Below are 57671 nucleotides of genomic sequence, written 5' to 3' on the forward strand. Positions count from 1 at the left end.
AGACCGCATTATCGTACCGTAGTGCTTTCGGACATCCATTTGGGGACTTCTCATTCGAAAGTGAATCAAGTGAGCGATTTTTTGAGTTCTGTAGATTGTGACCGCCTGATATTGAACGGTGACATTATTGATGGCTGGAGTTTGAAGAAATCCGGCGTGCGCAAGTGGAAGCCCGAACATACGCGCTTCTTTAAGATTTTGATGAAGATGATGGAGAATTTCGGGACCGAAATTATCTATGTACGGGGAAATCATGATGATTTTTTGGATAGCTTGATTCCGTTGCAATTCGCCAACCTGCATCTGGTGAAGGATTACATACTGGAGAGTAACGGGAAGCATTATTTCGTGACCCACGGGGATGTGTTCGACAAGATTACATCGGGCATGAAGTGGCTGGCAAAACTGGGCGATATCGGATATACCTTGTTGCTGGAGATGAACAGCTTTTACAACAAATACCGCCTGAAGCGGGGCAAGCCGTATTATTCGTTGTCGCAAGCCATCAAGCAAAAGGTGAAGCAAGCCGTGAATTATATATCCGATTTCGAGAACGTATTGGTGGAATTTGCGCGTAACCGGAAGTGCGAAGGCGTGATATGCGGGCACATCCATCACCCTGAGAACCGGATGGTAGACGGTATTCATTACCTGAATTCAGGCGATTGGGTAGAAACGCTTTCAGCCCTGACCGAAGATGAGGAAGGGAAGTGGGAGGTTCTGTTTTATACCGAAGCCATGAAGCGGAAAGAGGCGGAAAACGAAGAAAAAGATTCAGTATTATCTATAATATCTGTTGCGTCATGAGAGTATTGTTTGTAGTGCAAGGAGAAGGGAGAGGGCATCTGACCCAAGCCATATCCATGGAAAAGCTGCTTCGGGAGAACGGCCACGAAGTGGTGGAAGTGTTGGTAGGGAAAAGCGAATCGCGCAGGCTTCCGGGATTTTTTATCCGGAACATTCAGGCTCCTATCAAGCACATCATCAGTCCTAACTTCTTGCCTACACGTGCCAACCGGCGTGCCAACTTGAGCCGGAGTTTTTTGTACAGCTTGTGGAAATCGCCCGAATATTATGAGAGCATGTGCTATATCAACCGGCGTATCCGCGAGACGGGGGCGGATTTGGTGATTAACTTTTATGAATTGCTGACCGGACTGACGTTTTTCTTTTTCCGTCCGCAGGTTCCGCTGGTGTGCATCGGACATCAGTACCTGTTTTTGCATAAAGAGTTTCAGGTGCCGAAGAAGAACCGGTGCAGCTATTTTCTGATGAACATGTTTACTCGTTTGACCTCGTTGGGGGCTTCGCGCAGGTTTGCTCTTTCGTTCCGCGCGATGAAAGACGATGACAGCCATAAATTGAGTATTATTCCTCCCTTGTTGCGTCAGGAAGTATTCGAACAAGAACCAGTCGAAGGGGATTACATTCATGGCTATATGGTCAATTCGGGTTTCTCCGAATACGTGTGCCGTTGGCATAACGAACATCCCGAAGTGGCTTTGCGCTTCTTTTGGGACCATTGGGAGGAAGAGCCGGTCAAGAAGGTGGACGATACCTTGTGGTTCTATCAATTGGACGACCGTGAGTTTCTGCGCCAGATGTCGGGATGCAAGGCGTATGCCAGCACCGCCGGATTCGAGTCGGTATGCGAAGCCATGTATTTGGGCAAGCCGATTCTGATGGTGCCGGCACATATCGAGCAGGAATGCAACGCATACGATGCGGTGCAGAGCGGTGCGGGCATTGTGGACGAAGGTTTTAATTTGGATAAGCTGCTGGCTTTCGCTAAGGACTTCCGCCCCAATCCGGCATTCCCGTTGTGGGTGCGTTCTTCACGTTACATTATCTTGAACGAGCTGGAAAAATACACTACACACGATTGCGTTCAGGATATGTATATGGTAGAAGAATATGTGTAAAGATTCCTTTTATAATTATTTAGCTATTCTTTTTCCCAGGTTTGCAATTGAAATGTAACATCAATTCTTTTTCTTTGCAGAAAAATGTGTTGTTATGGTACAGAAGAAAAAGAAAACCCCTTATTTAGACCGGGATGTCAGTTGGATGTTCTTTAACCGGCGTATTTTGCAGGAAGCATGCCGTCCGCATGTGCCTTTGTTGGAGCGCATGTCTTTCTTAGGCATTTATTCGAATAACCTGGACGAATTCTTCCGTGTGCGTGTGGCTTCGCAAAGCCGTATCGCCGAATATGCAGAGAAGTCGGCGGCAAAGGAAAGCGAACATGCCAAGAAACTGATTAAGCAAATCTCCCGCCTGAATGCCCGTTACGTAAAGGAATACGGAGAGGCGATTGCGAATATCACCGAAGAACTTCGGAAAGAAAACATTTTCTTGCTTTCTGATACAGAAATATCTCCCGAACAAAAAGAGTTCATTTATTCATTCTATAAGTCGAAACTGAGCGGAGCCGTTATCCCTATTTGGTTCTCTACGGTCAAGTCGCTCGATTTCGGGAACGACGAGAACATTTATCTGGCGGTAAAGGTAGGGAAGGGCGAAAACGCGCGTGTGTTCGACTATGCCTTCCTCGAATTGCCCGTAGGGCTTTGCGGGCGCTTTGTCCGTTTGCCCAATCAGGGCGAGAAGCGTTACCTGATGTATCTGGACGATGTCATCCGGTGCTGCCTGCCTTTGGTGTTCGAAGGATTGGGATATACTCATTTCGAAGCCTATACCTATAAGTTTACCCGCGATGCGGAGATGGAAATCGACAACGATGCCAATAGCGGCACCTTGCAGAAGATATTGAAAGGCGTGAAGAGCCGGAAGCATGGCGAGCCTCTGCGTGTGCTCTATGATGCAAGCATGCCGAAGGATTTGCTGAAACGGGTATTGAACAAGCTGGATGTGGACAAGAACGATACGGTCATGGCAGGAGGACGCTATCAGAACCATAAGGACTTCATGCGTTTCCCCGATTGCGACCGTACGGATTTGAAATATCCCGTTTGGGCGCCTATTGTGCGCAAGAGCCTGGACGGTCCCGATAGCCTGCTGCAGAAAATCCAGCAGAAAGACCGTTTCATCCATGTGCCTTACCATAGCTTCGACTCGTTCATCCGCGTACTGCAAGAAGCGGCGGTGAGCAAGCAGGTCACCGGCATCAAGATTACACTCTACCGTCTGGCTAAGGAATCGAAGGTTGTGAAAGCCCTGATAGCCGCAGCCCGGAACGGAAAGAAAGTGACGGTAGTCATCGAGCTGCTGGCACGTTTCGATGAGGCTTCCAATGTCAACTGGTCGAAGAAGATGCAGGATGCGGGCATCCGTGTTATTTTCGGTGTGGAAGGCTTGAAGGTACACTCTAAGATTACCCATATCGAAATGAAGAGCGGACCGGACATCGCTTGCATCAGTACCGGAAACTTCCACGAGGGCAATGCCCGTATGTACACCGATTGCATGCTGATGACGGCATCGCCCCGGCTGGTGAAGGACGTGAATGCCGTATTCGACTTTATCGAGCGTCCCTACGCTCCTATCAAGTTCAAGGAATTGCTGGTTTCGCCCAATGAGATGAAAAACAAGTTCATCGCCCTTATCCGCAATGAAATCAAGAACAAGAAAGCGGGCAAGCCTGCCTATATCAAGATTAAAATCAACCACATCACCGACCCCGTTATGGTAGAGAAGCTTTACGAGGCTTCGCAGGCGGGGGTAGACATCGATTTGGTGGTCCGGGGAAACTGTTCTTTGGTCACCGATGTGCCGGATGTGAGCGAAAATATACGAATTAACGCAATTATTGACCGATATTTGGAACATTCCCGTATCTTTGTATTCGCTGCGGGCGGTACGGAGAAAGTTTTCATCGGCTCGGCAGACTGGATGCCACGTAATTTGGACCATCGTGTAGAGGTCATCACCCCGGTGTATGACCCTGATATCAAGGAAGAAATGAAACGGGTGGTGGAATACGGGCTGAAGGATACCCAGCAAGGACGTATCGTAGACGGTACGGGAGACAATGATTTCCATGCCTTAATCGGCGATGAAAAACCTTTCCGTTCGCAAGAAGCATTGTATAATTACTATGTAGCTAAAAACGAGAAAGAAGAATGACAGAGATGAATTATGCGGCAATCGACATCGGTTCGAATGCCGCCCGTTTGCTGGTGAAACGGATTGAAGAAAATGAAGGACAGGCGAAGTTCACGAAGGAATTGCTGCTGCGTGTGCCTCTCCGCCTGGGTTTTGATGTGTTCGGCAAGGGAAAGATTTCGGAAAAGCGTGAAAAGAACATGATGCGCCTGATGAAATCGTATGCCTATCTGATGAAGATTTACGATGTGCAGAAGTACCGCGCGTGTGCCACTTCGGCGATGCGCGATGCCAAGAACGGTATGGACATCATCAAGGAAATCGAGAAGAAAACCGGTATTCACATTGAGATTATCGGCGGACAGGAAGAGGCGCAAATCGTCTATAACAACCACATTGAATATATGAAAGACCGCACGGGCAATTACCTGTATGTGGATGTAGGGGGAGGTTCGACCGAAATCAACCTGCTTTCGCAAGGAGAATTGCAGTGCAGCCGTTCGTACAACATCGGTACCGTGCGTTTGCTGAACAAGGCGGTAAAGGAAAGCGAGTGGACGCGCCTGAAAGAGGATATGGCGGAACTTGCCCGCCAATATCCCGATACCAACATCATCGGTTCGGGAGGAAACATCAACAAGCTCTACCGGCTGGCGGAGAAGAAAGACAAGAAAGCCCAACGCATGACGGTAGAAACCCTGCGTGGCTTGTACGACGAATTGAGTGTCTTGTCGGTGGAAGAGCGTATGGATAAGTTTAGCCTGAAGCCCGACCGTGCAGATGTTATCGTGCCTGCAGGCAACATCTTCCTGACCATAGCCGATATCTTAGGCTCCTCATATATCTATGTGCCAACCATTGGTCTTGCCGATGGTATCATCGACGGGCTTTATGCCGGAAGCAAGGAAGAGCGCGAACACGGGAAATCATTGAAGTCGCTCGATGCGGAAAAATGATATGATTGAATGAAACGCAGATTAGCGCGGATTGACGCAGAAATTTTTATTTTATAGTAGAACAAAATTGGTTTGCGAAAAAATCTTGATGTATTGTCATCCTGAACGAACGTGAAGGATCTCGTAGACATCCACGTGGGCGCATCCGAGATGCTTCACTACGTTCAGCATGACAAATGATTTTTCGCAAACCAATTTTGTTTTACTATATATAATCTGCGAAAATCCGCGTTAATCTGCGTTTCTAAAAATGTATGACCCCAATTTTATTTCTTCTTGGTCGTAACCAGAATCACGCCGTTCTTGCCTTTCTCGCCGTATGTTTCTGTGCTTGACGGGTCTTTCAATACGTCAATCCTTTCAATGCTCTGCGGGTCAATCGCATCGAGAGAGCCTGTATATTCTTTTCCGTCAACAAGCACCAATGGTTTGGGTGCAAGCGCCACTTCCGTGCTGTCCTGCTTCCCGTCTTCAATGATTCTGAATACCACCGGAACGGTATACAGCGTCGGTACGGCTTTCCCGTTCTGCATGCCCGGTTCCCATCGGGGCATACCCGAAAGTACCCGCACGGCTTCGGCATCGAGGCTGGGGCTTACGCCACGCACGATATTCACGTCTCCGATGCTTCCGTCTTTCTTCACCGTAAAGCGGGCGATGACTCTTCCTTCCGTCTTGTCCCGCTTGGCGTCTTCGGGATAGCGCAGGTTCGCGCTGATGTATTTCATCAATTCGCTTGGACCGCCCGGGAACTGGGGCATCTGTTCTACCGCCGTATAAGGTTCTTCCTCATTGTCTTTAAGTGTATCGTTTTTTTCGATACTTTCACTTGTTACGGCATCGGATATTGCCGGAAATTCCGTAACTTTGACACGTGAAATCTCTTCCAGTGGTTTCGAGATTTCGGGACGGGCAAAAGCGGCTACAGCTACTGCAGCCAGCGGAAGTACGTAGAGGTACTTGGCGCGTGCCCACGGGTTCGATTTTTTTCTCATCATCATAGTGATACGTTTTTTAAGTGAACTGTGATTTAAGCTGTTGGCGAGAGAGTAGAGCCTTGAGCCAACGGCTTTCTTTATTAATAACAATTGATATTCCTTGGCGTTGACGCCGGATGCCAGTACGGCTTCATCGGCTTCGTATTCGTGGATGTTCTGCAATTCTTGCTTCACCAGCCATGCCGCCGGATTGAACCATTGCACGACGATGCACGCTTGGGCAAGCAGCAAGTCCCACGAGTGCCGGAGGCGGATGTGGGCTTGCTCGTGTGCCACTATCGCCCTGTTGTCTTCTTGCAGGTCTGTGTCCGGCATCACGATGTAATGCATCCAGCTGAACGGGGCGATTTTCCCCGGATAACGTACCAGGATGCTCCCGTCTGCCAGCCTTTCTTTCCGGTTCCTGCGGATGACGGTACATATCCGCCCGATTCCGAACAGGCTCTTGAGACAGAAGAAGGATACTCCTGCCAGATAAATGCCTACCATTGCTTCTTGCCATCCGAACCGGGAAACCGTTTCCGCGGCTTCTGTTCCTGCATTGAGTTCAGCCAGCATCAGCAGGCTTTCCAAGTCCGATACGGTCTGGTTCAATGCCGTAGGTTCGCTGATGGCAATCTTTACCGCAGGCAGGAGGCACGACAAGACCAATATGCCCAGCAATGCCAGCCGGTTGAACCGATGAAACGTTTCCTTGCTCAGCAATACCTTATAAAACAGGTAGAACAATGCCAGGCAAACCGATGCTTTCAGTATGTAGATAAAAAATAGTCCCATATTTTTTGAGTTTTTGAGTTCTTAAGTTTGGTATGTAGAGACGATGTGCACATCGTCTCTACTTTATGAAAACTTATTTCCCTTCCTCCACTTGCTTGATAAGCTCTTTCAGCTCCTCTATCGAAATCTCCTCTTCCTTTACCAGCGAAGAGACCACCCCTAAGTAGGAATTGTTGAAATACTTGCTGATGACGCTTTTCAGCGTCCCGCGCTTGAACTCGTCTTTCGACACGGCGGCACGGTATTGGTACGTATTGCCGAATGCCGTATGCGCCAGATAGCCTTTCTCTTCCAGTCCGCGCACAATGGTGGAAAGCGTATTGAAGTGCGGACGCGGCTCGGGATAGAACTCCAGCAGCTGCTTGACGAACAAAGGACCTTTCTCCCAGAAAAATCCCATTACTTCTTCTTCTTTTGCGGTCAGTCTTTTCATGCTATTTCCGTTTGTTTCCGCAAAGTAACTAAAAGCTTTAGTTATTCAACTAATTTTTATAGTTAATAATGGTGAACAGTGGCGAAAGTCAGTGGAGGAAATGAAGAAAAGTCTATTTGCGGAAAGCGTATGTTGTAATGCCAATGCTTTTGCGGTAATATAGCAATTTATATCAGTAAGTTTTATGGTTTCCAATTCAAAACCGTACGTTCTCGATATGGAAACCGTACGGTTTTGATATGGAAACCATACGTTCTTGATATGGAAACCACAAAATCTATTTATTTGAAAGCATAAAAGAAGCAGTGCTTAAAAGCAAATACAGGCTTGTCTGTTTGATAAGTTACCGTTTTGTTTATTTTTAATGAATTCCGCATTTTGCCCAATTGCTGTAGGGGCGTATCGCATACGCCCTGAAGACATCCGCATGGATAAGTGGACGCATTCGGGCGTATGCGATACGCCCCTACATGGGATGTTTGCGGAATTCAATTTATTTTTTATTTATTGGGTAGGCTTTGGAGTGATGTTTTATTTTTATCTTTGCATAACGAACTTAATAAGCTGGCTATGAAACATAAACTCATCTTTTTTGTTGCCTGCCTTGGGTATGCTTTATCGGGCATGGCAGGTGTTATGGAGCTTGACGTGACCCGTCATGGAGCCGTAGGCGACGGGAAGACGTTGAATACCGGTAGCCTGCAAGGTGCCATTGACGGACTTCATGCACGTGGGGGAGGTGTTTTGCGTTTCCCCGCAGGGCGTTATCTGACGGGAAGCTTGCGGCTGAAGTCGGGCGTAACGTTGCATTTGGAAGAGGGGGCTGTCTTGCTGGGGAGCACTTCGCCTTACGATTATCCGAAGTTCAGTACGGAAAAAAAACTGAAGGTGAACAATGACCATTTCGACCAGGCGTTGATTTATGCCGACGGGGCGGAGAATATCGGCATTACAGGAGGCGGATGTGTAGACGGGCAGGGCAGGGAACTGGCTCTGACCATTGATAGCCTGCACCATACGGGGGAGCTGGTCGACCCGCATTACAATACGTATCGCAAGCGTCCCAATACGCGTCCCAAGCTGTTGTTCGTCAGGGGATGCCGGAATGTGCGCATACATCGTGTCAGCTTCAGGAGCAGTGCGGCATGGGGACTTTCGTTCTCGTTGTGTACCGATGTGACGCTGGATAGCCTGCATATCGAAAACCGGGCGTATTGGAACAACGACGGCATAGACATCAGCGATTGCAAGGACGTGCGCATCGCCCATTGTGATGTAAATTCGGCGGACGACGGCATTTGCCTGAAGTCGCACAACCGGGATGCGTGCAACGACCGTGTGTCTATCGCCCATTGCCGGATTATCAGCAGTGCCAGCGCCATTAAGTTCGGGACTGAGTCGGGTGGGGGCTTCAAGAATGTGACGATAGACGATATCCGTGTCAAGGATACCTACCGTTCGGCTATCGCCATCGAGTCGGTAGACGGAGCGGCGATAGAGAACATCCGGGTGAGCAACATACATGCTGTCAATACAGGTAATGCCATTTTCATCCGCTTGGGGCACCGGTCGGGCGAGGCGCCGGGGTATGTGCGGAATGTAAGCATCCGCAACCTGTATGCCGAGATTCCTTTCGGGCGTCCGGACATCGATTACGACCTGCGCGGTCCTGCCTTGCCTTTCTTCCACAATCCTTTTCCTGCTTCCATTTCGGGCATACCGGGACATGACGTTGAGAATGTGACGTTGGAGAATATCGAAATCGTTTATCCGGGACGCGCGTCGAAAGGCATGGCGTATATCTCGTTGAGCCGGCTGGCGGATGTGCCCGAAAACGTAGACGGCTATCCCGAGTTCAGCATGTTCGGGGAATTGCCGGCGTGGGGATTTTATGTGCGCCACGTGTCCGGCCTGACCCTAAAGGGCATTACGCTGCATTTGCGCGAGGACGATTACCGTCCGGCTTTTGTGTTCGACCGCGTGAGCAGGCTGAACCTTTCGGATATCGTTTTGCCCGAAGACAAGCAGGCGGGGCAGGTGGTGTTGAGGCAGACCGGCTTGCAACGGAAAGCGGGAGTGCCCGAAAGATGGATTTTTTCAATTGACAATTAACAATTGATAATTGGAAAAACTTTATTATCTTTGCGCCCGAAAAATCAGTTCATTATGGACAGGCAATCACGATATAAAGACTTTTCAGGCTTTCTGGCAGGATATTTTCCGTTCAAGGTACAGAAATTGTCGGTAAATGCCGGGTTTTCCTGTCCCAACCGTGACGGCACGAAGGGGTATGGCGGCTGCACGTACTGCAATAACCAGACATTTAATCCCGCGTATTGCCGGACGGAAAAAACGATAGCCGTGCAGCTGGAGGAAGGGAAGCAGTTCTTTTCGCGCAAATATCCACAGATGAAATACTTGGCTTATTTTCAGGCGTATACCAATACCTATGCCGGACTGGACAGTTTGGTGAGGATGTACGAGGAGGCTTTGGGCGTGCCGGATGTGGTGGGGCTGGTAATCGGTACACGTCCGGATTGCATGCCGGATGCACTGCTTGATTATCTGGAAGAATTGAACAATCGGACTTTCCTGCTTGTTGAATATGGGATAGAAAGTACGGACGACGGGACGTTGCGGCGCATCAACCGGGGACATACGTTTGCTTGTACCGAAGATGCGGTGCGGAGGACATCAGCCAGAGGGATTCGTACGGGAGGGCATGTGATTGTCGGGCTTCCGGGCGAAGAGGGGAGAGACAAGATAATCCGTCAGGCGGAAATATTGTCCGGTTTGCCTCTTGTGACGTTGAAGTTGCATCAGCTCCAGCTGATAAAAGGCACGCGCATGGGGGAGGAATATCTCCGATGCCCTGGGGATTTCCATCTGTTCACGGCAGAAGAGTATGTTGACTTGGTGATTGACTATATCGAACATTTGCGCCCCGACCTGGTGTTGGAACGGTTTATTTCCCAGTCGCCCAAGGAACTGTTGATTGCTCCCGACTGGGGGATGAAGAACTACGAGTTTACCAACCTTCTTCATAAACGGATGGAAGAACGGGATGCATGGCAAGGAAAATATTTTAAAACTTAAAAACTCAAATAAGCAATGGAACTGAAAGGGAAAGTATATTATGTAGGTGTGAACGACCGCTCGAAAGCGTTGTTCGAAAATTTGTGGCCGTTGCCATACGGTGTGTCTTATAACTCTTATTTGATAGCCGATGACGAGATGGTGGCGTTGGTTGATACGGTCGATGTCGCCTTTTTCGAGGTGTATCTGAAGAAAATAAAGGCTGTAATCGGCGAGCGTAAAATCAATTATCTGATTATAAATCACATGGAGCCGGACCATTCGGGCTCTATCGCCCTGATCAAGCAGTATTATCCCGACATTGTATTGGTGGGCAACAAGAAAACCTTTGATATGGTGGAAGGTTTCTACGGAGTAGGAGGCGACCGCTATGTAGTGGGTGACGGTGATTTCCTGAAATTGGGACATCATCAATTGCGTTTCTATCTGATTCCGATGGTGCATTGGCCCGAGACCATGGTTACGTTTGACGAGACGGAAGGCATCCTCTTTTCGGGTGACGCGTTCGGATGCTTCGGCGCATTGAACGGCGGATGCATCGACAAGGACATCAATACCGAAATCTACGAAGGCGAGATGCGCCGGTATTATTCGAATATCGTAGGCAAGTTCGGCAATCCGGTACAGAAAGCGTTGCAGAAATGCAAGGGGCTGGACATCCGGATGATCTGTTCTACTCACGGTCCGGTATGGACGGAGAAGATTCCGCAAGTGGTGGACATGTACGACCGCCTGAGCCGTTACGAAGGCGAGGAAGGCGTGGTCATCGCATACGGAACGATGTATGGCAATACCGAAGAACTGGCGGAAACCATTGCCGAAGAATTGAGCGCACAGGGTATCAAGAACATCGTGATGCACAACGTATCGAAGACGCCGCATTCGTATATCTTGGCAGACATCTTCCGCTACAAAGGGCTGATTGTGGGATGCACTACTTATAACATGCATCTTTATCCCGAAATGGAAGCCCTGCTCAGCAAGGTAGCTGCCCGCGAGATGAAAAACCGTGTGATGGGTTATTTCGGTTCGTACACCTGGGCAAGCGCGGCGGTGAAGAAGCTTGCCGAATATGCCGAGAAGCTGAAGTTCGAACTGGTGGGCAATCCGGTCGAGATGAAGCAGAGCATGGGGCAGGACACCGCCCGTCAGGCGAAAGAGCTGGCAAAGGCGATGGCGGAACGGCTGAAAGCGTAAATAATTAATAATTAATAGTTAATAATTAATAGCGGCGTATGGTGTACCTCCAATTGCCAACTATTAATTATTAACTATTAATTATTAATTATAAAATCAATGCCTATGATACAGAAACTGTACGACAAGCACAATGACCCCGATGTGTTGCAGCATATTGTGGATATCTTGAATGACGGAGGAATTATCATTTATCCTACCGACACGATGTACGCGATGGGATGCCATGCCTTGAAAGAACGCCCCATCGAAAAGATTTGCCGCCTGAAGAACCTGAATCCGAAGAAGAACAACCTTTCTATCATTTGTTACGACTTGAGCAACATCAGCGAATATGCGCAAGTGGGCAATGCCACCTTCAAGCTGATGAAGCGCAACCTGCCCGGTCCGTTTACGTTTATCCTGAAGGCAGACAGCCGTTTGCCTAAAATCTTCCGCAACCGGAAAGAAGTGGGAATCCGTGTGCCCGGCAATCCGATTATCCGCGAGATATGCCGTTTGCTGGATGCGCCGATATTGACCACTACCTTGCCTTTGCATGAGGGGGAAGACATCGAATATGTTACGGATCCGGAGCTGATAGACGAGAAATTCGGCGATGAAGTGGACCTTGTGATAGACGGAGGTATCGGAGGCGTTGAACCTTCTACCGTCATCAATTGTTGTGAAGATATGCCGGAGATTGTCCGGCAAGGAAAAGGAATATTAATTGAATGAAGAATTTCCTCATTCCTCATTCTTCGTTCTTAATTTAAATCTTTATGTTTTTATCATCATTACTTAACGCGCTTTTGGCGGCAGAAGCGGAAACAAAATTAATCAATGTGGAGCAAGTGCTCGACAAGTTGTTAAATTGGAGCATCGAAGCGGGGAAGGATATCTTGGCGGCTTTGATAATTTTTATCGTAGGGCGGTTTGTCATCAAGCAACTGAACCGTTTGTTCCGCAAGATATTGGAACGGCGCAAGCTGGAAGTGAGCGTGCAGACTTTCCTTGAGAGCCTGGTCAGCCTGCTGCTGAACTTGGTGCTTGCTTTTGCGGTTATCAGCAAGTTGGGGGTAGAAACCACCAGCCTTGCGGCTTTGCTGGCTTCGGCAGGCGTGGCTGTCGGTATGGCATTGTCGGGCAATCTTTCGAATTTTGCAGGCGGGCTGATTATCTTGGTGTTCAAGCCCTTCAAGGTAGGCGATTACATCGACGGGCCGGATGACGAGAGCGGTACGGTAAAGGAAATCCAAATCTTTCATACCGTATTGACTACGCTGGATAACCGCTTGATTTATGTTCCCAACGGTTTGTTGAGCAGCAATGCCATCACGAATTACAGCCGTCAGGAGACGCGTCGTGCCGAATGGGTGTTTGGCGTGGAATACGGGGAAGATTTCGATAAGGTGAAAGCCGTGCTCCAGCGTATCCTTGATAACGACCCGCGTATTTTGAAAGACCCTGCCCCGTTGATTGCTTTGGGTGCTTTGTCGGCGAGCAGCGTAGATATAAAGGTACGTGCATGGGCAAAGACTTCCGACTATTGGGATGTTTATTTCGATATGAACAAGACGGTTTACGAAACCTTCAACAAGGAAGGCATCGGCTTCCCGTTCCCGCAACTTACGGTACATCAGGCGAAGGACTAAATGAAGGAATAAATCCCAAGGCCGGAACATGGCTCTTTCATTTAAAACGCAGATTAACGCAGATTTTCGCGGATTATTTTTAGAATATAAACATGCAGACCTTCCATTGTCATCCTGAACGAACGTGAAGGATCTCGTGTACATCCACGTGGGTGCATCCGAGATGTTTCACTTCGTTCAGCATGACAAATGATTTTTCGCAATTTATTTCTGATTGACTATAATTTATGATTTACTTAATGGTCGGTTTTAGTTCATCGGGCGACTGGCGGGTGTACATGTTCACTTCGCCGGCAACCTTTTGGAAGAGGTCGCTGATTTGCTGGGGACTTACTTCATGTTGAGGGCGGAAGCTGTCGGAGTTCATGTAGTCGAGTATGGCTTTGCGCATCTGACGGGCAACGATGCGTTCGTCAAGATCGGTCGACAAGTCCATGCTGGTCATCATCAGTTTTCCATTCAGCACATTTGCTTCGAACAGCATACCGGCTTTCCGGCTTATGAACCATGTGTCGATGCTTTGCACAAGGGGTTGGAAGCCTTTGGGAAAATCGGTGAACTGCATCACCTGTGCCCTATTCAATAATTCCCACCATTGCAGGTCGCTATGATAATCGGTGGGGAATTGCTGGAAGAGCGGGTGGTGCGGATTGACCAAAATGCCCGTGGTATGGGGCGGACGCATCTTGAACCACGATGTATTCCAGAATACAGGGGTAAAGTCTTGCTTGATTTCTTTGCCGTAGCTGATTTTCCCGGCAGCGGTAATCAGTACGTTTCCTCCGGCCTGCAGGATGTCGAGGGCTTTTGTGTCGAGGCTATCGGTTACATAGACCTTACCTTCCGAAACGGTTTCCGGAACAGGATAAACCCAGATATTCCAGTCGTTGACGACATCGGTTCCCTCTATCTTTACTTCCAGATTCAATTTGCGGGGTTTGCCGATAGCCGCAAGGGGACAAGCGACGTGTCCGATGGAGTTCAGCCCCAAGTCAAGGGATTTTACAGGGAATACACCTTTATTATATAGCGTGCCGTATTCGTCGCGGAGCGTGTAGCTCACTTGGGCATTATCGCATGCCGAAGCGCCGAAGTGGGAAATTTCGATATCGGCTTCAAAAGTCTCATCGGTGTTCCATACGAATTTCTGTGTCCGCATCAACGGTACGGTAGGAGCGCAGAAACGGCGCCACTCATCGGCATGAAGATAGCCTTTCTCTTCGAAGAAAGCATCGAGCACACCTACCAAGGCTGTCCCTTGTCCCGAATAGTCGTTGAGCGAAAGCAGCTGGAACCCTGCATAGTCGGGAGTACGCCGCATTTTCTCCAGTTCGTATTTGTAGCACAATGCTTGAAGTTTTCCGCTTGCCATCATAAACCAATAAGCGCGGTCTGCCATGTCGTTTTCAGCCAACAGGTCGCGGAATATCTCGAAGTTGAGTGCTTTATTCACACCGGTGTATTTCCCGATTTCGTTGAAATTAGGGAAGGCGCACCATTGTCCCATTTCGTGAGCTACGTAGGGCTGGCGCACCGTGTCCAGGTGGTTTTGAAAACGGTAATCATCATCGGTAGAGGGACGGCGTTTGTTCCAGGTCAGTCCGCGTGCTCCTGCTTTTACGTGATATTGGTTTCGGGGTTGCCATTGCCAGCCGTTTCCTACTGATGCGCCGGTATATACCCTTCTGGGATCGGTCTGTTTCCAGTAGTCTACAAATTTGCTGACCCATGCCACCCAGTTCCCGTAAGGTTCGTTGCCACATGCCAGCATGCAGAAGGAAGCATAGTTGCCGTAGTGCTTCACGATGGCTTGGGTTTCTTCCATCAGATAGGTATCGATAGGTTCTCCGTTGCCGAGGCTGACTCCATGGTTGGGCCAGCTGGGACCTTCGGGTTGCAAGTAGAAACCTGTACGGTCGGCTGCACGGAAAGCCGCTTCGGGCGGGCAGTATGAATGGAAACGTACATGGTTCAACCCGTATGTTTTGCAGATATTGAAGATTTTCTCCCAGCTTTCCTCATCGGTGGGAGCATAGCCGGTCAGGGGAAATACACAGTTTTCTACCGTGCCTCGCAGCTGGGTCTTTCTTCCGTTGACGTAAAACCATTTCCCTTTGATTTCGAAGCTGCGCATGCCGAACTCCACTTCGCGGACATCGGTGCCTGCCGGTGAAGATAGTTCGGCATGCAAACGATATAAGGCTGGAGAAAACTCGTCCCATAGCAGCATGTCCTCACCCATGGGCAAGGTCATTTCTAATTTGTTCTCTCCTTTCTTCAGCCGGATATCCTGTTGAATGGGTGGAACGTTGTGCGAAACTGTAGTGTTGAAACTTTGGGCGGATAGCTTGACGGATGCCTGCCCGCTTCCCTGAACCGTTATCCGTACGCGTGCTTGCTTGTGTTCGATGTCGGGATATACCTGGATGTCTTCCAAGTAAACGGTGGGGAGGGCTTCCAGATACATGTCTCCTACGATGCCGTTCCAGTTGCCTTGTGTCTGGTCGGTCACGCTATGCGAGTCCATCCCTACATTATAGTCGGCTTTTATCCGGTTGTCCACCTTTACGGCAAGGATGAACTTGCCGGGTTGTACTTTACCGGTAAGGTCGTATTCGTGTGCCACGCTCAGGCTGTTGCAGCTTCCTGCCTTTTTCCCGTTTACCCATACGGTGGTTTCGATGTGCGGACGTTCCAAGTGCAGGATAATCCGCTTCCCTTTCCATCCGGCAGGAATTTTTACTTCTTTCTTATACCATGCCGCACCTACATAGTGTCTTGCGGGTGTAAGGAAGAAAGGATATTTCACGTTGCCCTCTTTCCGGTATTTTTCCATATAAGGGCTGTAATAATAAGAGCTGTCGTAGATGCTTCCAGTCCATTGGGTAGAAGCAGTGACAATATCGCCTTTCAGTTTTTCGGGCATGGAGCCTGGCAGGTTGATGCGGTCGTCCAGTGTTGAGGCAAACCATTTCTCTTTTTCTCCTACATCGTTCCGGTCCATGGAAAATTCCCATTCGCCGGACAGGTCAATCGTGTTTTGTGCTTGGCTTGTTACGCCGAGAAGTATGCATAATCCTATTAAAAAAATCTTTTTCATAATGGTATAATTGAAAGGTGGGTTACTTCTTCGCCCGGTTTATCGGCATTTGCTTCGCGAGGGAAATAAACCGGCATATTTTCTTGCAGGGGCAGGATGCGCAGTTCCAGTCGGTTGCAGTCTGCGGGTAGCCTCCATAGTCCGTACAGGAAGGGACGGCCGTTGTAGAAATTGTCGGCAATCAGCTTCCCGTCGGCATACAGCCGTGCCACGTCACCCCGGTAATTTATCTGGAGCAATCTGTTTTCCCGTGACAGTCCGGACAAGTCGATGGTATAGACGGCGGCATCTTCGAAGTCGGCATCGGTGGGTGCTTCTGCTACCCGTTGCACACCGATGGTGATGTTGCGGTCCGGTCCGGCTTCTTTTATCTTGGAGAACCCGACATTTACGGCAGGGCTTTCTTCAGTCGCATCGGTAAGGAATAGCTTTTCGGCACTTTCCGAATCAAGCAGGTATATATTACGGTATACGGGACGTTCTGTTCCTTGCGGCTTGACATTGCGCAAGGTCTTGCCGTCTACGCATATTTCTGTAGGAATGCCTTTGATTTGTTCCATGTAGATTTTCCCGTTCCTCTTGGCTATGATTTGTGCCGTGGCATACGCGATGCCGTCTATGTTTACCGGGAAGATGCATGACGTTCCGGCAGGAATCGTCATCGGCTTGCGTGGAAACTGTGTGCCGCATACGTCGAATTGAATCCCTTTCTTGTCGCTTAAATCCTGCAGGCGCTCGTAGTTATTGACAAAGACAAAACCGCTTTGCCCGTTCGAGCGGTATGCCCAGCGCAGGTGACTGTCGTCTCCTTTCCGGATGTCTTGCGGGCAAGGGAACGAGGCTTCCATGGGTGCCAGCACTTCGGCATAGTCGTGCATGAACAGGTGCAGTTTCCGGAGCGAGTAGTAATGCGGGTTCTTCTGCCCGAACTCACCCAGCGGAGCTTGGAAATCGTACGTCTTTACCGGAAGGTCGTTGTAGTTGGTGCCGGGCGTACGCTGGTTCTCGTTCAGGTAAGTCAGCTTGCCGTCGGGATTGGTCCCTCCGTGATACATGTAATATCCCAGCAGGTTGCTTCCGCTTCCCAGTTTGACGATAGCCAGTGCGTAGGCATCTTCGGGGTAGGTATAGATGCGGCGGTGATACGAAGTCATCATGCCGCCTCCCAGCTCGCAGGTGAAATAAGGGTATTCCTGATTCGCCTTGTCGGTGGTCTCTTTCTGTTCGCCCAATTGCTCGGTGGCTATGGCGGTAGAACTGCGGAACGATTTAAAGTTGAATGCCTTGTAATAATTCCCGGCGGTCTCTTCGGTAGAACGGTCCCAAAATCCGTCAGCATAGTCGCCGTAAAGCGGAATCATTTCGCCGAAAGGTACGGGGCGGGTCAGTTCGGGCCATCCGGTGCGGGTGTAGAAAGGCAGGTCGAAGCCAATGGAAAGCGCCAGTTTTTTGAGCGCCATCAGGTAATCGCCGTTGCGTTGTTCGTTGTCGAATTGCAGGGCGATAACCGGTCCGCCGTCTTTCCATTGCAGACCGATGACTTGCGAATAGATTTGCCGGTAAAGTGCGTCGGCATATCCCATGAAGGTTTCGTTGGTGTCGCGTGTCTTGCAACCTTTGGCAAATACCCAGTCGGGGATGCCTCCGCAACGCACTTCGCCGTGGCAAAACGGACCGATGCGCAATACCACGGGCATTTGTTCTTCCTTGCAGATGTTCAGGAAGCGGCGCAAGTCTCGTTGTCCGCTCCAGTCGAAGATGCCTTCCTGCTCTTCTGTGTGGTTCCAGAATACATAATTGGCGATGAGGGTTACGCCGCCTTCTTTCATTTTCCGTATTTCGTTCCGCCATTCATCGGCAGGGATGCGTGAATAATGTATTTCTCCCATGACGGGGCACACACGTTTCCCGTTGACAATCAGGCTGTGTTTGTCCCATTGGATGTCATCGTTTTCTCTTGCGCTGCCGGTCAGCGGCGTTAAAAGCGCAAAGCAGGCTATGGCTGCCAGTTGAGTGATTTTCATACGTCGGATGCTTTTTAGTGTTCGTTTAAACTTGGGCGCATAGGCTTTCGAAAGCCTGTATGCCTTGGTGATTGATATCCAGGTTTTTCACCTCCTGCAGGTAGCGTTGTGACTTGGCTTTGTTACCCAGCCCGTAATAGCCTAAGGCAAGCATGTACTTGCAATGGATTTCGTTGCGTAAGTCCAGACTGTCTTCCCATATCAGCAGGTCGGGTAAAGATACGGCGAAATAATCCATTTTTACCTTGTCGAACAGATGTTTTTCGCCATAGTTGGTCAGTTTGTAGAAGCGTCCGTTTGCCTCGTCTTTCCTGCCCAGCTTCAGGAGTGCCAGTCCTTGGTAGAAAATCTTGTCGGGTTTGGCATCGTTGTAGTAGAGTGCGGCGGCGGGTTCGGTCGGTCCTATGGTGGCTTGTTCCCAGCAGGCTTTTGCCTTTTCTGTATTTCCCAATCCTTCGTAAGCGCATCCCAGGAAGTAATAGAAATCGTTTTCTTGTGCGCCGTACAGTTTTCCTTCGCCTAAGTGATGCGGATAGACCAGGCATTCTTCCAGCAGGCGGATGGCTTCTTCGTATTGCTTCGACGCCAAGGCTTGTTTTGCCAGTTCCACACGGGCGGTCTGGTATTGTGCCGGCACTTTGCCTTCGCCTCCTTCCCATGGGTGGAAAATGTGCCCGTCGAGCAAGGTCTTGGCTTCTTGGTATTGTCCGGTTTGATTCAATAATGTGATTTCCTCCAGCAACAGGTCATCTCGGCTATTTACCAATTCTGGGTATTGTTGCAGGAATGCCAGCCGTTCGGCGTGCGGGCGTTGCATCCGTTTGTAGAGCTGGTCGAGTTCCATCAGAATGCGTGCATCGGTCGTATCAAGCTGGAAGGCACGTTCCATGCATTCCACGGCAAGCGTTTCATCGTTCCGCTTGTTGAAGTAAGCCAAGGCGAGGTTACGCCATACCGTAGGGAAGGTGCCGTCTAATTTAGCGGATGCTTCCCAGTAGTTCAATGCCAAATCGTACTGACGCTTGTCGTAATACAGGTTGCCCAGATAGTAGGGGGCTTTCGCATCGTTCGGGTTCTGGCTGATAGCGCATTGCAAGGCAAGGATGGCTTCCAGACGGTTGGGGAAACAATAGTCCGGACAATAGGCGGCAGCATCGGCAAAAGCCTTTTCGGCTCCGTCCAGCCCGCCTTGCTTCAGGCACCAGCCCAAGTAATAATAGGTCATCGGGGTTACGGCTTGTTCGCCGATAGCTGTCTGCCATACCGATGCGGCTTCTTCCCAACATCCGGCGGAGCAATAGTCAAGTGCGATTTCATCGTAGTTGTTGGCATCTCGGCGCATCAGGCTCTTGAAGGTATTCAAGTCTTCTTCCGCTCCAGTCAGCAAGTATTTCTCAAAACGGCACCCGAAGTTGAACTTGTCGATGTCAAGCGATTCGCTGATAAGGCGCAGTGCTTCATCCTTGTGTCCCATGTGGCGCAGGATTGCGGCTTTCAGTGCACGTGCCTTGTGGTTGTGCCAGTTACGTATCAGTGAGCGGTCTGTTTCGTATAGCGCGTCTTCCCATCGTCCTTGCATGACCGAAATTTGTGCGCAGGCAAAGTAGCCCGCATCCTGCCAGGCACTGTTCCATGTGGCTTTGTAGAAACGGTCGTAGGCTTCACCGATGCGTCCCTGATACTTCAGTGCCAATCCCAGGTTGTAGATAGGCTCTCCGTCGTACGGGTTGGGGTTGCGCTTCTGCCATACTTTCACGGCGGTGCGGAGGTATTGTTCCGCTTTGGCGAAGCGTCCTTTGCGGATGTACCACAAGCCCAGGGCATTGTTGTTGCGTATGTCCAGCGGGTCGCGACGCAAGGCTTCCTCGTAATAGTCCACCGGATTGTAGGTGGCGTGGCGGTATTGTTCCAGGTGCAGCCCGGTCAGGTAGAGCTGTTCGGTAGTCTTGATTTCTTCGGGGAGCAAAGCGGCTTCGGCTGCATCGGGGATGGGTTTCACTTCATCCGGTTCGGTGTGCCAGTACAACACTTCACGTCCTTTGGTGGTAATGCTCAGGCACAGGCGGTCGAAGCGTTCGCCTTCCGTGTTTACCGTTTCATCCAAGAGCTGTTCGGGAGTGAGGGTCACCTCTTGGTCGTAATAGACTTTCCCGTCTTCCCCTTTCAAGGTCACGCGCACTTCCTGACGCGAAGTGGCGAATACCTTGAAGCGCACCTTGCCTTCGCCTTCTGGGTCGATGTTCATCAGCAAGTCTTTGGTGGCGTTTTTCACGATGCCCAGTTCGCGGTAGGGGAGGAAGTATTGGGTGAAGCTTTTCTCTTCATACGGCTGGAGCCACGTAAAGTCGGGCTGGTTTTCGGTGTAGACTCCTGCCATCAGTTCGATGTAAGGTCCGTCCTCATCGGTCAGGTTGCGGTCCCAGGCACGTCCGAAGTCTCCGTTACCCCACGTCCATTGCTTCTTGCCCGGAGATACATGGTGGCTTGCCACGTGAAGCATGCCGGCGCGGGTATCGTTCTCATAACCGCCTTCGAAGTCGAAGCGCGAGTTGACTCCCATGTACGAGGTAGGCACCTTGATGTTCTTGTAGTTCGAGATGTCAACTCCTGCCGAATAGTCCATCTTGTAATATGTGCCCGTGGCGATAGGGAAACTCGATACGGCACGTTTCCCGTGGTCGAACACCGCATTAATGTCGGGCGGGAACACGCTTTGGTAATGGTCGTTCACCGCTACGGCAGGGTTTGCCCACCACAGGAAGGTCTGGGGCACATCGGTGCGGTTATAAAGCACGCCTTTGATTTCGAGGTAAGCGCATCCCGGGCGCAAGGTGAAGCCTGCCATGCCTTTTTGGTGGAACATCCGTTCCATTTCGCTTACCCATACCGTTACGCTTCCGTCGGCATTCTCTTCGATGGTGCAATCTACCGGCATATACGTGCTGGGGCGGTGGTGTTGCGGCCAGTTGAATTCGATGCCGCCCGAAATCCACGGTCCGGCAAGCCCTACCAGAGCGGGCTTGATGACATGGTTGTAATAGATAAAGTGTCGTTTCTTGATTTTATCGTATGCCATCTGTATGCGTCCGCCCAGTTCGGGGAGCACCATGACCTTGATGTACTCGTTCTCCAGATAAACCGCATGATAGGTCTTGTCGGTCTTCTCGTCGGCGATGGATTCGATGACAGGGTAGGGATAAACCACGCCGCTGCTTCCCTGATAGACACGTTTCTCCAAAAATATCGGGTTCTTTTCGGGTTTCCCCACTTCGTAGGTAGGGATAACCACATCTTCTTTCCAAGCTTTTACCATAATCGTATGTAGAGTTAATAATGAATAGTTGATAATTAATAGTGAATAATCATTTCAGCAACTCCCGTTCCAGTTCTTCCAGCGACTTGCCTTTCGTTTCGGGCAATTTCTTCAGGAAGAAGAGGAAACCTGCCAGACAGATGCAGGCATAAATCCAAAAGGTGCCGCTCGTGCCGAGGCCGGCATTGAGGAAGGGGAAGGTATAGGTCAGCGTACAGCTTGCCACCCACAGGGCAAACGTTCCTGTTGCTACCGCTACGGCACGTACCCGGTTGGGGAATATCTCGGAGAGCAATACCCACGTGACGGGTCCCAGCGACATGGCATAGCAGGCTATGGCAAACACCACAAGGGCAACCATCAGCACGCCGCTCATTTCCATGTAGTAGCAGAGACCGAGAATGGCATAGATGCCCGCCAAGCCTCCTGCACCTATCAGCATCAGGGCGCGGCGTCCCAGACGGTCGACGGTATAGATAGCCACGAAAGTGAATATCAGGTTGGCGATGCCCGTCACTACGATGTTGATGAATGTATTGTCTACATCGTAGCCTGCCGATTGGAATATCTCTTGCGCATAGTTGAATATCACGTTCGTTCCGCACCATTGCTGGAACACGGCTATGATGATGCCTATGGTCAGGACCAAGCGGTAGGGCTTGCTGAAGAGCAGCTTCAGCCCCCCTTGGCTTTGCTTTTCGGCTTCCGCCTGCTCGAAGGCACGCATCTCGCCTGCCGCATATTCTTTTCCGCCTATTTGAGTCAGGGTGGCGAATGCTTTTTCAGTTCGTCCCTTCATGGCAAGCCAGCGTGGACTTTCGGGGATAAACAATGCCAATAACAGGAAGGCGCAAGCCGGGAATGCCGCCGCCCAGAACATCCAGCGCCAAGCCCGTTCGATGTTCCAAACCGTATCGTCGCTCACCAACAGCCAGTTGACTATCTGTGCGCCAAGGATGCCGACCACGATGGTAAGCTGGTTGAGCGACACCAGTTTGCCTCTGACCGAAGCGGGCGCCACCTCGGCGATATACATCGGAGACAGTCCCGAAGCGATGCCGATAGCGATGCCTCCCAAGAAGCGGATAACCAGAAACGGGGTGAACGTATCGAATGCTCCTGTGCCGTAAGCCGTAGTGGCGAAGATAAAAGCCGATACCAGCAAGAGTGATTTGCGTCCCAATCGGTCTGCCAGCATGCCTGCGGTCAATGCTCCGATGAGGCATCCTGCCAATGCGATGCTCATGGCAAGTCCCTGCATGGCCGGATTGCCCACGATTCCGAAGTATTGTTCGTAAAAGATTTTCGCTCCGCCGATGACCACCCAGTCGTATCCGAAGAGCAGTCCGCCCATAGCCGAGACGAAACAGATGAAATAGGTAAAACGTTTGTTATAGCTTTCCATGTTGCGATATAGATTAAAGAGTTAATGTTTCTTGTTACGTTGCAAAGGTAAGCAGGATGTATAAAACAGGAAATGGAATATTAGCCAAAAGGAATGGACAATCTTACGATAAAGCGAATTTATATGGCTCCGTTTGTTCCGGCAGCCGGTTGCGTAAGCCCGCGGATATAGGTGCGTCGGCAAACGCATATAGGCAGGGCTGACGCATTACTTGATTTCATCATTTTGCCATGGTGCATCTAAAAGTTCTGCAAGAAACTCATCACTCCATCCCGCCATTTTTCTTTTACCCTTAAGGCTTGCTTTTCTCTTGTTGTTTTTTAGTTGTGTCATGGCAATCTTGTTGAGTAGTGAAAAATTCTGTGCCGCATTTTTCTTTTTTTTCTGACTGTCCTCATTGAATGAGACATCAAGCTGCCAGTGAAGATTGTTCTCAATACTCCAATGGCTTCTGATAGTTTCAGTTATACGTTCAGAATCCAATGGCAGGGATGTTATGTAGTAGTGTCTCTCCACTGTGGTCTTTCCTGACTTTATGTATTTTTTCGTATTAGTCAAACATACCACTGAGTTTACACCTTTCCATTTCAAGACTTTAGACAGGACTCCATTGTTATATACCTGACATACACGTCTCTCGAAGCGCCCATGTGAACTCTCTTCCGTTATGCTGTACCTGTATCTTGTCTGAGGTATATGACCTATTCCGTCAATATTGTTTCCATATATGTCAATATCAGAGAACCAACCTTCTATCGTTTCATAAAGTTTCTTCTGGTTCTTCTTTACACTTATAAGATAGTCAGCTTTTGCATCGATGATTGTACTTACTATTTCATGCTGGCAGGCAATGGCATCAATGGTAATTATACAGCCTTCAAGGTCAAGAGCCTTTATCAATAAAGGGATTGCCTTTATTTCGTTGCTCTTGTCACTTACCTTTTCCTGGCCTAGAGAGACACCGTTGGCTGACGCCCAAGCACTTACTATACGCAGAGATTCAAAACTGCCGCCACTCTTCTCTTCACGTGCACCGCGTATCTCTTTACCGTCTATGGATACAAGACCACGGTATTTGCCGCAAATCTCACGTATCCAGGTACGAAAGCCATTTTCGAGTTCACTGGGAGAAAGAAGGGAAAATACACGATTGAAAGTGTCATGAGAAGGGACACATTTAAAGTCCTTTATACGTGAGCGGAAGAAAGACTCGTGCATCTTACCAAAATCGGCAACCTCATACCAGCTTTCCGCACCGCCGATGACTGCTGCCATTGCGATATAAAATATACACTCGAAACTGTGTGCCCTTAAATGATCACGACGGGGATCCTTTATTGTACGGAGTATTGAGATGATTTCCATTGGATGTTTTTTAACTTGAATATATAGGACAAAAGTAAAGAAAAAAGCTATTGTAAACAGGATGTATCACTGAGATTCTTCAAACTTAGTTTGATTTTCAGTCTATTAAGTAATGCGTCAGCCCTGCGCATATAGGTGCATCCGCTGTAAGATTATTAATCTTCAGGCTGCAAGATTATTAATCTTACAAGCGCAAGATTATTAATCTTACAGCAGATGAAGCTATCTGTGTTGAAGCAAGAAGATAATAGCAGCAACCTTTTATTAAAAGATATGCACTGATAAAACCAATGCGCCTTGCTCATCGTATATTCTTGACTATTGGCTCGCATAAAGCAGGAACTAATTTCGTGTTTCAGGGAAAAAACTTTTGAAAATAGGAGATTATCGTAAAAATCTTCTATCTTTGTATTCGGGTAGAACCAACTCTTTCCCAAAACATGCGAGAAAAAGAAGAAACGTTATGCGCATCAAGTATTTGGAAACATAGGAAATTTTCAAATTGCATATTCAGATGGCATGGTGGTTCTGACGCTATAGCGTGGGCTGCTATAACTACATCTGTATACAAGGTTTCCTACGACCTCCAAGTAAAGACGTGGCATAGTTGGCTCACGTTTCCTGTAATACAAATGAAAATTCTTAGGAAGTCAACAAGAATTTTATAACGATGAAGATGAAAAACATTTTAAGAAAACTCCCGACATTCATCGGTGTCTGTATACTGATGATTCTGACAAGCTGTACTACATCTAAATCCGTCGTCTCACAAGGTGTCAATTTATCTAAGTATAAATACGTAGCGGTTATAGACGATGATACGTACAGAATGCCCCCCGAACTTGTACAATATCAGATACAATTATACGATGCTGTCGAACAGTCGGGGTTAACATTGATAAACCAATATCGCATTAACGAACTGACACAGAGTGAGCAGTCGGCGTTATTGCTGGCGACATTCGGTGTCGCTGTAAGCCAAGAAGAAACCGTAATCACGGTCAACTTCATCGACTTCAACACCGACCGCCCTTTAGTTTCCTGCCGAGGTGCTTATACCACGTTAGGAATAAGTCACGATGCCGACATCAAAGGTGCTCTTAAACGTGTGGGTGAACAGATTTCAAAAACCTTTAAATAAACAAGTCGTGACAATCAAGAATCTTTCTTTCGTTTTATTGATGGTCCTAAGTTTTATATGGGGCGGTTGTGACAATGAAGATACTTCAGGAGACAGTTATGCGGATATCATCATGCAGGTATCCGAAACAACGGTTTGGGAGTCCGTATGGGGAAGTAATGTTCCAATGGAATACATGCTTGTAAAGGAGCCGTCTGATACGGAATGGCAGCGTCTTGTCATGGGCAGCATCGAAGGCTTTGAATACGTGCAAGGACATGCCTACGAATTGAAAGTGCGCAAAACCACTCTCGCCAATCCACCGCAGGACGGGATGAATTGCACTTATCGGCTGATTGAAATACTAAGCGATACACAACCGGACACACCTGTCACGCCCGAAGAATGGCCCGAAGAAGCAAAGTTCAAGCTTAAAATGGTGCAACTGACTCCGTTTATGTATTTAGATACACCGCTGGCGGCACCCTTCGACTTGTTGACATTCAGAATACTCGACCATCGGGATGAATACACTCCCTTTGGCAATCCGGAGTTCCTGCAATACTATGATTCGATTGTGATGTCGTCTCCGGTCATGCCTGACACCTATCCTATTCTTCAACGGAAAAAAGGTGATAGTGGAACGTCTGAAAGCTACACATCGCAATGGAATTCGTATTTTTTCGAGAAAAGCGATTTCCTGATATCGCTTAAAGGATACAAGGACGGCGAGGTGAAGTATGAGTATACAATTGAACAGATTATGCGTGAAAGGGATTTTCTCGGTATAGATTGGGAAAGAGGAAGTATTGCGGTTGCCAACCCACAGACTCACACCATTTATTGTGTACTTGATACCCGTTATGAGTTTCTGTTGACCAACACCCAACAGCGCAACAATACGCCTTTCGTGGAAATCAGGGTAGCGGCCGCATCCCATCTTATTGATGCCGAAAAGCTTCAAAGGCAAGGAGCCGGCCTGCGCTGGCTGCTGACAAAATATTTGGAAAAAACAGCCGAGACAGCCGCCAGTTTCAAGACATTGCCCGAAGATGCCAGCATCGTGGAAACTTACGGCAATGATACTACACGTGTAGCGCTTCTTCATATCGAGGGTGATGACTTTCATGAAGAATGTTATTACTTAATCGCCGAACCGAAATAACATCTTAACTTCTATGATACGGTTAAAAGACGGATTCAGTGGCGAACGGGCGTTGGTGCTTCCGCAGATGACGGTAAAGATGATGGAAGAAGACCCGCTCCTTTCCATGCTGCACATTACAGATATAGGCTATTATCCGAAAGCGCATTATCATTTCCGCGAGCGGAAAGAGCCTATTAACCAGTATGTGTTTATTTATTGTGTGAGCGGAAAAGGATGGTATCGGGCAGGCGGGCAAGAGTATGCTGTAGCGGAAAACCAGTATTTCATCCTCCCTGCAGGCATTCCGCACGCATACGCTTCTGATGAAGCGAATCCTTGGACAATTTACTGGATTCATTTCAAAGGCGCATTGGCTTCTTGTTATGCAGAAGGCGTTTTGCATCCGATGGATGTGCTTCCGGAAAAACAATCGCGCATCAGCGACCGTATCCGTTTGTTTGAGGAAATGTTCAATACGTTGCAGTCGGGGTTCAGCATGGAAAACCTTCGTTATGTGTCTTCGCTTTTCCATTATTATTTGGGGTCGTTGCGCTATATCCACTCGTATCGGAATGCGAATACGGATAAGGTGGCAGAGGGAGACGCGGTGAACGAATCCATCCATTTTATGAAAGAGAACCTGGAGAAGCATCTTGCCTTGAATGACCTGGCGGAGAAGGCGGGCTATTCGTCTTCGCATTTCTCCATGCTTTTCAAGAAACAGACGGGATATGCGCCCTTGGCTTATTTCAACTTGTTGAAGATACAAGAGGCATGCCTTATGCTGGACACTACGGATATGAAAATCAATCAGATTTGCTATAAGGTAGGCATGGAGGACGCTTATTATTTTTCGCGCCTGTTTACGAAACTGATGGGAATGTCGCCCAGTGAGTATCGGGAGATGAAGAAAGGATGAAATTATTTACGATTTGGCGATTTACTATTTACGTATCTTTCTTCAAATCGTAAATGGTAAATCGCCAAATTGTAAATATCTTTATCGGTTTTTGTACATGTTCTCGTAATAGCTTTGGTATTCTCCGCTTGTGACGTTTTTAACCCATTCCTGATTATCGAGATACCAGTGTACGGTTTTTACTATGCCGTCTTCGAATTTTGTTTCAGGAAGCCAGCCCAAGTCATGAGATATCTTGGACGGGTCGATGGCGTAACGCTGGTCGTGTCCGAGACGGTCTTTGACGAAAGTTATCAGAGATTCGTTTATCCAGTCGATGCGTATTTGCCCGTTTTCGTCCAGTTCTTTCTTTTTCAGCATCTTCCGGTATTCGGGCTTGGTTTCCATTATCTGACGTATCGTGCTGATAATCAACCGTACTATTTCTATGTTCTGCTTTTCGTTGTGTCCGCCTACGTTATACACTTCTCCGTTTTGTCCGTTGCGTACCACCAGGTCGATAGCCTTGCAATGGTCTTCTACGTAGAGCCAGTCGCGCACGTTCGTTCCCTTTCCATACACGGGGAGACGTTTGCCTTCGAGGATATTCTTGATGACTAACGGAATCAGTTTTTCCGGGAACTGGTACGGACCGTAGTTGTTAGAGCACCGGGTGATGGTCACCGGCATTTTGTACGTATCGCGGTAAGCAAGCACGATGAAGTCGGCGCTGGCTTTAGATGAACTGTACGGGCTGTGCGGGCAGAGCGGAGTTTCTTCGGTAAAATATCCTTCTTCACCCAACGAACCGTATACTTCATCGGTCGATACCTGATGGAAGCGCACATCGCGTCTCCATGTCGGATAGCCTTGCTCGTCTTTGCCCGTGACCCATGCACGGCGGGCAGCGTCCAGCAGGTTCTGTGTTCCCAGGATATTGGTTTGTAGGAACAGTTGCGGATCTTCGATGCTCCGGTCTACATGGCTTTCGGCGGCAAAATTGATGATGCAGTCGAATTTGTATTCGGAAAACAGCTGGTCGGCAAGATTGCGGTCGCATATATTCCCTTTGATGAAGAAACAACGCTCGTCATCAATGTCTTTGGCGATAGTGGCAAGATTGCCTGCGTATGTCAATGCATCCAATACGACAATCCGTATATCTTCGTGTTTAGCAAGTATGTATTTGATATAATTGGCACCGATAAATCCGGCAGCTCCTGTAACTAAATAAGTTTTCATAATGTCACTTTATTTTCGCGGTGCAAATTTCGCAAAGTTTTTTTAATCAAACAAGCATTATCCGTTTAATTCTATAACTTCCAAGTCAGAAAAATTACCTTCATGGATGGAAAACCGTATCAATGTCCGTACTTTGTGGAAGCCGTATTTCCCCGCCGCTCCCGGATTGATGTGGAGCAGGTTCAGCTTCGGGTCGAACTTAACTTTCAGAATATGAGAATGTCCGCTGATGAAGAGCTTGGGAGGGTTGGCGTATAGAATCTTCTGTACAGAAGTGTCGTATCTGCCCGGATAGCCTCCGATGTGTTTCATCAGGACATCGGCTCCGTCTACCGTGAAACGGTTGGTTTCGGGGTATATCAGGCGGATGTCGTGCCCGTCGATGTTCCCGTATACGGCGCGCAAAGGGCGGAACGCTTCCAGGCGCTCGATGATTTCCATCGAGCCGATGTCTCCTGCATGCCATATTTCATCGCACGGCTCGAAGTATTTCAGGTAGCGTTCGTCCCAATAGCCATGTGTGTCCGATAGAAGTCCTATTCTGGTCATGGTTGTGTTCCGGTGTATCCGGTTAAGGAAGTTGCAGTTTTTGTTTCACGAATGATTTGATGAATTCCACCGTTCGGTCAATGCCCAATACGGACGAGTCGATGCATAAGTGATAGGTTGCGGCGGCTCCCCACGTGTTGTAGCTGTAATAATTATAATAGGAGGAACGTTTCTTGTCGGCTTTTTCCATAATCTCTTCGGCTTTCTCCTCGCTGATGTTCAGCCGTTTGGTCAGGCGTTCGATGCGTGCCTGGGGCGAAGCCGATACGAAGACGTTGGCGCATCGCGGGTGGTCTCGCAAAACATAGTCGGCGCACCTTCCTACGAAGAGGCACGATTGCTTCTCGGCAAGATGCCGGATGACATCGCTCTGTATCTTGAACAGGGAATCGTTGCTCAAATAGGAGTTATACGGATAGGCTCCTTCGGTTATGAAGGGGAACCGTGTCCCGAACAAGCCTCCTAAGAGTCCTTGGGATGCCTTTTCATCGGCTTTTTCGAAGAATTCCTTGCAAAGCCCGCTTTCTTTCGAAGCGAGGTTGATTAATTCTTTATCATAAAAGGCGATGCCGAGGTCTTTCGCCAGCTTTTCGCCGATTTCCTTTCCGCCGCTTCCTAATTGCCTGCCTAAGTTAATTACATAATAATCGTTCATAGCACTTGTTTTTTGGTTATTTTTCTATGATAGAGCAAATGTAAATAAAAAAATGGAAAGTCGGAAAGGTTTGGAAGTGATTTTATTTCCGTCGGGGGATGAAGGTATATGCGCCGCTCCGTGCACCTGCATGCATAGGGCTTCGCATATAGGTGCACGGGCTGTGTCAGGCTATTGCTTTTTGTTTGAATAGCTTGAACTGGCGGTAGAGCATAATGGCGGCGATGATGCTGGCTGCAAGGTCGGAGATGGGCATGCTGAACCAGATGCCGTCCGCACCCCAGAAGAGCGGGAGAATCAGCAGGAGCGGGATAAGTATCATCACCTGCCGGCTTAGCGAAAGGATGATGGCTTTTTTTGCCATGCCGATGCTTTGGAAGAAGTTTGACGTGACCATCTGGAATCCGATAATGGGGAAGAACATTACCGTGATGCGCAGCCCGCGTGCCGAAAGGTCTATCAGGGTCTGGTCGGTGGTAAAGGCTTTTGCCACGAGTTCGGGTATCAGTTCGCCCACCAGGAAACCGGTTGTCGTTACGATAGTGGCGGCTATCACGGTGATTTTCATTACCTGGTTCACGCGTCCGTATTGGCGTGCGCCGTAGTTGTATCCGGCTATGGGCTGCATGCCTTGGTTCAGCCCCATGACAATCATGACGAAGAGGAAACTGATGCGGTTCACGATACCGAACGCTCCGATGGCAAGGTCTCCGTCGTACAGCTTTAATCCCTTATTGATTAAGATGACAATCATGCAGGCGGCTATGTTCATGAAGAACGGAGCCAGCCCGATGCCGATGATGTTCTGCACCAAATGGTTTTGCAGGCGGTAAATGCCTTTCTTCAGGCGGAGCAGTTCGTTTTTCCGGCAGAAAAGCTTGATTTGCCATGTCAGGGCGATGATTTGCGCCAGTACAGTAGCCAACGCCACTCCCTGGATGCCCCAATGGAACACGAAGATGAATATCGGAGCAAGGATGGTGTTGATTACGACGGTCATGATTGTGGCGAACATCGCCTTTTGCGGATAACCCGCCGCGCGGAGCACCGAGTTCAGCCCCAGGTACATGTGTGTCACTACATTGCCCAAGAGGATGACAATCATGTAATCGCGTGCGTAAGGGATGGTCGCTTCGCTCGCTCCGAAGAAATATAGAATCGGGTCGAGGAACAAGAGGGAAAGAATCGTGAATCCGATGCCGATAAGGACATTCAGCGATACGACATTGCCCAAGATATGCTGGGCGGTAGTATAATCTTTTTGCCCTAACTTCACCGAAACCAGCGTAGAAGCACCTACCCCCACCAGCGAGCCGAATGCGGCGGCAAGGTTCATCAGGGGGAATGTGATGGCAAGTCCGGAGATGGCCATAGCGCCTACACCGTGCCCGATGAAGATGCTGTCTATCATGTTGTAAAGTGAAGAAGCCGTCATGGCGATGATGGCAGGGACGGCATATTGCGTCAATAGTTTGCCGATAGGTTGTGTGCCTAATTCGGAAGCGGTTCCTTTTTGTGACATAAAACTCTTTTTACCATTAAATCCGGGTGCAAAGGTAATCAAAATAAATGAAGAACGAAGGATGAAGAATGAAGAATTCCATGCGGGCGAAGTGATTCTTCATTCTTCGTTCTTCGTTCTTCATTTATTAATTGTATCTTTGCTCCCAAGAATTTTGGACTTTTATGGAACATACTCCTCTATCTTTATACGAATTGAATGCCTTGGTGCGCCAAAGTGTCCGCTTGTCCATGCCCGATGCGTATTGGGTGCAGGCGGAGCTGAGTGATGTGCGGACCAACTATTCGGGGCATTGCTATCTGGAATTTGTACAGAAAGACCCGAAGAGCAATGCCTTGCTTGCCAAGGCGCGGGGCATTGTCTGGAGCAATGTATTCCGTGAGCTGAAGCCTTATTTCGAGCGGGAAACCGGACAGGCATTCGTGGCAGGGCTGAAAGTGCTGGTAAGGGTAACGGTGGATTTTCATGAGCTTTACGGCTATTCGCTTACGGTTTCCGATATTGACCCCACGTATACGCTGGGGGATATGGCAAAGCGGAGAAGAGAAATCTTGCAACGCTTGGAAGAAGAAGGCGTGCTTACATTAAATAAGGAGTTGGAATTGCCCGAACTTACCCAACGCATTGCCGTGATATCTTCGCCCACGGCGGCGGGGTATGGAGATTTTTGCGACCAGTTGGAGCGCAATGCCTTCGGTTTTGTGTTTTATACCAAATTGTTTCCGGCGGTGATGCAAGGCGAGCAGGTCGAGGCTTCCATTATCCGTGCCTTGAACCGGATAAATGCCGGGCACGGGCGTTGGGATGTGGTAGTGATTATCCGTGGCGGAGGAGCGACGTCTGACTTGTCGGGTTTTGACACGTATGAATTGGCTACCAACTGTGCCCAGTTCCCTATACCTATTATTACAGGTATCGGGCACGAACGGGACGATACGGTGATAGATAAGGTGGCGCATACACGGGTAAAGACTCCTACGGCTGCTGCCGAGTTCTTAATCAATCATTTGCGCAAAACTGCCGACCGGTTGGAAACTTATGCTTCGTTCTTCTATCAAGAGGTTCCTGAGTGGCTTGGCCAGCAAAAAGAGCGGCTGGAGCGATGGGTGGCACGTATTCCGGCACGGGTGCAAATGCGCATCCAAAACGAAGGTTTCCGCCAAGAACGGCTGGTGAAGCGTGTCCATCTTGCCTGGCAAGCCCGTATGATGAGGGAAACTTACCGTTTGCAACTCGACGGACGGTTGAATGTGGCGCTGCAATCCCGCCTGCAACGGGAAGGCGGGCGGCTTCAGTTATTGGAGCAGCAAGTCAGGGCGGCTTCTCCCGAACTTTTATTGCAAAAAGGATACAGCATAACCTTGAAGAACGGGAAGGCCGTGACCGATGCATCCGCATTGCATCCGGGTGATGAAGTGGTGACCCGTGTGGCGAAAGGAGAATTTAAGAGTAAAGTATTATAGATTTATGGCAACAAAGAAAGAAACTTATACCGAGGCAATGAAGCGTCTGGAAGCAATTGTGGCGCAAATTGAGAGCAACGAACTGGATATAGACGAGTTGGCGGACCGGCTCAAGGAAGCCCAGCGTCTGATAAAATATTGCAGGGAAAAGCTCTACAAGGCGGATGCCGAAATCAAAAAGATGCTCGAAGAAGGGACAGATGATGAAAAAAGTACCGATTAAGTTGGATTTTGTAAATATAAACCGTACTTTTGCCTCAATACTTGTAACGAAATGTAACATTAAAAACATATTGTCGTATGAAAGAAATCGATTGGGCTAATCTGCCGTTCGGGTATATGAAGACAGATTACAACGTACGTTGCTATTATCGCGACGGGAAATGGGGAGAATTGGAATTGTGCTCGGAAGAGACATTGAATATCCACATGGCGGCTACTTGCCTTCATTACGGGCAAGAAGCGTTCGAAGGGTTGAAAGCGTTCCGCGGCAAAGACGGCAAGGTCCGTGTATTCCGTCCGCAAGCCAATGCAGAACGTTTGCAAAGCACATGCCGGGGTATTTTGATGCCCGAACTTCCGACGGAGTTGTTCTGCGAAGCTGTACGCAAAGTGGTGAAAGCCAACGAACGTTTCATTCCGCCTTACGAAAGCGGTGCGGCTCTTTATATCCGTCCGTTGCTTATCGGGACGGGGGCACAGGTAGGCGTACATCCGGCAAGTGAATATTTGTTTGTGATATTCGTCACTCCGGTAGGCCCGTACTTTAAAGGAGGCTTTGCTACGAACTCGTATGTGATTATCCGTGAGTTCGACCGCGCTGCTCCGCTCGGTACAGGTACATACAAGGTGGGTGGAAACTATGCAGCCAGCCTGCGTGCCAACAAGATGGCGCATGATGCGGGTTATGCGTGCGAGTTCTATCTCGATGCAAAAGAAAAGAAATACATCGACGAGTGCGGTGCAGCCAACTTCTTCGGCATCAAGGATAATACGTATGTTACTCCGCTTTCTACTTCTATCCTGCCGTCCATTACCAACAAGAGCTTGATGCAGCTGGCAGAAGACATGGGCTTGAAGGTAGAACGCCGTCCTATCCCCGAAGAGGAACTGGAAACGTTCGAAGAAGCCGGCGCGTGCGGTACGGCTGCGGTCATCAGCCCGATAGAACGTATCGATGATTTGGAGAACCACAAGTCGTATGTCATTTCGAAAGACGGCAAGCCGGGCCCCATCAGCGAAAAGCTCTACCACAAGCTTCGTGCCATCCAGTATGGCGACGAACCCGACCCGTACGGATGGGTGATGATGGTGGACTGATAGATTCAATCGGGATTATCTTAAACTAATAAATTATGACAAAACCTTATTCAGAACTGAGAGCGGAAGCTCGTGCAGCGTTGTCCGGCAAATGGATGATGGCTGCATTGGTGACATTGATTTATCTGGCCGTTTGCGGAGGATTGTCCAACATTCCCTATGTGGGCTTTCTCTTGGTGCTTCTTTTCGGTATGCCTGTGGCATACGGATTTATGGTGTTGTTCCTTGATGTTTTTCGGGGAACGGGTGCGGTCGAACTTGAAAAACTCTTTGCGGGTTTTAAAGATTATACCCGTATCATGGGTACGATGGTTTTGATGGCAGTCTATACTATGTTGTGGAGTTTGCTATTGATTGTGCCGGGTGTCATCAAGAGCTATTCGTATGCGCTTACTCCTTTTATATTGAAAGACGACCCTCAACTGAAATATGATGCGGCAATAGAGAAGAGCATGCGGATGATGGAAGGGCATAAGATGAAGCTTTTCGTGCTCGACCTGACTTTCCTTGGTTGGATTTTGCTGGGTATCATTACATGCGGATTGGGGCTTCTTTGGATAGAGCCTTATATGGTCATGGCCCACGCCGCTTTCTATGAGACGCTGAAAAAGGAACAGGTAACAGAAGAACCTGCAGTGGAAGTATAACACTGTTTGTCTTTTCCATATAAAGGCGCGGGGATACGGAAGTTTGTAAAAGCTTTTCGTTCTCCGCGTTTTTCATTGCCAGTGCAGGCGGGTATCTGGTTGCTGTCCGTGATGTTTCGGACCGGGATAATCCGTGTATCGTTTGGGGATTACATTGAAAAATGTTACATTTGCCCGGTAAAAATATCCGAACAGTAAGAAAATGGGAAAAGGAAAGCTGGCGAAATTTGCCGATATGGCGGAATATCCGCATGTATTCGAATATCCGTATTCGCAGGTTGCGGATACGCCTTGTGAGATGAAAGGAAACTGGAACCGAGATTTCTTCAAGAATGACCATCCGATTGTGTTGGAACTGGGCTGCGGGAGGGGAGAGTATGCCGTAGGGCTGGCACGTCGCTATCCGGAGAAGAACTTCATCGGGGTGGACATCAAAGGAGCACGAATGTGGACGGGTGCCAAGCAGGCGCAGGAAGAAGGATTGGCGAACGTGGCTTTCCTGCGTACGAACATCGAAATCATCGACCGTTTCTTTGCGCCGGGCGAGGTGAGCGAGATTTGGCTCACGTTTTCCGACCCGCAGATGAAAAAGGTGACCAAGAGGCTTACTTCGACGTACTTCATGGAGCGTTACCGCAAGTTCCTCGTACCCGGCGGGCTGGTGCACCTGAAGACGGACAGTAATTTCATGTTCACTTATACGAAGGCGATGGTTGAGGCTAATCATTTCCCCGTAGAGTTCATCACAGACGATTTGTATCATTCGGGTTTGGACGATGACATCCTGCGCATCCGTACTTATTACGAGCAGCAATGGCTGGACCGCGGGTTAAGCATCAAATACATCAAGTTCCGCCTGCCTCAGGAGGGCGAGCTGGCAGAGCCGGATGTGGAAATCGAACTGGACGATTACCGAAGCTATAACCGCAGCAAGCGGAGCGGACTGAAAACAAGCAAATAATTATAATAAATGAAGAATGAAGAATTAAGAATGAAGAATAGGGTTCATTCGTTGATTCTTCATTCTTCATTCTTCATTCTTAATTCTTCATTAATATGACATTGTATCCGAAATTGATTTTAGACGCGCTGGCAACGGTGCGTTATCCCGGAAACGGGAAAAATATTGTCGAAGCCGAAATGGTGGCAGACAATATGCGTATCGACGGGATGAAGGTCAGTTTCTCGCTTATCTTCGAGAAACCGACCGATCCGTTTATGAAATCGGTGGTGAAGTCGGCAGAGACGGCTATCCATACCTATGTATCGAAAGACGTGGAAGTGACAATCGCTACCGAAAGCCGTCAGGCGGCACGTCCTGAGCCGGGCAAGATGCTTCCGCAGGTGAAGAATGTCATCGCCGTGTCGTCGGGAAAAGGCGGAGTGGGTAAGTCTACCGTGGCTGCTAATCTTGCCGTAGCCCTTTCGAAGTTGGGTTACAAGGTCGGTCTGTTGGATGCCGACATCTTCGGGCCTTCCATCCCGAAAATGTTTCAGGTGGAAGACGCGCGTCCGTATGCCGAGACCATTGAGGGGCGCGACCTGATTGTCCCGGTAGAGAAATACGGCATCAAGATTCTGTCTATCGGCTTCTTTGTCAATCCCGATCAGGCTACCCTGTGGCGTGGCGGCATGGCAAGCAATGCCTTGAAGCAGCTGGTGGGCGATGCCAACTGGGGCGAACTGGATTATTTCATCCTCGACACGCCTCCGGGCACGAGCGACATCCACCTTACCCTCTTGCAGACCCTCGCCATTACAGGAGCAGTGATTGTCAGCACGCCGCAGGAAGTGGCGCTTGCCGATGCCCGCAAGGGAATCAATATGTATATGAACGATAAAGTGAACGTACCTATCTTGGGGCTGGTGGAGAACATGTCATGGTTCACGCCTGCCGAACTTCCGGAAAACAAGTATTATCTTTTCGGGAAAGAAGGGACAAAGCGCCTGGCAGAGGAATTGCATGTGCCTTTGTTGGGGCAAATCCCTATCGTGCAGAGCATCTGCGAAAACGGCGACAAGGGCACGCCCGTAGCGTTGGACGAGGATTCGGTGACCGGAAGGGCGTTTGCGGACTTGGCGCGCAGTGTGGTGGAGCAGACCGAAAAGCGCAATGCCGAGCTGGCTCCCACCGAGATTGTAAAGACGCATAAATGAGTTTGATTTCACCACAGATTACACAGATTTTGAAAATTAATTATATTAATCTGTGTAATCTGTGGTGAATAAATAAAGGAGGAAAGCTTTATGAGAAAGAATTTTGGAGCAAAGCCGTGGACGTATCCACAGCCTGTATTTATCGTTGCTACTTACGATGGAGAAGGAAACCCCGACGCGATGAATGCCGCTTGGGGAGGCATCGATTACGATGACCAGATTAACCTGTGCCTGAGCGCGGGGCACAAGACCGTGAAAAACCTGCTGGAAACAAAGGCTTTTACCGTGAGCATCGGTACGGCAGACCAGCTGACGGCTTGCGATTATGTAGGCATCGTTTCGGCAAACGATGTGCCCGACAAGTTTTTCCGTGCGGGATTCCATGCCGTAAAATCGGAGTTTGTCAACGCCCCGCTCATCGAAGAATTGCCGATGGCAGTGGAGTGCGAGCTTGTTTCTTACGACCCGGAAATGTGCCATCTGGTGGGTAAGATTGTCAATGTATCTGCCGACGAGCGCATCTTGGACGAGAAGGGCAAGATAGACCCCGCTAAACTGCGCCCGATTTCGTTCGACCCCGTACACAATGCCTATCTGGAAGTAGGCGGGCATGTGGGAAATGCGTTCAAGGACGGTATGGCGTTGAAACGGTGATGATGCGCGAAGAAGATAAAATCCGCACGGCGGAAGATATGGAACGGCAGGTATTGGCTTTGGGCTTCCTGCCGTTTTTCCGATGCGGCATTCCCGGTTTTTCCATCGAAGAGCGGACGGCATGGGAATATTGGTTCTCGGACGAGGAAGAAGGTCCGTGGGAATGGAAAGGCCCCGTCATTCGCGAGGGACATTGCGCATACGGCAAGCTGTACAATAAGAAGGCGGGATACGTCAGTCTGGAATGGCTGCCCCATCTGATGAACTGGCGCCGTTCGCGCCGGTACGCCAAGGACGACGACACACAGGCACTGGACGACGTGGTGCTTCAGACGGTATGGGGCGAAGGAAGCGTGACGGTGAAAGAGTTGCGCAGCCTGTTGGGATTTGCTCGTGGGCGTGGACGCAGGCGTGACACAGACTTGGTCGACACGATGCAGGGCGAGGGACGGGTCTCGCTCGAACCGGTCCTGACGCGCCTGATGATGGGGATGCACATCGTCATCGCCGACTTCGAGTACAACATCGACCGGCACGGAAGGCCGTACGGCTGGGGCGTGGCGCGTTACACCACCCCCGAAGCCCTTTATGGCAGGCAGGATGCCGGATGTACGCCCGAAGAATCGTTTGCGGCGATTCATGCGCACCTTTGCCGCATCTTGCCCGGTGTTTCTGAGAAGAAGCTTCGGGAGCTGATAGGTTGATTCCTTGCCCTCATCGGCGGGAAGGTTTCGCGCGTTGCGATTTCATGCCCTCACTGAGGGGAAGGTTTCGCACGCTGCGATTTCATGCCCTCACTGAGGGGAAGCTTTCGCACGCTGCGATTTCATGCCCTCACTGAGGGGAAGGTTTCGCACGCTGCGATTTCATGCCCTCACTGAGTGGAAGCTTTCGCACGTTGCGATTTCGTGCCCTCACTGAGTGGAAGCTTTCGCACGCTGCGATTTCGTGCCCTCACTGAGGGGAAGCTTTCGCAAATCGATTTTGTTTTACTATAAACAGGAATAAGAATATGAAAAGAAAACTGTTACTGATTGCGGGACTGGCGCTGGCGGGAGTTGCCGGCGCGCAGGAATCCCCGCTGTGGATGCGCCATTGCGCGATATCGCCCGATGGAAGCACCGTCGCTTTTTGCTACAAAGGCGACATTTATACGGTTTCCGCACAAGGAGGGAGAGCCACGCAGCTTACTACGAACGCGGCTTACGACACCCGTCCCGTGTGGAGCCCCGACGGAACCCGGCTGGCTTTCGCTTCCAGCCGCGAGGGAAGCCTGGATGTTTACGTGATAAGTAAAGACGGAGGGACGCCGAAGCGGATTACTACTCATTCGGGAAACGAAACGCCCGTGGCTTTCAGCGATGACGGGCACGTGCTGTACGAGGCATCCTTGATGCCCGACGCACAGGACATGACTTTCCCAAGCAGCCAGTTTCCGCAGGTGTATCAGGTGAGCACCGAAGGCGGGCGCCCCGTGCTTTACTCTTCCGTCCCGATGGAAGACATCAGCGTGGGGAGCGACGGTACCACCTTGTTGTATCACGACAAGAAGGGATATGAGGACCCGTGGCGCAAGCACCACACTTCGTCTATCACCCGCGACATCTGGATGAGCCGGATGGCGGACGGCAAGCGGACCTATACGAAGCTGACGGACTTTGCCGGGGAAGACCGCACGCCGGTGGGAAGCGCCGACGGCAAGTCGTTTTATTACCTGAGCGAGAAAGACGGGACGTTTAATGTGTACCGGCGCAACGTGGACGGGACGGGTGAGGTACAATTGACCCGCTACACCAAGCATCCGGTGCGTTTCCTTACCGCCGCGCGGAACGGTTTGCTCTGCTATGGCTATGACGGCGAAATCTATACGCTGAAAGAAGGCGCCCAGCCTCAGAAGCTGGCGGTGCGTATCGTGACCGACCAGACCGAACGGACCTCGGAGCCGCAAGTCAAGACTTCGGGAGCGACGGAAATAGCGGTGTCGCCCGACGGGAAGGAAATCGCTTTCATCCTTCACGGGGATGTGTTCGTTACATCGAGTGATTATAAGACTACGCGCAAGATTACCGACACGCCCGAGCAGGAACGTGACCTGGATTTCTCGCCCGACGGCAGAAGCCTGGTGTATTCGTCGGAGCGCGGCGGCTTGTGGCAGGTCTATCAGGCTTCGCTGACGGTAAAGGACGAGAAGCTCTTCACCTATGCCACCGGCATCAAGGAAGAACGCCTGACCGACAACACGGCGACTTCCTTCCAGCCCCAATACAGTCCGGACGGAAAGAAGGTGGCTTTCCTCGAAAACCGTACCACCCTGCGTGTGCTCAATCTGGAGGATAAGTCGGTCTGCACCGTTATGGACGGCAAGTATGAGTATTCGTATAGCGACGGCGACCAGTGGTTCGAGTGGAGCCCCGACAGCCGCTGGCTCTTGAGCGGATATATCGGTACGGGCGGATGGAACAACAAGGATGTGGCGCTGGCCAGCGCTTCGGGAAACGGCGAAATCCATAACCTGACCGAGAGCGGCTATACCGATACCAATGCCAAGTGGGTGCTGGACGGCAAGGCGATGATATGGGAAAGCGACCGTGCCGGATACCGCAGCCACGGAAGCTGGGGCGCGGAGAGTGATATCTACATCATGTTTTTCGACCTTGATGCTTACGAGCGTTTCCGCATGAGCAAAGAAGAACTGGCTTTGGCGGAAGGCGGAGAGAAAGACAAAGAGGCGGATAAGAAAGGTGAAAAGGAAAAAGACGGCAAAGGCAAGAAAGAGGACAAGAAGGAGGTGGAACCGCTTGTGTTCGACTTGGAGAATTGCCGCGACCGCGTTATCCGGCTTACGGTCAACTCTTCGCACTTAGGCGATGCCGTCTTGACCGCGAAGGGGGACAAGCTGTACTATCAGGCTTCGTTCGAAGACGGTTTCGACTTGTGGGAGCACGACTTGAAAGAGGATAAGACCAAGGTGCTTCTGAAAGACATCGGTTACGGTTCGCTCAAGGCGGATAAGGAGAACAAGCACCTGTTCCTTTGCACGAACGGGGGCATCCGGAAGATAGATGTGGAAAAGAGCGAGACCAAACCGGTGGAGTTTGAAGCTGTTTTCAATTACCGTCCTTACGAGGAACGCCGCTACATCTTCGAGCACGTGTGGAAGCAGGTGCAGGAGAAATTCTATGTGGCAGACTTGCACGGAGCGGATTGGGAAGGCTATCGCGAGGCGTACCTCCGTTTCCTCCCCCATATCAACAACAATTACGATTTTCAGGAGTTGCTGAGCGAGATGTTGGGCGAGCTGAACGGGTCGCATACGGGTGCCCGCTATTATGCCCCTTCGCGCACGCTGGCTACGGCTTGTCTGGGCGTGTTCTTCGATAATACCTATACGGGCAATGGGTTGAAGATAAAGGAAATCATCAGGCAAGGGCCTTTCGATGTGAAGAAAACCGGTGTTGTTCCGGGATGCATTATCGAGAAAATCGACGGGCAAGTGATAGGGAAAGATACTGACTATTATCCGATGCTGGACGGAAAGGCAGGCAAGAACGTGCAGCTTGCTGTCTATAATCCGGCAGACGGGAAACGGTTTGACGTATCGGTGAAAGCCATTTCGCAGGCACGCCAAGAAGAATTGCTCTACAAGCGCTGGGTGAAACGGAACGAAAAGCTGGTAGAAGAGCTTTCGGGCGGACGCATCGCTTACGTGCATGTGGAAGGTATGGACAGCCCGAGCTTCCGGACGGTATATAGCGAACTGTTGAGCGACCGCAACCGGAATAAGGAAGCGGTTATTGTAGACACGCGCCATAACGGGGGCGGCTGGCTGCACGATGATTTGGCTACACTTCTGAGCGGGAAGGAATACCAGCGTTTCGTGCCGCGCGGGCAATACATCGGAAGCGACCCGTACAACAAATGGCTGAAGCCTTCGTGTGTATTGGTTTGCGAGGACAATTACAGCAATGCGCACGGATTCCCCTGGGTGTACAAGGAACTGAAGATTGGCAAGCTGGTAGGCGCGCCGGTTCCCGGAACGATGACCGCCGTATGGTGGGAGCGCCAGATAGACCCCAGCATCGTGTTCGGCATTCCGCAGGTGGGCTGCATGGACATGAGAGGTAATTATATGGAAAACCATCAGCTGGAGCCTGACATCAAGGTTTACAACCGTCCAGAGAAATCCTTGCAAGGCATCGACGAGCAACTGGAAGCGGCGGTAAAGGAAATGCTGAAGGAAGCGGACGCGGCGAAAGCGCGATAAAGAAAAACGCAGATTAGCGCGGATTCACGCAGATATAAATTATAGTCAATCAGAAATGGATTGCGAAAAATCCGTTAATCCTTTATATTGAACACAGAGGCACAGAGGCACGGAGAAATAAATAGGGATATTCAGTAAATATAACAAAATTAGCCAACTAATTCATACACAATGTATTGCGAATTAGTTGGCTTTTTTGTATCTTTAGATATTCCCCCGAAAATAAGGTTTGGCAGCCAAAACGGGGGAAATACCCCAACAAAGATATGGCTAAGATACAAAATATTTCGGAAATACAGCCCACTTTGGGCTTTACAGAATTTGATGTTCTGGAAAAATATCGCAAGAGTTTTCATGAGAGTGAACTGGGCAGGCTTCACTCAGTTTTCCCGTTTGACCGTATGGCAAAAGCCATAGGCTTGTCGGAACATCGTCTTGGACGCAGGAACATTTTTAGCCCTCTGGCAAAGATTGCCCTTATGGTCCTGAAAGCCTACACCGGATTCTCCGACAGACAGCTGGTGGAACATCTCAACGGCAACCTCCACTACCAGATGTTCTGCGGAATCATGATAGATCCGGCCTTTCCCATAACCAACTACAAGATAGTCAGTGCCATCCGCAATGAGATAGCATCCCGTCTTGATATTGACTCCCTTCAGGAGATACTGGCCTCCCACTGGAAACCATATCTTGAGAACCTTCACGTGTGCATGACTGATGCCACGTGTTATGAAAGTCACATGCGTTTTCCAACAGACATGAAACTGCTTTGGGAAAGTATTGAATGGCTTTACAGGCATATCTGCCGGCATTGTATGGATCTTGGGATAAGGCGTCCCCGTAACAAATATGCGGATGTGTCAGAGTCCTATCTTTCATACTGCAAGAAAAGAAAGAGGAAAGCTTCAAGAACACGGATGCTCAAGCGCCGTATGATCAGACTCCTTGAAAAGCTCATCGTACAGAGGGATGAGATTCATAAGGAGTACGGGAGATCACTCAGATATACACAGGATTATCAGAAACGCCTTTCCATAATCAGAAAGGTTCTTGTACAGGAGAAGGAACTGTTTGAAGGCAGGAAGGTCAATGACCGCATCGTCAGCATCGACCGTCATTACGTACGTCCTATCGTAAGAGGCAAGGAAACAAAGTCTGTTGAATTCGGTGCAAAGGTTAACAACATACAGATAGACGGTATATCGTTTATCGAACACCTCTCGTTCAAGGCATTCAATGAGGGAATACGGCTGAAGGGCTGTATCCGTATGCAACAGAAACTCATGAATGTCAGGGTTAGATGTGCGGCTGGAGATTCCATATATGCCAACAATGCAAATAGAAGGTTCTGTACAAAATATGGTATATCCACTTCCTTTGTACGCAAGGGAAGGGCGGCAAAGGATGAACCCTTGAGAAAGGTTCTCAGAAGTGAACTCTCCAAAGAAAGGGCCACCCGGCTTGAAGGAAGCTTCGGTACTCAAAAGCAACACTACTCACTCGCAAGAATAAAGGCCAGGAACAGGAAGACTGAAATCCTTTGGATTTTCTTCGGAATACATACGGCAAATGCCGTACTGATGATAGACAAGGTCACGAGCAGAACAGCTAAAGCGGCATGACATGAATTTACAGACAGGAGCAGAAGAGGTCATCAGACTTCTTCCGGAACATCATGTCCAACAGATAGGATTATATGAAAAAACACAGAAAAAGGGCAATAATAATGGCATATAAAGTGATTATACTCTATCGACTTTATATGCCATCTTACTTTTTAGGGACATTTACTGAATATCCCTAAATATATAGAGAAGGTAAAGACCATAGAGCCAGACTTTTACTCTGTGAACTCTGTTCTCTCAAAAATAAAGCTCTGTGCCTTTGTGTCTCTGTGTTCCATTCCATTTTTTCGCAAACCAATTTTGTTTTACTATAATTTGAATATCTGCGTGAATCCGCGCTAATCTGTGTTTAAAGAATGAAGGAGCATCAATGGGATTGCCAATATTTCTCCAACCGTTCGGCTTCTTCGAGGCTGATTTGAATCACCGTTCCGTGTTTGGGAGAGGTGAAATTTGCCGCTTTCATGAGTCCTTCGTTAAAGCGTCCCAAAGGAGTGAAATGCTTGAAATCGGTTGTCTCGCAAAAGCCGAAGTTATGGGGCTGGATGCTGAATATGTCGTACATCACCACCCATTTGTCCTCTCCGATGCGTTTCCATACGTTGGGCGCTTCGCATGCTCCCGGTTCGGAATCAATCCATTTGTCTATGTAGCGGTACGGGCCGGTAACATTGCCTTCATCATTCACCGCCATGCGGATTCCACCCGGATTTTCCTGAGCCACATACATCATGCAAGCCCTGCCATCGGGCAGGCGCGAAATATCGGCGTCAAGGATTTGTATGTTCTTGTCCGGATATTCGAAAAGCTGTTTCGGCTCGGTGGTCAGCCTGGTGAAATCATTGTCTGTGTATGCGTAATAAAGCGTGGTTCTTCCGTTTCCGTGGCGCATGGTGAAATAAATCATCATTTTCCCTGCTTGAGGGTCGTAAGTGGTTTCGGGCGCCCATGCGCATCCGATGTCTCCGAATTTCTCCGGAAACGCTTGGTCTATCCGGATATTGCTCCGGGTCCAGTGGATGAGGTCGCGTGACTTCATCAAGACCAGCCCCCGGTTGTTTCCCCATCCGTATGCTTCTCCGTCGCGTTCCCATTCGGTATCGCGTATGCCTTTTTGTTTTCCGAAGATATGCAGGTCGGTCATGGAAAGGTAAAAGGCTCCGTCCGGTCCGCGGTAGATATGCGGGTCGCGCACGCCCAGCTGTTCGGCGATGGTGTCTCCGGCGATGACCGGTTGCCCGTCGTTGACCGCGGTGAATGTATATCCGTCGCGGCTTGTTGCCATAAACAGGCTATGGGTAGGGTCGTTGAAGAACACGAAAAGGTAGGCTCCCATCCCTTTTTCGGAAGCGCACAAGTGGCGTTTTATTTTGAGCTTGTCTCCCGACAGGTCTACTTCAAACAGCTGAGGGATGCGAATGTATCTGCCGTTTGCATCGCAATGGCTATGGACGGACATCAGCCAGCGTCCGTTGAAATCCTTGAATAACATGCCGTGTCCATAATTGGGAGGCGTAATCGGGGCTTGTTCTTGTATCCATGGTCCGTCCAATGTTCCGCTTTCGGAATAAGCTACGCCTTGGGTGTAAATGTTTCCAATCCAGCTTGTCCATATCATGCCCAGCCGTCCGGTTCCTGTACGGAAGAGCCACGGACCGTCAGTTACTCGGTTGGGTCTCTCTTTTCCATCGACTGTTTCGCGGCTCCAAGGTGAATCGCTTGCCCGGAACAAAACCTGGGCTTTGCCCGCCGTTCCGCTCAAGTCGGATTTTAATTCTATCTTTTCAATGGTTCCGTTCCAGTTTTTCAACCATTCTCCGCAATAGACCATGTAAGGCTTTCCGTCCTTGTCTGTCCATAAGGTACCGTCCAGTGTGGGGATTGAATCCGGAAGATAGGTCTTGTCTTTTATGGGACGGTAAGGCCCGTCAGGGCGGTCGCTCACCAATACGTGGCAGGCACGGCGGGGTATATCATTGCCCCGATAGGTTCCGATAAGGATGGAGTCGTTGGTGAAAGTGGCAAAGTAGTAGTATTTGCCTTTATATTTATGGAGTTCGGCAGCCCATATTTGCGGTCTTTTCCCCATCCAAGAGTTGGGGTCTGTCTCGGCTACAATGTAAGGTCCGTCCCACTTTTCAAGGTCTTTGCTTTTCCATAACAGTCCGCCCGTACCGGTCATATAATAGGTTTGGGTTTCGTCATCTGCCAAGATGCAAGGGTCGCTGAGGCGGATTGAATCGCGGGGGATTGCGGTCCGGAATTTAGGGTGTTTTTTGCTTTGTGCCATACTTCCCGTAGAAAACAGGACTAAAAACAGCAGCATCAAGAAGCGGTTTATGAGTTTCATGGTAATCGGTTTTTTGAATTAACAGGGTAAAGATATGAAATTATAATGAGAAATGAAAATGGCATGTGAGAGGAATTCGGGTTTCTTGTCTCACATGCCATTGGGATAAAGTCGGTTGTCCGTTTATTTGATGTTGCCTGCCTTTATCAGGTATTCGGCAATCTGTACGGCATTCAGTGCGGCTCCTTTCTTGATTTGGTCGCCTACAATCCAGAATGTCAGTCCGTTTTCATTGCTCAGGTCTTTGCGGATACGGCCTACATAAACCGGGTCTTTCCCTGCCAGGAAGAGCGGCATCGGATATTCTTTCTTTTCCGGATTGTCCATCAGCACCAATCCTTCGCCTTCGGCAAAAGCCTTGCGGGCTTCTTCTACCGATACGGGGCGTTCGGTCTCAATCCAAATGCTTTCCGAGTGCGAGCGTAAAGCAGGGACACGTACGCAGGTAGCACTTACCTTTACATCCGAGTGCATGATTTTACGTGTTTCGTTATACATCTTCATTTCTTCTTTTGTATAGCCGTTATCGGTGAACACGTCGATTTGCGGAATCAGGTTGAAGGCAAGCTGGTAAGCGAACTTTTCTACTTTCACCGGTTCGTTGTTCAATACTTGGCGGTATTGTTCGTAAAGTTCGTCCATAGCGGCTGCACCTGCACCGCTGGCAGCTTGATAAGTGGAAACATGTACCCGTTTGATATGGGTCAGGTTTTCGATGGCTTTCAAGGCTACGACCATTTGGATGGTTGTGCAGTTAGGGTTGGCAATGATGCCTCGGGGGCGGTTCAATGCATCTTCGGGATTCACTTCTGGCACTACCAGAGGGATATCCGCATCCATACGGAAGGCACTTGAATTGTCTATCATCACCGCACCGTATTTTGTGATAGTCTCGGCAAACTCTTTGGATGTACCGGCTCCGGCAGAAGCAAAGGCAATGTCAACCCCCTTGAAATCATCGTTATGCTGCAACAATTTTACTTCAATCTCCTTTCCGCGAAAGGTGTATTTACGTCCGGCGCTACGGTGAGAACCGAATAATAACAATTCATCTATGGGAAAATTTCTTTCATCGAGCACGCGCAGGAATTCTTGTCCTACGGCTCCGCTTGCGCCAACAATCGCTACTTTCATATTTTCAACTCTTTTAATTGTTAATACTTTCTTTATTCAGAGAGCACAAATGCACCTCGTGTCTGGTATGACTTTGTACAAATTCGTCCGCAAAAATAAAACATTCTGTTCGATTAATGTGGATAATAAGAAGTTTTTTTCTATTTTTGTTCGTGAAATGAACCAATGACGATAGCAATTTATGAAAGAACTGGCAGACTTTATAGACTTTGATATCCATTTTCCTATTACCGATCCCACGTGGATTTTCTTTCTTGTGCTGGTCATCATTCTCTTTGCCCCGATAATATTGGAGCGTTTGCGTATCCCGCATATCATCGGTATGATTTTGGCAGGCGTGGTGATTGGCGAGCACGGGTTTAACATCTTGGCACGCGACAGCAGTTTCGAACTGTTCGGTAAAGTAGGGCTTTATTATATTATGTTCCTTGCCGGGCTGGAAATGAATATGGAGGATTTCAAGAGCATTCGGGTCAAAGCGACGGTATTGGGACTGCTGGCTTTCATTATTCCTTTGGGTATCGGTTTTTGGACCAATATGAATATCTTGGGTTATAGTGTCGTCACTTCGGTTTTGCTTGCCAGTATGTATGCTTCGCACACCTTGATTGCTTATCCGATTGTTATCCGTTATGGCATCAACCGCCAGCGGGCGGTCAGTATTGCCGTAGGAGGTACCGCGGTGACCGATACCCTGACCTTATTGGTCTTGGCGGTTATCGGAGGGTTGTATAAGGGTGAGGCTTCGGACATGTTCTGGATATGGCTGGTATTGAAAGTCATCGTGCTGTGCGTCATTATCATGTACACATTCCCTCGTATCGCCCGTTGGTTTTTCCGTAGATATAGCGATAATGTGGTGCAGTATATCTTTGTGATGGCAATGGTATTCTTAGGAGCCGGCTTGATGGAGATAGTGGGGATGGAAGGTATTTTGGGCGCTTTCCTTGCCGGATTGGTCTTGAACCGGCTGATACCCCATGTCTCTCCGTTGATGAATCATTTGGAGTTTGTGGGCAACGCTTTGTTTATTCCCTATTTCCTGATAGGGGTCGGGATGCTGATTAATGTCAATGTGCTTTTCGGGCATATTGATTCGATAAAAGTGGCTTCCGTGATGATTGTAGTGGCATTACTGGGCAAATGGATTGCTTCTTGGCTGACACAGAAAATATACAGGATGCGTGCTTTGGAGCGCGAATTGATGTTCGGGCTGAGCAATGCCCAGGCGGCGGCTACGCTGGCTGCCGTCTTGGTAGGATATGATATTATTCTGCCTTCGGGCGAGCGGCTCTTGAACGAAGATGTCTTGAACGGAACGATTCTGTTGATATTGGTGACTTGCATCGTAAGTTCGTTTATTACCGAACACGCTGCCAAGCGGATAGCGATGAGCGATGCAGATGTAGACGAAGAGAAGAAGGGAATGGAGAAAGAGTGTTTCCTGATTCCGGTGGCTAATCCGGAAACCTTGGAAGGGTTAATGAGTTTAGGGCTGGTGTTGCGCGACGAACGGCTGCAGGATAACCTGGTGGCTTTAAGTGTTATTAATGACAATAACGATTCGGTGAAGCAAGAGATGCGGAGCAAACGGAATTTGGAACGGGCGGCACAGATAGCGGCTTCAACGAATGTCAAATTGCAAACGGTCAGCCGTTTTGACCTGAACATTACGACGGGTATCTTGCATACGGCAAAAGAATATGAGGCAACAGGCATCATCATCGGATTGCATTATAAGGCAAGCATTGTCGATTCTTTCTTCGGGAATCTGACGGAAAATCTGTTGAAGAATACCTACTTGCAGGTAATGGTGGTACGCTTCCTGATACCGGTAAATACGTTGCGGCGCATCATTGTGGCAGTTCCGCCGAAGTCGGAGTTCGAGCACGGATTTACCAAGTGGATTACCTATATGTGCCGGATGAGCAGCCAGTTGGGATGCCGGGTACAGTTTTATGCTTCTCCTCGTACATTGGGGTATATCCGTGGGTTTATCCAGAAGAAATACAAGGATACGAGGGCGGTCTATTCCGAATTGGATAATTGGGATGATTTATTATTGCTGACGGGGCAGGTCAATTATGACCATTTGTTGGTTATCGTAAGCGCAAGGCGTGGCTCGATTTCATACGACTCGTCTTTCGAGCGGTTGCCGACACAGGTATCCAAGTATTTTAATAATAATAGCATTATGCTGCTTTATCCGGAGCAAAGAGGGGATCCGAACGAAAGTCTTTCTTTCGCTGACCCGCGTGGCTTTGCCGAGACACAATACTATGATAGGGTAGGTAATTGGATTTATAAATGGTTTAAGAAACATTCATGAGTGAAGATAGAACAGGCTGGCAGCAACGGACCGAGTTGTTGTTGGGCAAAGAAAAGATGGAACGCTTGCGCCGTGCCCATGTGCTGGTGGTAGGCTTGGGAGGAGTAGGGGCGTATGCAGCTGAAATGCTGTGCCGTGCCGGAGTCGGGCAGATGACCATTGTGGATGCCGATACGGTACAACCTACCAATATCAACCGTCAGCTTCCGGCACTCCATTCTACATTGGGCAAACCGAAGGCGGAAGTGCTTGCGGAGCGCTTTCGGGATATTAATCCTGATTTGCAGTTGAGAGTGCTTTCCCTCTATTTGAAGGATGAGGCTATCCCTGAACTATTGGATAACAACCGGTTTGATTTTATAGTAGATGCCATTGATACGGTATCTCCGAAATGTTACTTGATTTACCATGCCTTGCGGCGTGGAATAAAAATCGTTTGCAGCATGGGAGCCGGGGCAAAGCGCGACATTACCCAAATCCGTTTTGCCGATTTAGGAGAGACCTATCATTGCGGACTGAGCAAGGCTGTGCGGAAACGGTTGCAAAAGATGGGGGTGAAACGGAAAGTGCCGGTGGTATTCAGTACCGAACAAGCCGACCCGAATGCGGTGGTATTGGTAGACAATGAGCTGAATAAGAAGTCTACGACAGGGACTGTCAGCTATATGCCGGCGGTATTCGGATGCTACTTGGCGGAGTATGTGATACGTAAATTGTAGTTAGTTATGATTCAGTTGGAAGGAATAACCAAGAGTTTCGGCTCTTTGCAGGTATTGAAAGGAATCGATTTGACCATCGATAAAGGAGAAGTAGTAAGCATTGTAGGTCCCAGCGGAGCGGGAAAGACAACGTTGCTTCAGATTATGGGAACACTGGACAAGCCCGATGCGGGGCGTATTATATTGAATAATGTAGAAGTAAACCGGTTGAAAGATAAAGAACAGGCGGCTTTCCGTAATAAGGAAATCGGCTTTGTGTTCCAATTCCACCAATTGTTGCCCGAGTTTACGGCATTAGAGAATGTGATGATACCTTCTTTGATAAACGGAATATCGGGAAAGAACGCGCGGAAAGAAGCGGAAGCGATGCTGGATTTCTTAGGTCTGTCCGAAAGGGCTTCGCATAAGCCTGCCGAACTTTCGGGAGGCGAGAAACAACGGGTAGCGGTGGCTCGTGCATTAATCAATCATCCTTCGGTGGTATTGGCAGATGAGCCTTCGGGCAGCCTTGATACACAGAATAAGGAAGAGTTGCATCGTTTGTTTTTTGAGCTGCGTGATAAATTAGGCCAGACATTTGTCATTGTCACGCACGATGAGTCGCTTGCCGCACAAACCGACCGCACCATTCATCTGATAGACGGCAGGATTAGCTGAGGCTGTATCTCAGCCAGACGGAGTTTTCACCAACGCGTTCCATGCTTTTCAGTTTCAGAAGGGTGGTTGGATAGTCTTTGTCACCGATGCCGTCGAATACGGCGGTCATTCCCGCACGTCCGTCAATGCCGGCGCCTATCACTATACTCACTTCGTCCAATAATCCGGCGCGCAGGAAAGCCCCGTTGATGTGTCCGCCTCCTACGATAGCAAGCCGTTTTACGTTGAACTGTTCATTCAGTATTTGGACGGCTTGGGATAAATCGATGCCTTCTTTTCCTATGGCTATCCATGAAATGCCTTGCTGGCGCAGGGTGTCTAAGTAGGCTTGAGACACCTTTTCACTGGTAATGACTAACAGCGGGAGTCCGTCCGCTTCCTTGCCGGGCCAGCGTAATGTTCCTCTTGAGTCAATGGCGATGGTATATCCATTGGCTTCGGTGGCTTTGTAAACCGAAGGGGCATTTGCCGGAGCAGGGTTGTCCGTTGTAAAAGGTTCGGGTAAGGCGTAATGCATTTGCATGGTTACCCTTCCTGAGAGGGTCGAGTCGCAAGCCAGTTGTTCCAACGCTTCATAATATTCGTTTCCGCCGATGCGTTCGGTCATGTCGCAGTCGATGCGTCCGTCTATGGATGCCATCATGTGGCAAATGATGTAAGGTTTCATGATGTTATATTTTTTATTACGGGAGCAAAGGTAATGGGAAAGTATAACAATGCGATTGTTGTAAGGCTCAAAATGCATTGCTGAAAGGTTCAGCTGCAGAGTGGCATATATGGAATGCCCGTTCCGGATGCATGCTTCGGTCAAGTCATATAGCTGCATTGCTTGCACGATTAGTAATCGTCAGCTTGCACGATTACTAATCGTCACGCTGTACGATTAGTAATCGTATCGGCGACGCAGTTATATGCATCGGAGGTTTCGGACTTGTGTATCATGTTTCGCAGCTTGCTTTTTCTGCACTTTCTGCTTTGTTCGTTGTGTGGATTGTTTCACCGGATTGTGGATAAATCCCACAATGGCTTTCCTTTTCCGTAGCGTATTTTTAGCTGAATAGCCCACTAATCCTTTGTTTTGTAGAAAGTTGCTATTATTAATAGTCGAAGAGGATGTTTGGTGCTTGTTTTGCGGTAGACGAAAGTAGCTAAAATCAGAAAACTTATGTTAAGATTGAGAGTATTGTTTATGTTTACTGCCTTTTTCTTGTTTGGTTAGGCTGTTTCAGCCCAAAACCGGACATTGCAAGGGCTTATTACATCTGCAGAAGACGGTGAACCGTTGATTGGTGCCGTTGTTGCGGTGAAAGGGAATGAGACACAGGGCACTATAACGGATATCAACGGTCATTATACGTTGGAAATAACTTCAGACGCCTCGGTGTTGATTGTTTCGTATGTTGGAATGAAGACGCAGGAAGTGCGTATTCCTTCTTCAAGAAACAAGGTGAATATTATTTTGCAGCCTGATACGCAAGTTTTGCAAGAAATTGTGGTAACGGGTTACGGTAATTTTACAAAGTCTTCTTTTACAGGCTCTGCCAATACCATTCGTGCCGATATGATGAAAGATGTGCCGGTGATGAATGTGGAGCAGAAACTGGAAGGGATGACTACCGGTGTGAACATTACCGGAAGTTCGGGGCAGCCGGGTGCCAATCAAAGCATCCGTATCCGTGGTATGGGGTCGTTTAACGCGTCGCAAGAACCCTTGTTCGTAATTGACGGCCTGCAAATTCACGGGAGCGGTGAATGCATCCGCTGGTATCATCGTAGAAGAAGCTGAAGAAAATGTTGTTGTAGTTGAATATCATTTTCATCGGGCCGGTAAGGTCTTCCGTTTGATTTTGTTGTTTCATGTCACTTAGTCTTTTGTATATATTGTTATAATATAAGGTGTACGATTTGCGGATTGTGGTCGGAAAGGAATTTGCTTCCCGGTGCCGCTTCTTTCGGAATGAAACTGTCGAGTACTTTTATTTGCGGAGTGACAAAGATAAAGTCTATTTTCTCGCATTGCTCTGAAGGAATTTGCCCGAAGTTGTGGAAAGTGTAGTCCACTCCCGTCTGTTTGCCGGCAATCTTAGCCGCATCTTTCAGTACGAATGCGTTGGAGGTAATGGTGCGGTAAGCTTCCGATTGGTCGTTTACGTTGAAGTCGCCCGTCAGTACCGCGGGGCGGTCGCCTACTATTTCTTTTATTTTCCGGATAATCAGCAAGGCGCCTTCCCGTCGGGCAGTAACACCGACATGGTCAAAATGTGTGTTGACTGCCATAAAGATTTTTCCGCTTTGCCTGTCTTTCATTTTCGCCCAGGTTGCAATGCGTGTGCAGGCTCCGTCCCATCCGATAAACCCTATGCTGTCAGGATATTGCGAGAGCCAGAATGTGTTGCTGTCTAATACTTCGAATCTGTCTTCCTTATATAATATAGGAGCATATTCGCCTTTGGTTTTCCCGTCATCGCGTCCTACTCCGATAGATTTATAGCCCGGAAGGCGCTGCAGCAGGTCTTCCAATTGGTTGTGCAGCACTTCTTGCATGCCTACGATGTCCATGTCTTGTGCCTGGATGAACCGTGTGACGGTGTCTTTGCGGAATTGCCAGTTGTTCGATTGGTCGGCAGGGTTATCATACCGGATGTTGAATGTCGCCCAAGTAATCGTTTGTGCCTGGCAGGGTAAGAAGAAAAATGCCGATGTGATAACGGCAATGGCTAAAAAAAGTCTTTTCATAATCTTTATAATGGTTTGATAGGTTGGTTTTATACGGGATGTCCCTTATATCCGGCTAAGATACGAAATATATGGAAAAAACTTTCTATCTTTGCATCAAAATTATTTTTATGAGTCATATTAGATTAGGGAAATACAATCAGCTGAAGGTCGTGAAAGAGGTCGATTTCGGTGTCTATTTAGATGGTGATGAAGATGGGGAAATTTTATTGCCGAAGCGTTATGTGCCTCAAGGTTGCGTGACTGGAGACATGTTAAATGTGTTCATCTATTTGGACATGGATGAGCGGTTGGTTGCTACCACTTTACAGCCATACGTTCAGGTAGGTGAGTTCGCTTGTTTGGAGGTGGCATGGGTGAATCAGTATGGAGCCTTTTTGAATTGGGGGCTCATGAAGGACTTGTTTGTTCCTTATCGGGAGCAGAAAGCGAAAATGGTGAAAGGCGGAAGGTATATTGTCTATGTATATGTAGATGAGGAAAGTTACCGTATTGTCGCTTCTGCCAAAGTGGAGCATTTCTTGTCGAAAGAACATCCGGTATATGAAGCCGGTGAAGAAGTGGATGCGTTGGTATGGCAACGTACTGATTTAGGTTATAAAGTCATTGTGGATAATAAGTTCGGCGGAATGTTGTATCACAATGAGGTATTTCAGCCGTTAAGTCCCGGAAAGCGTGTGCAGGCTTATGTCAAGCAGGTGCGCGAAGACGGGAAGATTGATTTGGCTTTGCAAAAAGCCGGATTTGGGAAAGTGGATGATTTTGCTGAAACTTTGCTTCAATACATTGAAAATCAAGGCGGATTTACAACGATGCATGATAAGACCGATGCGGCTGTGATTTACAATACATTCGGGGTAAGCAAGAAAACATTTAAGAAGGCGGTCGGCGATTTATACAAGAAACGTCTGATTGTCTTGGAAAAAGAAGGCATTCGTCTTGTTCCTCAGGACTGATTATGAAATTGCCTCAAAACAGAAAGATAACTGTATGAATAAGATAACGTTATTTTCTGTTTTGAGGCAATTCTTTATTGTGTTAAGCCTTAGATGGACAATTCATGTAATACATTGACTAATTCACGGTCAATGGGCTTGTCGTTTTTAATGGCTTTGCTGAACGGCACATATACGATTTGGTCGTTTTCGATACCGATCATTACATTGCGCTGGCCTTCCATGAGCGCTTGGATACTTGCCACTCCCATACGGCTGGCGATGATACGGTCATGTGCCGTAGGGCTACCTCCGCGTTGCAAGTGCCCTAAGATAGTGACACGCACGTCATATTGCGGATATTCGTTCTTTACGCGTTCGGCATAATGCATGGCTCCGCCCGTGATTTCACTCTCTGCAACGAGCACAATGGAACTGCTCTTTGACTTGCGGAATCCGTTTTTGATGAATTCCTCCAATTGGTCTACTTCCGTATTGAATTCAGGTATAATGGCAGCTTCGGCTCCTGCGGCGATAGCGCCATTCAAGGCAAGGAATCCGGCATCACGTCCCATTACTTCTACGAAGAAGAGACGTTCGTGTGAGGTGGCTGTATCACGAATCTTATCCACTGCATCCAAAATGGTGTTCAGTGCGGTGTCATAACCGATGGTTGTATCTGTGCCATACAGGTCATTGTCGATGGTTCCGGGCAGGCCGATACACGGAATGTCGTATTCTTGGGCCAGCAAGCGTGCTCCAGTCAGCGAACCGTCCCCTCCGATGACAATCAAGGCATCGATTTCTTCACGTTGCATCGTTTCGTATGCAATCTTACGTCCTTCCGGGGTCTTGAATTCCTGGCAACGTGCTGTTTTCAGGATTGTTCCTCCCTGTTGGATGATGTTGCTTACGTTTTGCGTTTTGAATTCTTGAATTTCTCCTGTAATCAATCCCTTGTATCCTCTGTAAATGCCTTTTACTCTCAAGCCGTTATAGATAGCAGAGCGTGTTACGGCACGGATGGCTGCGTTCATACCTGGGGCGTCTCCTCCCGAAGTCAGAATACCAATACATTTAATAGTTCCCATAAAAAAATGTCATTCGTTAATTATTCTTATGTGGCAAAGGTATTAAAAATCTCATATACAAGCAAGTATATCCCCTTCTATTTTTTCAGTTTTTTGTCATCGAAAGAATGGCTTCTTTGCATGCTTCCATGAGCCATTTCGGTGTAGAGGTCGCTCCGCAAATGCCGATAGAATGTGCTTCTTGCAATAAAAGCGGGTCTATTTCTTCCGGTTTGTCTATCTGATACGAATTTGGGTTGACGTTATGACACTCTTGGAAAAGGATTTTACCGTTCGAGCTTTTGTGTCCGCATACGAAGAAAACCAAGTCGTGCGCAGCGGCAAACTTGCGTATTTCAGGCATGCGGTTTGCCACTTGCCGGCAAATCGTGTCATAATATTGGAATGTGGTGGGAGGGATGATATGTGACTGGATATAAGCGACTATCTCCCTGAATTCGTCAAGCGACTTGGTGGTTTGCGAATACAGGCGGATATGCTTGTTGAAGTCCAGTTGTTTGGCTTCTTCCAGGTTTTCGATAACGATGGCTTTCCCGTGGGTTTGTCCCACCAGCCCCAAGACTTCGGCATGTCCGTTTTTTCCGAAAATGACGATTTGCTTCTCTTTCCCGTCGGGGCTTTCCGTATCAAATTCTTGTTTGATGCGTTTTTGGAGGCGCAAGACTACAGGGCAGGTCGCATCGATGATTTCAATGCGATTCTCTTGTGCCTGCCGGTAGGTTTGGGGAGGCTCTCCATGTGCCCGGAGCAATACTTTTACATGGTTAAGCCGGGCGAATTTTTCATGATTGATTGTAATCAGCCCCAATTGTTTCAGCCGTTCGCATTCCTGCCCGTTGTGTACAATGTCGCCCAGACAATATAAGGTATCTCCTTTTGCCAGTTCTTCTTCTGCTTTTTTGATGGCGGTGGTCACACCGAAGCAAAATCCGGAACTTTCATCGATTTCTATCTTTTTCCCGTTCGGTTCCTTCATTGGGCTGCACGTTTGAATTGGTTAATCAACCATTCTTTTTGCTCTGTAATGGTCATGTGGCTGTTATCCAGTAAAATCGCGTCGTCTGCTTTGCGCAGTGGGCTTACCTCGCGGCTTTGGTCGATGCGGTCGCGTTCTTCTACGTTATGCAGGATGTCTTCGTAAGAGGCTGGCTGGCCTTTGGCACGTAATTCATCGTACCGGCGCTGGGCACGGATTGCGGGAGAAGCGGTCACGAATATCTTCAGTTCCGCATCAGGGAATACGGTGGTTCCGATATCCCGTCCGTCCATGACGATGCCTTTTTCTTTGCCCAACTCTTGTTGCTGGCGGACCAATGCTTCGCGTACAAAGCCAAGCGTGGCTATGGGGCTGACTTTCGATGATACCTCTAATGTGCGGATTCGTTCTTCCACGTCGTTCCCGTTCAGGCAGGTGCGGGGAAGGGACGTGACGGGGTCCAGCCGGAAAGATATGTGTATCTTGTCAATGTCTTGCTTCAGCTCATCGGTCTTTATTTCTCCGTCCGGACCGAACAGGTTGTGCTCGATGCAATAAAGGGTTACGGCACGATACATCGCTCCGCTATCTATATAGATATAGCCGATTTCTTTCGCCAGGTCTTTTGCCATGGTGCTTTTCCCGCACGACGAGAATCCGTCGATGGCAATGGTTATCTTTTTCATCTTTTCTTGTACTTTGTAATTTGGCTTCAAAGATAGTAATTTTTCGGGATAAAAATCAAGAAGCGGACATGTGGAATTGATAGAAACGTAGATTCGGGCAATGGGCTTGGCATTAGCCGTCCGGTTATAGACCTCAATCCGGATACTTTCGGTGGTACACGCAACTATCTGCACCGGGCCGCGCAAGTATATCCAAAGGGAAATGCACATAGGCAAGGATGCCGTTTTAAAACTCTCAAGGCGTTACGGCGTTACAATTACAATTATTACAAATGACAATTAGAAGCTGTTTTGAATTTATCGTGCGCTGATTTGGGATGAGTTTTTGAGGCATTTTCGCTTCTGTGATGAGGAGGATAGCGGGCTATCTGACGAATAAAATCGGGAAAACAGACCGGAAACAAACGCAAAAGACCCTGATAGAATATT

The 57671-nt window shown here is 48.8% G+C and carries 44 protein-coding genes and 2 pseudogenes (1 of these 46 cut by a window edge); 27 read left to right on the forward strand and 19 right to left on the reverse strand.

All coding sequences use genetic code 11. The features are described from left to right. The 4 genes from BACSA_RS16630 to BACSA_RS16645 all read left to right on the forward strand — a co-directional run. A protein-coding gene (locus tag BACSA_RS16630) for a UDP-2,3-diacylglucosamine diphosphatase (RefSeq protein WP_013619182.1) crosses the window boundary here: on the forward strand, window positions 1-807 show its 3' portion. Its footprint begins 9 nt before the window's first position; only the last 807 of its 816 coding nucleotides appear in the window; its start codon lies off the left edge, out of view; it ends in the stop codon at window positions 805-807. Continuing rightward, window positions 804-1922 carry a glycosyltransferase family protein gene (locus BACSA_RS16635; RefSeq protein WP_013619183.1) on the forward strand — a complete coding sequence of 373 codons (1119 nt, stop codon included), beginning with the start codon at window positions 804-806 and terminating at the stop codon, window positions 1920-1922. The genes BACSA_RS16630 and BACSA_RS16635 overlap by 4 nt, the downstream gene beginning before the upstream one ends. A 94-nt stretch (window positions 1923-2016) precedes the next feature. Beyond that, window positions 2017-4086, forward strand: coding sequence for an RNA degradosome polyphosphate kinase (locus tag BACSA_RS16640; RefSeq protein WP_013619184.1), 2070 nt, complete (start codon window positions 2017-2019; stop codon window positions 4084-4086). Continuing rightward, window positions 4083-5021 (forward strand): Ppx/GppA phosphatase family protein, encoded by a 939-nt coding sequence (locus BACSA_RS16645; RefSeq protein ID WP_013619185.1) that lies wholly within the window; start codon window positions 4083-4085, stop codon window positions 5019-5021. Before BACSA_RS16640 ends, BACSA_RS16645 begins: the two co-directional genes overlap by 4 nt. A gap of 266 nt (window positions 5022-5287) precedes the next feature. Here BACSA_RS16645 and BACSA_RS16650 read toward each other — a convergent pair whose 3' ends face one another. Together BACSA_RS16650 and BACSA_RS16655 are read right to left on the reverse strand one after the other, a co-directional pair. Further along, window positions 5288-6796: a M56 family metallopeptidase gene (locus BACSA_RS16650; protein ID WP_013619186.1), complete on the reverse strand. Its 1509-nt coding sequence runs from the start codon at window positions 6794-6796 to the stop codon at window positions 5288-5290. Window positions 6797-6869: 73 nt separating this feature from the next. Then, window positions 6870-7229 carry a BlaI/MecI/CopY family transcriptional regulator gene (locus BACSA_RS16655; protein WP_013619187.1) on the reverse strand — a complete coding sequence of 120 codons (360 nt, stop codon included), beginning with the start codon at window positions 7227-7229 and terminating at the stop codon, window positions 6870-6872. Window positions 7230-7799: 570 nt separating this feature from the next. Between BACSA_RS16655 and BACSA_RS16660 the strand changes: the two genes are divergently transcribed. From BACSA_RS16660 to BACSA_RS16680, 5 genes are all read left to right on the forward strand, one after another. Beyond that, a complete protein-coding gene (locus BACSA_RS16660; protein WP_013619188.1) occupies window positions 7800-9341 on the forward strand; it encodes a glycoside hydrolase family 28 protein in 1542 nt (513 codons plus the stop codon). A gap of 54 nt (window positions 9342-9395) precedes the next feature. Next, complete coding sequence (locus tag BACSA_RS16665) at window positions 9396-10325, forward strand: TIGR01212 family radical SAM protein (protein WP_013619189.1); 930 nt, start codon at window positions 9396-9398, stop codon at window positions 10323-10325. Between the two features lie 15 nt (window positions 10326-10340). Further along, window positions 10341-11522, forward strand: a complete 1182-nt coding sequence (locus BACSA_RS16670) for an FprA family A-type flavoprotein (RefSeq protein ID WP_013619190.1) — start codon at window positions 10341-10343, stop codon at window positions 11520-11522. Window positions 11523-11627: 105 nt separating this feature from the next. After that, window positions 11628-12239 (forward strand): L-threonylcarbamoyladenylate synthase, encoded by a 612-nt coding sequence (locus BACSA_RS16675; RefSeq protein WP_013619191.1) that lies wholly within the window; start codon window positions 11628-11630, stop codon window positions 12237-12239. A gap of 44 nt (window positions 12240-12283) precedes the next feature. After that, window positions 12284-13156, forward strand: coding sequence for a mechanosensitive ion channel family protein (locus BACSA_RS16680; RefSeq protein ID WP_013619192.1), 873 nt, complete (start codon window positions 12284-12286; stop codon window positions 13154-13156). A gap of 232 nt (window positions 13157-13388) precedes the next feature. Here the strand turns inward: BACSA_RS16680 and BACSA_RS16685 are convergent, their stop codons facing one another. From BACSA_RS16685 to BACSA_RS16705, 5 genes are all read right to left on the reverse strand, one after another. Further along, entirely contained in the window at window positions 13389-16256 is a 2868-nt protein-coding gene (locus BACSA_RS16685) for an exo-beta-1,4-galactosidase (protein WP_013619193.1), read from the reverse strand. Beyond that, on the reverse strand, window positions 16253-18280 hold the full coding sequence (locus BACSA_RS16690; protein WP_013619194.1) for a beta-galactosidase: 2028 nt from the start codon (window positions 18278-18280) through the stop codon (window positions 16253-16255). The genes BACSA_RS16685 and BACSA_RS16690 overlap by 4 nt, the downstream gene beginning before the upstream one ends. A 25-nt stretch (window positions 18281-18305) precedes the next feature. After that, window positions 18306-21593: a DUF5107 domain-containing protein gene (locus BACSA_RS16695; protein WP_013619195.1), complete on the reverse strand. Its 3288-nt coding sequence runs from the start codon at window positions 21591-21593 to the stop codon at window positions 18306-18308. 49 nt (window positions 21594-21642) lie between these two features. Then, window positions 21643-22998: a sugar porter family MFS transporter gene (locus tag BACSA_RS16700; protein ID WP_013619196.1), complete on the reverse strand. Its 1356-nt coding sequence runs from the start codon at window positions 22996-22998 to the stop codon at window positions 21643-21645. 207 nt (window positions 22999-23205) lie between these two features. Further along, window positions 23206-24363 carry an ISAs1 family transposase gene (locus BACSA_RS16705; RefSeq protein WP_013616325.1) on the reverse strand — a complete coding sequence of 386 codons (1158 nt, stop codon included), beginning with the start codon at window positions 24361-24363 and terminating at the stop codon, window positions 23206-23208. A gap of 829 nt (window positions 24364-25192) precedes the next feature. Between BACSA_RS16705 and BACSA_RS16710 the strand changes: the two genes are divergently transcribed. Genes BACSA_RS16710 through BACSA_RS16725 form a run of 3 tightly spaced genes read left to right on the forward strand, consistent with a single transcriptional unit; the run spans window position 25193 to window position 27549 of the window. Beyond that, window positions 25193-25504, forward strand: a complete 312-nt coding sequence (locus BACSA_RS16710; protein WP_225226457.1) for a hypothetical protein — start codon at window positions 25193-25195, stop codon at window positions 25502-25504. Between the two features lie 7 nt (window positions 25505-25511). Continuing rightward, window positions 25512-26648, forward strand: a complete 1137-nt coding sequence (locus BACSA_RS16720; protein WP_169311466.1) for a DUF4377 domain-containing protein — start codon at window positions 25512-25514, stop codon at window positions 26646-26648. Between the two features lie 13 nt (window positions 26649-26661). Continuing rightward, window positions 26662-27549 carry an AraC family transcriptional regulator gene (locus BACSA_RS16725; protein WP_013619199.1) on the forward strand — a complete coding sequence of 296 codons (888 nt, stop codon included), beginning with the start codon at window positions 26662-26664 and terminating at the stop codon, window positions 27547-27549. An 81-nt stretch (window positions 27550-27630) separates the two neighbouring features. Here BACSA_RS16725 and rfbB read toward each other — a convergent pair whose 3' ends face one another. From rfbB to BACSA_RS16745, 4 genes are all read right to left on the reverse strand, one after another. Next, window positions 27631-28770, reverse strand: coding sequence for a dTDP-glucose 4,6-dehydratase (gene rfbB / locus BACSA_RS16730; protein ID WP_013619200.1), 1140 nt, complete (start codon window positions 28768-28770; stop codon window positions 27631-27633). Between the two features lie 57 nt (window positions 28771-28827). Then, on the reverse strand, window positions 28828-29319 hold the full coding sequence (locus tag BACSA_RS16735) for a metallophosphoesterase family protein (protein ID WP_013619201.1): 492 nt from the start codon (window positions 29317-29319) through the stop codon (window positions 28828-28830). A gap of 22 nt (window positions 29320-29341) precedes the next feature. Beyond that, window positions 29342-29974, reverse strand: a complete 633-nt coding sequence (locus tag BACSA_RS16740) for a cytidylate kinase-like family protein (RefSeq protein WP_013619202.1) — start codon at window positions 29972-29974, stop codon at window positions 29342-29344. 166 nt (window positions 29975-30140) lie between these two features. Next, entirely contained in the window at window positions 30141-31496 is a 1356-nt protein-coding gene (locus tag BACSA_RS16745; protein ID WP_013619203.1) for an MATE family efflux transporter, read from the reverse strand. 164 nt (window positions 31497-31660) lie between these two features. On the opposite strand from BACSA_RS16745, the gene xseA reads away from it, so the two are divergent. From xseA to BACSA_RS16795, 10 genes are all read left to right on the forward strand, one after another. After that, window positions 31661-32959 carry an exodeoxyribonuclease VII large subunit gene (gene xseA / locus BACSA_RS16750; protein WP_013619204.1) on the forward strand — a complete coding sequence of 433 codons (1299 nt, stop codon included), beginning with the start codon at window positions 31661-31663 and terminating at the stop codon, window positions 32957-32959. 4 nt (window positions 32960-32963) lie between these two features. Then, the gene (gene xseB, locus BACSA_RS16755) at window positions 32964-33182 is read left to right on the forward strand and encodes an exodeoxyribonuclease VII small subunit (RefSeq protein ID WP_013619205.1); all 219 of its coding nucleotides are present in this window, start codon (window positions 32964-32966) and stop codon (window positions 33180-33182) included. Window positions 33183-33259: 77 nt separating this feature from the next. Continuing rightward, entirely contained in the window at window positions 33260-34279 is a 1020-nt protein-coding gene (locus tag BACSA_RS16760) for a branched-chain amino acid aminotransferase (RefSeq protein ID WP_013619206.1), read from the forward strand. A gap of 35 nt (window positions 34280-34314) precedes the next feature. Continuing rightward, window positions 34315-34926 (forward strand): DUF975 family protein, encoded by a 612-nt coding sequence (locus BACSA_RS16765; RefSeq protein ID WP_013619207.1) that lies wholly within the window; start codon window positions 34315-34317, stop codon window positions 34924-34926. Window positions 34927-35128: 202 nt separating this feature from the next. After that, window positions 35129-35887 (forward strand): tRNA (guanosine(46)-N7)-methyltransferase TrmB, encoded by a 759-nt coding sequence (trmB, locus tag BACSA_RS16770; RefSeq protein ID WP_013619208.1) that lies wholly within the window; start codon window positions 35129-35131, stop codon window positions 35885-35887. A gap of 95 nt (window positions 35888-35982) precedes the next feature. Beyond that, entirely contained in the window at window positions 35983-37083 is a 1101-nt protein-coding gene (locus BACSA_RS16775) for an Mrp/NBP35 family ATP-binding protein (protein ID WP_013619209.1), read from the forward strand. Between the two features lie 90 nt (window positions 37084-37173). Beyond that, window positions 37174-37737: a flavin reductase family protein gene (locus BACSA_RS16780; protein ID WP_013619210.1), complete on the forward strand. Its 564-nt coding sequence runs from the start codon at window positions 37174-37176 to the stop codon at window positions 37735-37737. Then, complete coding sequence (locus tag BACSA_RS16785; protein WP_013619211.1) at window positions 37737-38441, forward strand: AlkZ-related protein; 705 nt, start codon at window positions 37737-37739, stop codon at window positions 38439-38441. The genes BACSA_RS16780 and BACSA_RS16785 overlap by 1 nt, the downstream gene beginning before the upstream one ends. 308 nt (window positions 38442-38749) lie before the next feature. Next, on the forward strand, window positions 38750-42001 hold the full coding sequence (locus BACSA_RS16790; RefSeq protein ID WP_013619212.1) for a S41 family peptidase: 3252 nt from the start codon (window positions 38750-38752) through the stop codon (window positions 41999-42001). Window positions 42002-42267: 266 nt separating this feature from the next. Then, window positions 42268-43626 carry a transposase gene (locus BACSA_RS16795; RefSeq protein ID WP_013616616.1) on the forward strand — a complete coding sequence of 453 codons (1359 nt, stop codon included), beginning with the start codon at window positions 42268-42270 and terminating at the stop codon, window positions 43624-43626. Between the two features lie 370 nt (window positions 43627-43996). Here the strand turns inward: BACSA_RS16795 and BACSA_RS19575 are convergent, their stop codons facing one another. Together BACSA_RS19575 and BACSA_RS16805 are read right to left on the reverse strand one after the other, a co-directional pair. Next, window positions 43997-45979 carry a family 43 glycosylhydrolase gene (locus BACSA_RS19575; RefSeq protein ID WP_013619213.1) on the reverse strand — a complete coding sequence of 661 codons (1983 nt, stop codon included), beginning with the start codon at window positions 45977-45979 and terminating at the stop codon, window positions 43997-43999. A 123-nt stretch (window positions 45980-46102) separates the two neighbouring features. Continuing rightward, window positions 46103-47113, reverse strand: coding sequence for an aspartate-semialdehyde dehydrogenase (locus tag BACSA_RS16805; RefSeq protein WP_013619214.1), 1011 nt, complete (start codon window positions 47111-47113; stop codon window positions 46103-46105). A gap of 181 nt (window positions 47114-47294) precedes the next feature. On the opposite strand from BACSA_RS16805, the gene BACSA_RS16810 reads away from it, so the two are divergent. From BACSA_RS16810 to BACSA_RS16820, 3 genes are read left to right on the forward strand one after another with little or no spacing between them, the layout of a single operon-like run. Continuing rightward, window positions 47295-49442: a cation:proton antiporter gene (locus BACSA_RS16810; protein WP_013619215.1), complete on the forward strand. Its 2148-nt coding sequence runs from the start codon at window positions 47295-47297 to the stop codon at window positions 49440-49442. Continuing rightward, the gene (locus BACSA_RS16815) at window positions 49439-50161 is read left to right on the forward strand and encodes a tRNA threonylcarbamoyladenosine dehydratase (protein ID WP_013619216.1); all 723 of its coding nucleotides are present in this window, start codon (window positions 49439-49441) and stop codon (window positions 50159-50161) included. The genes BACSA_RS16810 and BACSA_RS16815 overlap by 4 nt, the downstream gene beginning before the upstream one ends. A 6-nt stretch (window positions 50162-50167) precedes the next feature. Then, entirely contained in the window at window positions 50168-50818 is a 651-nt protein-coding gene (locus BACSA_RS16820; protein WP_013619217.1) for an ABC transporter ATP-binding protein, read from the forward strand. Here the strand turns inward: BACSA_RS16820 and BACSA_RS16825 are convergent. Next, on the reverse strand, window positions 50811-51485 hold the full coding sequence (locus tag BACSA_RS16825) for a RibD family protein (RefSeq protein ID WP_041584484.1): 675 nt from the start codon (window positions 51483-51485) through the stop codon (window positions 50811-50813). The two genes, BACSA_RS16820 and BACSA_RS16825, sit on opposite strands and share 8 nt — an antisense overlap. 576 nt (window positions 51486-52061) lie before the next feature. Between BACSA_RS16825 and BACSA_RS16830 the strand changes: the two are divergent. Then, a pseudogene (locus tag BACSA_RS16830) lies at window positions 52062-52556 on the forward strand (carboxypeptidase-like regulatory domain-containing protein); the annotation flags it as partial. On the opposite strand, the pseudogene BACSA_RS20685 reads toward BACSA_RS16830, so the two are convergent. Together BACSA_RS20685 and BACSA_RS16835 are read right to left on the reverse strand one after the other, a co-directional pair. After that, window positions 52549-52638 (reverse strand): annotated as a pseudogene (locus BACSA_RS20685) (AraC family transcriptional regulator); the annotation flags it as partial. The pseudogenes BACSA_RS16830 and BACSA_RS20685 sit on opposite strands and share 8 nt — an antisense overlap. A 64-nt stretch (window positions 52639-52702) precedes the next feature. Then, window positions 52703-53554, reverse strand: a complete 852-nt coding sequence (locus BACSA_RS16835) for an endonuclease/exonuclease/phosphatase family protein (RefSeq protein ID WP_013619219.1) — start codon at window positions 53552-53554, stop codon at window positions 52703-52705. Between the two features lie 110 nt (window positions 53555-53664). Between BACSA_RS16835 and BACSA_RS16840 the strand changes: the two genes are divergently transcribed. After that, the gene (locus tag BACSA_RS16840) at window positions 53665-54510 is read left to right on the forward strand and encodes a CvfB family protein (RefSeq protein ID WP_013619220.1); all 846 of its coding nucleotides are present in this window, start codon (window positions 53665-53667) and stop codon (window positions 54508-54510) included. Window positions 54511-54599: 89 nt separating this feature from the next. Here the strand turns inward: BACSA_RS16840 and pfkA are convergent, their stop codons facing one another. The 3 genes from pfkA to cmk all read right to left on the reverse strand — a co-directional run bounded on the left by pfkA (window position 54600) and on the right by cmk (window position 57242). Then, complete coding sequence (pfkA, locus tag BACSA_RS16845; protein ID WP_013619221.1) at window positions 54600-55580, reverse strand: 6-phosphofructokinase; 981 nt, start codon at window positions 55578-55580, stop codon at window positions 54600-54602. A gap of 85 nt (window positions 55581-55665) precedes the next feature. Continuing rightward, the gene (locus tag BACSA_RS16850; RefSeq protein ID WP_013619222.1) at window positions 55666-56556 is read right to left on the reverse strand and encodes a 4-hydroxy-3-methylbut-2-enyl diphosphate reductase; all 891 of its coding nucleotides are present in this window, start codon (window positions 56554-56556) and stop codon (window positions 55666-55668) included. Next, window positions 56553-57242, reverse strand: a complete 690-nt coding sequence (cmk, locus tag BACSA_RS16855) for a (d)CMP kinase (protein WP_041584485.1) — start codon at window positions 57240-57242, stop codon at window positions 56553-56555. Before cmk ends, BACSA_RS16850 begins: the two co-directional genes overlap by 4 nt. Between the last annotated feature and the right edge of the window lie 429 nt (window positions 57243-57671).

It is taken from the genome of Phocaeicola salanitronis DSM 18170 (assembly GCF_000190575.1).
GTDB classification, from domain to species: domain Bacteria; phylum Bacteroidota; class Bacteroidia; order Bacteroidales; family Bacteroidaceae; genus Phocaeicola; species Phocaeicola salanitronis.

Coding starts and splice junctions, on each gene's coding strand:
- BACSA_RS16635 (WP_013619183.1), top strand. CDS start 804: ATGAGAGTATTGTTTGTAGTGCAAGGAGAAGGGAGAGGGCATCTGACC.
- BACSA_RS16640 (WP_013619184.1), top strand. CDS start 2,017: ATGGTACAGAAGAAAAAGAAAACCCCTTATTTAGACCGGGATGTCAGT.
- BACSA_RS16645 (WP_013619185.1), top strand. CDS start 4,083: ATGACAGAGATGAATTATGCGGCAATCGACATCGGTTCGAATGCCGCC.
- BACSA_RS16650 (WP_013619186.1), bottom strand. CDS start 6,796: ATGGGACTATTTTTTATCTACATACTGAAAGCATCGGTTTGCCTGGCA.
- BACSA_RS16655 (WP_013619187.1), bottom strand. CDS start 7,229: ATGAAAAGACTGACCGCAAAAGAAGAAGAAGTAATGGGATTTTTCTGG.
- BACSA_RS16660 (WP_013619188.1), top strand. CDS start 7,800: ATGAAACATAAACTCATCTTTTTTGTTGCCTGCCTTGGGTATGCTTTA.
- BACSA_RS16665 (WP_013619189.1), top strand. CDS start 9,396: ATGGACAGGCAATCACGATATAAAGACTTTTCAGGCTTTCTGGCAGGA.
- BACSA_RS16670 (WP_013619190.1), top strand. CDS start 10,341: ATGGAACTGAAAGGGAAAGTATATTATGTAGGTGTGAACGACCGCTCG.
- BACSA_RS16675 (WP_013619191.1), top strand. CDS start 11,628: ATGATACAGAAACTGTACGACAAGCACAATGACCCCGATGTGTTGCAG.
- BACSA_RS16680 (WP_013619192.1), top strand. CDS start 12,284: ATGTTTTTATCATCATTACTTAACGCGCTTTTGGCGGCAGAAGCGGAA.
- BACSA_RS16685 (WP_013619193.1), bottom strand. CDS start 16,256: ATGAAAAAGATTTTTTTAATAGGATTATGCATACTTCTCGGCGTAACA.
- BACSA_RS16690 (WP_013619194.1), bottom strand. CDS start 18,280: ATGAAAATCACTCAACTGGCAGCCATAGCCTGCTTTGCGCTTTTAACG.
- BACSA_RS16695 (WP_013619195.1), bottom strand. CDS start 21,593: ATGGTAAAAGCTTGGAAAGAAGATGTGGTTATCCCTACCTACGAAGTG.
- BACSA_RS16700 (WP_013619196.1), bottom strand. CDS start 22,998: ATGGAAAGCTATAACAAACGTTTTACCTATTTCATCTGTTTCGTCTCG.
- BACSA_RS16705 (WP_013616325.1), bottom strand. CDS start 24,363: ATGGAAATCATCTCAATACTCCGTACAATAAAGGATCCCCGTCGTGAT.
- BACSA_RS16710 (WP_225226457.1), top strand. CDS start 25,193: ATGCCCCCCGAACTTGTACAATATCAGATACAATTATACGATGCTGTC.
- BACSA_RS16725 (WP_013619199.1), top strand. CDS start 26,662: ATGATACGGTTAAAAGACGGATTCAGTGGCGAACGGGCGTTGGTGCTT.
- rfbB (WP_013619200.1), bottom strand. CDS start 28,770: ATGAAAACTTATTTAGTTACAGGAGCTGCCGGATTTATCGGTGCCAAT.
- BACSA_RS16735 (WP_013619201.1), bottom strand. CDS start 29,319: ATGACCAGAATAGGACTTCTATCGGACACACATGGCTATTGGGACGAA.
- BACSA_RS16740 (WP_013619202.1), bottom strand. CDS start 29,974: ATGAACGATTATTATGTAATTAACTTAGGCAGGCAATTAGGAAGCGGC.
- BACSA_RS16745 (WP_013619203.1), bottom strand. CDS start 31,496: ATGTCACAAAAAGGAACCGCTTCCGAATTAGGCACACAACCTATCGGC.
- xseA (WP_013619204.1), top strand. CDS start 31,661: ATGGAACATACTCCTCTATCTTTATACGAATTGAATGCCTTGGTGCGC.
- xseB (WP_013619205.1), top strand. CDS start 32,964: ATGGCAACAAAGAAAGAAACTTATACCGAGGCAATGAAGCGTCTGGAA.
- BACSA_RS16760 (WP_013619206.1), top strand. CDS start 33,260: ATGAAAGAAATCGATTGGGCTAATCTGCCGTTCGGGTATATGAAGACA.
- BACSA_RS16765 (WP_013619207.1), top strand. CDS start 34,315: ATGACAAAACCTTATTCAGAACTGAGAGCGGAAGCTCGTGCAGCGTTG.
- trmB (WP_013619208.1), top strand. CDS start 35,129: ATGGGAAAAGGAAAGCTGGCGAAATTTGCCGATATGGCGGAATATCCG.
- BACSA_RS16775 (WP_013619209.1), top strand. CDS start 35,983: ATGACATTGTATCCGAAATTGATTTTAGACGCGCTGGCAACGGTGCGT.
- BACSA_RS16780 (WP_013619210.1), top strand. CDS start 37,174: ATGAGAAAGAATTTTGGAGCAAAGCCGTGGACGTATCCACAGCCTGTA.
- BACSA_RS16785 (WP_013619211.1), top strand. CDS start 37,737: ATGATGCGCGAAGAAGATAAAATCCGCACGGCGGAAGATATGGAACGG.
- BACSA_RS16790 (WP_013619212.1), top strand. CDS start 38,750: ATGAAAAGAAAACTGTTACTGATTGCGGGACTGGCGCTGGCGGGAGTT.
- BACSA_RS16795 (WP_013616616.1), top strand. CDS start 42,268: ATGGCTAAGATACAAAATATTTCGGAAATACAGCCCACTTTGGGCTTT.
- BACSA_RS19575 (WP_013619213.1), bottom strand. CDS start 45,979: ATGAAACTCATAAACCGCTTCTTGATGCTGCTGTTTTTAGTCCTGTTT.
- BACSA_RS16805 (WP_013619214.1), bottom strand. CDS start 47,113: ATGAAAGTAGCGATTGTTGGCGCAAGCGGAGCCGTAGGACAAGAATTC.
- BACSA_RS16810 (WP_013619215.1), top strand. CDS start 47,295: ATGAAAGAACTGGCAGACTTTATAGACTTTGATATCCATTTTCCTATT.
- BACSA_RS16815 (WP_013619216.1), top strand. CDS start 49,439: ATGAGTGAAGATAGAACAGGCTGGCAGCAACGGACCGAGTTGTTGTTG.
- BACSA_RS16820 (WP_013619217.1), top strand. CDS start 50,168: ATGATTCAGTTGGAAGGAATAACCAAGAGTTTCGGCTCTTTGCAGGTA.
- BACSA_RS16825 (WP_041584484.1), bottom strand. CDS start 51,485: ATGAAACCTTACATCATTTGCCACATGATGGCATCCATAGACGGACGC.
- BACSA_RS16835 (WP_013619219.1), bottom strand. CDS start 53,554: ATGAAAAGACTTTTTTTAGCCATTGCCGTTATCACATCGGCATTTTTC.
- BACSA_RS16840 (WP_013619220.1), top strand. CDS start 53,665: ATGAGTCATATTAGATTAGGGAAATACAATCAGCTGAAGGTCGTGAAA.
- pfkA (WP_013619221.1), bottom strand. CDS start 55,580: ATGGGAACTATTAAATGTATTGGTATTCTGACTTCGGGAGGAGACGCC.
- BACSA_RS16850 (WP_013619222.1), bottom strand. CDS start 56,556: ATGAAGGAACCGAACGGGAAAAAGATAGAAATCGATGAAAGTTCCGGA.
- cmk (WP_041584485.1), bottom strand. CDS start 57,242: ATGAAAAAGATAACCATTGCCATCGACGGATTCTCGTCGTGCGGGAAA.